The sequence below is a fragment of the Sporolactobacillus sp. PKPK-6 genome, assembly GCF_056678885.1.
This window is the reverse complement of the sequence record NZ_JBWXPA010000001.1, coordinates 519045-576715: the sequence shown is the minus strand read 5'-3', so window position 1 is coordinate 576715 and position 57671 is coordinate 519045. Positions and strand designations below refer to the sequence as shown.

Here is a 57671-nt window from a genome sequence, read left to right as displayed (position 1 = left end):
AAGGAAGTATGAGAAAAGCCTCTGAACGACTTTTTGTTTCACAACCTGCATTGAGTCAGAGACTGCAGTCTATTGAGCGCCAATGGAATGCTCAATTATTCATTCGATCAAAACGAGGAGTTGTACTAACATCAGAAGGTGAGATTGTCGAACAATTTGCACGGGAAATGCTTGAACGTGCTGCAGAGACACGTGCCGAGATTCAAACTCATAAATCTGAGATTCATGGTACGTTAAAACTGGCTGTATCATCGGTCAATGGGCAGTATTGGCTTCCTGATGTGCTTAAGGCTTTTGTTGAACAGCATCCGCTTGTGAAAATCTCCTTGACGACAGGCTGGTCAAGCGAAATATTGGAGCATATGTACCGTGCGGCTTGCCATGTAGCAATTGTTCGCGGAATGCCGAAATGGGGTGGAGGAAAGCTGCACCTGTTTTCCGATCCGCTTAATTTTGTGGATTCGAAGATTTCAACGTTGGGTGAATTGAATTATGAAGAAAGACCCTATATTCAATTCCGCAGCGACTCATCCTATGATCAAGTGATCCAGAATTGGTGGCATTCACAAAACCTCAGGGTTCCGGTACGCACAATAATGGTTGATCAGATTGAGACGTGTAAACTCATGGTCACACACGGCATTGGTTATTCAGTTCTGCCGTCACTCAGTCTCACGGAACAGGACATCATTAATCGCATACCGTTGTTAGACGCCCATAGCAATCCTATTTATAGAGAGAATTGGCTGCTGTACGATCAAGAAACGCTTAGCCTTAAACAGGTGCATGCCTTTGTGAGCCTGGTAAAACATAGACTTTTCACATAAAATTCGATAATATAGCAAGTGAAACGACTAATTAGGAGGAACAAAAATGGAGCAGATGGATGCTTATGAAATTATTTCATTTTTGAAAAACAGTGTTAAGAAAACACCGGTAAAAGTTTACATAAAAGGCGATTTAGCGTCTTTATCCTTCGGTGAACAGGTTCATGCGTTTATTAGCGGACATGCAGGTACAATAATAGGCGACTGGCAGGAAATTGAGCCTGTACTCACAGCGAATAAGGACAAGATCGAAGATTATATTGTAGAAAATAATGCGCGTAACTCAGCGGTCCCGTTACTTGATCTTAAGGGAATTGAAGCACGTATTGAACCTGGAGCGTTAATTCGTGAAAAAGTTGAAATAGGCAAACAAGCAGTTATTATGATGGGAGCCGTCATAAATATTGGCGCAGTAGTCGGGGATGGCACGATGATTGATATGAACGCAGTTCTTGGCGGACGAGCAACGGTAGGAAAAAATTGTCATATTGGTGCAGGAGCAGTTCTCGCCGGTGTTGTTGAACCGCCTTCCGCACAACCTGTTGTCATCGAGGATGATGTTCTTGTCGGTGCGAATGCGGTTGTTCTTGAAGGTGTGCATATCGGCAAAGGAGCGGTTGTTGCTGCAGGAGCAATCGTAACAAAAGATGTTCCTGCAAATACCGTAGTCGTCGGTGCGCCAGCACGTGTGCTGAAAACAATTGATGAGAAGACACGTTCCAAAACAGAAATTATGCAGGACTTGCGTCAATTATAATAAATACGGGTGATTGCTCGCATAATGGGAAGGGATCAACAATGGATTATATTGCGATCAGGCGCGCGTTGCACCAGATACCGGAACTTGGATTTGAAGAAGTGGAAACGCAGGCATTCCTGCTGGATCAAATTAAGAAACTTCCGCAAGATCGAATACAAATAAAAAAGTGGAAAACCGGATTGTTTGTCCACATTTCCGGTACTGATCCTTCAAGACTCATCGGATTTCGTACTGACATTGACGCGCTCCCGGTCAAAGAAAATACTGGGTACTCGTTTCAGTCAAAGCATGAAGGAAACATGCATGCGTGTGGGCATGATTTCCATATGACCATTGCACTTGGCGCTCTGGAAAATATTGTACTTCATCCGGTTAAAGAGAATGTCTTATTTATTTTCCAGCCCGCTGAAGAAGGCCCAGGTGGAGCACTTCCGATGATGGCCAGTGAGGAATTTAAGGCGTGGAAACCGGACTTGATTTTCGCTTTACATGTGTCACCGGATTTTCCGGCTGGTACAGTTGCCACAAAGGAAGGTATTCTATTTGCTAATACATCCGAATTGTTTATCGACTTCCGTGGAAAAGGCGGACATGCAGCTAATCCGCATCTGACTCACGATACAATTGTTGCGGCGAGCCAATTTATCGTCGGACTTCAAACAATTGTTGCCCGACGAGTTAATCCGCTTCATTCAGCGGTGCTCACAATCGGGAAAATAACAGGCGGCTTTAAACAGAATATTATTGCAGAATATGCCCGCGTTGAAGGTACGATTCGAACATTAAGCCAAGACACCATGACATTGATTAAAGAGGACATTGAGCGCCATGTAAAGGCAACTGAGATTGCTTACCAATGTAAGGGCGTCATTGATTACGGAGCAAATTATTACCAAGTATTCAACCGCAAAACATATGTGGATCCATTCATCAGCTTTTGCGAAAAGAACAAATTTCCATATGTGATTTGCGATGACGCAATGACCGGAGAGGATTTTGGCTATTTCTTAAAAGAATTGCCGGGATTCATGTTCTGGCTTGGTGTTGGGCAAACATCAAGTCTGCATTCTGCTGATTTCAAGCCTGATGAGGCAGCACTTGCCCAAGGAGTGAAGGTAGTCAGCACCTATATAAGAGATGGCGTTTAATTAAATCAGTACATTTCCAGAGCGAATTTATTTTTCGCTCTTTTTTTATTTCACCTTTAAGCGTATTAATGGGAGAACAACGTGTAACGTGTTATCATTTATCTTGAATGAATCAAAGAAAATGGGGAATCATATTATTTGATAATATTTATTTTAAATGATAATATATTTTACTGATTACATTTATTAATTATTGATACATAAGTATTTTATGCTAATTTAAATTAATTATTAATTAACATTGACTTAAAATAAAGTCCATACTATAATAATGTCATAGCCTCATTTTGAGTGAGGAAAGAAGATAATTTTCAGGAGGAATGATTAAAATATGGTAGAACGTCTTGTAAGTGCAAAGGCCCCTTTGTTTAATCTTGATAGTGTGAATGCGGATGGCTCTTTCGGCAAAGCAAATTTGGAAGAGAACATCAAAGCCGGCAAATGGACGATCTTCTTCTTTTACCCAATGGATTTCACATTTGTATGTCCGACTGAAATTACTGCCTTCAGTGATCGTTACGATGAATTCAAAGCACTGGGAGCAGATATAATTGGATGTTCCTGTGATACAATCTATACACACCAAGCATGGATGAAGACTTCAAGAAGAGAAGGCGGCATTGGTAAAATCAACTTCAGTTTAGCTGCAGACCACACACATGAAGTTGCTGAAAAATATGGCGTACTCATTCCTGAAGAAGGCGTTGCACTTCGTGGATTGTTTATTATCAGTCCTGAAGGCGATCTTCGCTACTCAGTTGTTAATGACAATAACATCGGCCGCGACGTTGATGAAACACTTCGTGTACTTCAAGCGCTTCAATCAGGCGGACTGTGCCCGGCAAATTGGCATCCCGGTGACGAAACGCTGCATGTGTGATTTCAGATATTAAATCAATGATATAAACTGGCAGCTCATTGCTGCTCATAAAAAACAGGGTAATCGACTTAAGATTGCCCTGTTTCTTTGCGTATAAGAGTTACTGCACTAGATTTCTCCAAGGATTGAGTTCGCTGACGGGTCAGATGTTTAACCAGCCAAGCAATTAAATTTTTATTAGTCTGAATGAAAGGCTTGGAAGGCAGGTCATTAATGAGCCTATAAAATTCATAATTAGTAGTTCCAAAGATTACAAATAAGAGCGAATGACTTGTTGTTTGCTCTCGTTCTGATAAAATTGTCGTTATTGTAAAAGATATTTATATTTTTTAACCTGCGTTTTATGCATGGGCAGGGTAGGGAGAGGAAGGCGTACATTGGAGATATTTAAAAAGCTTAAGCAATTTTATTGGCCGGATCGTCATTATTTGTTCGGCTCACTTTTATTTCTGATACTGAGCAGTGCGATTACAATTGTTTATCCGATTGTCTTGCAGCTTACAATTGATCAAGCGGTGATTCGTCAGAGATTTTCACTTGTTCCAATGTTATCTTTAGGATTTGTAATTATCATGGCTGTTAAGGGATTATCAAGCTATTTCAGCCAGTATTGGGGCGATATGTTCGGAGTGAGTTCGGTTTTTCGCTTGAGAGAAGCACTTTACAAGAAACTGCAGTATCTGCCGTATCACTACTATGACAATGCGAAAACCGGAGATTTGATGTCGCGTCTGACAGCTGATGTCGAGGGCTTTCGTTTTTTTCTTTCGGCAGGATTTACTCAGCTGGTTAATTTTGTTGTTCTTGTAGGATTCAGCCTTGCTCTGATGTTTTATTATTCTTGGGAATTGGCGCTTGTTACTTTAGCAATGACGCCTTTTCTTTGTGTCAGTGTATTTCGTTTTGATAAACGTGTACATCCGGCATTTCGAAAAATTAGGCGTTCACTTGCAAGCATGAATACACGCGTTCAAGAAAATATTAGCGGCATGAATACAATTAAATCACTCGGGCGAGAAAACTTTGAAATTGATCGTTTCGCTAAAAACAATCAAACATACAGAATGAGAAACCTAATAACAGCAGATATTTGGGCAAAATACTTTCCACTCATGGAACTGATTGGCAATATCAGCGTGGTCCTGCTGCTTGCTCTTGGTGGTTATTTTGTCATGAGCGGAAGACTGGCTCCAGGTGCCTTGGTTGCCTTTTTCAGCCTTGTCTGGTATATCATGGATCCGCTGATGAATCTCGGATTTATGATTAATACCTTCTCTCAGTCGAAAGCGTCAGGAGAACGGTTGCTGCAAATTCTTGATGAAAAAAGCGATATTACGTCACCTGATCACCCTTTTCAAAAAGAACATCTTGCTGGGGATGTTGCATTCCGTAATGTGTCGCTGATCTACCCGAATGAAAAAACGACAGCACTCAGTCATATAAGCTTCGAAGCGAAATCAGGAAACATTATTGGACTGATGGGAGCAACAGGTTCTGGAAAAACAAGCATTACTCAATTAATCGGCAGATTTTATGATACGACCAGCGGCGAGGTATTGGTCGATGGATGCCCGGTTAAATCGTATGACTTAAAGTGCCTTAGGAAAAATATCGGCTATGTGTTCCAAGAAAACTTTCTCTTTTCTTCAACCATTCGCGACAATATTGCTTATGGCAAACCTGATGCGACACTGGATGAAGTGATCAGAGCGGCAAAGCGTGCTGAGGCGGATGAATTTATACAAAGCCTTCCAAACGGTTATGACACCGTGCTGGGAGAAAGAGGTATGGGACTGTCCGGTGGTCAAAAACAGCGAATTTCTATTGCACGTGCGCTTCTTGTCAATCCAAGTATTTTAATTCTTGATGATGCAACAAGTGCCGTCGATATGCGGACGGAAGGATTAATTCAAAAAGCATTCAAAGAATTAATGAAAGGGCGAACAACGTTTATTATTGCCCATCGTATTTCCTCGCTTCAGATGGCAGATCAAATTCTCGTACTTGAGCATGGACGAATTAAAGAGCGCGGTACGCATAAAGAATTGGTACAGCAAGAAGGAATCTATCGGCGAATTTATAATATTCAGTACAAAGATCGCGATCTTGTGAAACAACAAGTCGTCCGAGAAGGGAGAAGTCGATGATGAAGAGCGGAACACAGAAAGAACGATTCTTTTATCCGGAAGATCGGGTCATTGAAAAGCCATTTAACTGGAAACAACTGCTTCGTCTTTTAAATTACTTGAAACCTTATTTGAAAACGCTGATTCCTAAAGCAATTGCAGCAATGATTGTCTCGACGGCTGTTCGGCTGATTATTCCGATTATCATTGGTGTTTATGCGTTTGACCGAGCGATTAACGCGAAGAACTACACCTTAATTTATTGGCTGGTTGCGATTACCGCACTACTCTATGGAATATCATTTGTGAGCAATTGGTACCGGATTCGTACAACAAATCAACTTGGTCAGTATGTGATTCATGATTTGCGTGAACGTTTATTTAATCATATTCAATATCTTTCACATCGCTTTTTTGATTCAAGGTCTGCCGGTTCAATTCTCGTCCGAGTCATAAATGACGTGAATTCAATGCAGGATTTATTTACGAACGGTGTCATTAATACATTGATGGATGTTGTTACTTTGATTGGTATCTTTGTGATCCTCTTTGTACTCAGCCCACCATTGGCAGTTGCGGTATTACTTGTTATTCCGCTGATGTTCTTCATTTCAACGAAGCTGCGACGCAGTATTCGACGTTCATGGCAAAAGGTACGTATGAAAATGTCGAAGCTGAACTCTCATTTGAATGAGAGTATTCAGGGTATACGTGTGACGCAGTCATTTACACAGGAAAGAGAGAATCGAGCATATTTCAACGGTGTGAATACGGAGAACTTTTTGGCATGGCAGGAAGCATCTAAGAAAAATGCAATGTTTCGTCCTTTTGTTGATTTGTCCAATGCAGTAGGATCGGCTATTCTCATCTGGTTTGGTGTATTTCTCATTCACAGGAACTCAATAGAAATAGGCACATTCGTTTCGTTCGCATTTTATCTCGGTATGTTCTGGGGACCGATTTCCCGACTTGGTCAGGTGTATAATCAACTGCTTGTTGCGATGGCTTCCTCAGAGCGGATTTTTGAATTTCTTGATGAAAAGCCAAGTGTGCCTAATAAAAAAAATGGAATAAGCATGAAGAACATCTATGGAACAATTGATTTTGATCAGGTCGAATTCAGATATAATGCCTCAAGAAAAGCACTTAAAGGAATTACATTCCATATTCCGGCAGGAGCGACTTGGGCATTGGTTGGGCATACCGGTTCGGGGAAAACAACAATTGCGAACTTGATTAGTCGCTTCTATGATGTGACGGCCGGTCAAGTGCGTTTTGATGGTGTGGATGTCCGTGACCTTGATTTGCGTGAACTGCGTGCAAGTGTCGGAACGGTGATTCAGGAAACCTATGTATTTTCCGGTACAATCATGGAAAATATTCGTTTTGGCAAGCCTGATGCATCTGATGAAGAGGTAATGCAAGCGGCAAAGGCAATTGGTGCGGATACTTTTATTCAAGGATTGCCTGAGGGATATCAGACTGAGGTTGAGGAACGTGGAAATATTCTTTCGGTCGGAGAGCGTCAGCTGCTTTCATTCGCACGTGCGCTGCTCTCAGATCCGAAAATTCTCATTCTCGATGAGGCAACAGCAAGTATTGATACGGAAACAGAAATGGTCATTCAAACGGCTCTAAAGCAACTGCTTAAGGGAAGAACATCCATTATCATTGCCCACCGATTGTCCACAATTCGCGACTCTGATCAAATTGTTGTGCTTAATGAAGGTGAAATTGTTGAAAAAGGCAACCATCAAGAACTTATGGACCTTCGAGGTAGGTATTTTGATTTGGTACTCAGTCAGTATAATGCTCTTGATGGAGTCTCTTAATATTAAGTAAGCTAAGAGCACGCAGCGATGGCCATTGGTTGTTTTTTCTACTTACGGATGGATCAAGCCGGGAACGATTTATTTCTCGTTGTTTTTAAGACGGTGAAATAAAACCATACTTGACAAGAACAATTCACTACTGGATGAAGATTATCAATTCTTTGGTATAATGGGAAGGCAGGTGTCGAAGGATCTTTTGACCTGCGGACTGGAGTGGAAGGATCATGATGCAACAATTGATCCTGGTTGTGCTGTGGGTAGTCGTTTATGGGTATATGATTACGGCATCCATTGATTTTGGCACAGGATTCTATTTATTTTACGGTCAGAGTATTAAGCATTTGGACTATCTCTATGCACCGCTTCAAAAATGGCTGTCACCAGTATCGGAGTTAATGAATATAGGATTCGTTTTGATTTTCACGGCAATTATTGGTTTGTCTCCAGAGATGATTCTCAATTTCCAAACACCGCTCGTATTCTGCGGAGTACTGGCTATCTTTTTAACAGTACTCAAGGGAACATTCTTTGCTTTGACTGAGCTGTTGTCAAAGGAAAATAGGATGCGAAGCGTTTTTTTAGCTGGAAATGGTATAACCGGTATCTTAATTCCTGCGGTTCTGAGTATCGCATTGGTGATTAGTGAAGGCGGTTTTTCCGATGTTGGTGCAAGAGGGCTGCTTCCATTTATCATACGCCTTCTTTCTAATTTCTATTTTTGGTCGGTCATGATTGTTGCGATCATCAGTATCTTTTACATAAGTGCCATGCACTTGGTTCTCTTTGCTTCGAAGATTGGAGATCATGAATTAACCGTGCATTTTAGAAATAAGGTACTTTTTCTGAGTATGCCTATGGTTTTTGCTAGCGGATTAGTTTTTCTTGGACTTGAAATGCAAAACCCTGAACATTTCTTGCGTACGTTAGACTATTCATGGATGTTCATGTTTTCGCTTATCAGTCTGCTTAGTGCTGTGACACTTGTATTCCTGAAGAAGTATCAGTGGATTTTTACACTTGTCATGCTTCAGTATTTTTTTGCGTTGTTCGGATATACGGTTTCTCACTTTCCTTATTTAATCTATCCGGATATTGTGATGGATCATCAGCTGTCTGCATGGGCACAATCACCTTGGTTTTTCTTCATCGCGTTGATCATTGCGATTGCAGCACTCATAGGAATGATCGCTTTGAGAGAGAAGCGGGTATTGCGCGAGCTTGCCATCCCAAAATATAAATAATACAAAAGCACAGCGACCCTTTATCAGGCTGCTGTGCTTTTTTGTTCTTCTGAATTTATTTACTGTTTTCGACTTGCTTATTTACCTTTTCATCGACTTCCATAATAATCGGAAGAATCATTGGTCTGCGACGTGTTCGTTCATAAAGAAACGGAGCTAAACTATCTGTAATTTCTCCTTTAATTTCCGACCACTGCAAAGACTTTCTTTGAATAACTTCTTGCAAACGAGAGGCAAGCAAGCTTTGCGCTTCATTGATCAGATCGCCGGATTCGCGCATATAAACGAAGCCTCGAGAAATAATGTCAGGCCCAGCCAGTATCTTGTGTGCCTCAATATCAGCACTGACAACAACAATGACCAGTCCTTCTTCCGAGAGAATTTTACGATCACGCAAGACGATGTTGCCGATGTCTCCAATTCCACTGCCGTCGATATAAACGGAACCTGATGTTATTTTTCCAGTGACTCTTGCTGAATTTTGGTCAAGGGCGAGCACATCACCAATATTCATAATAAACGAGTGATCATACGGAATACCGCAAGCATGAGCTGTCTCAACATGCTTTTTCAGCATTCGATATTCGCCGTGAATCGGCATGAAGAACTTTGGCTTCAGCAAACGAAGCATGAGTTTTTCTTCTTCTTGACCGCCATGCCCTGAGGTATGAATGTTGCTTAATTTACCATGAATGACGTCAGCACCTGCTCTGTAAAGCTGGTTAATTGTACGATTGATGCTGACCTTGTTCCCCGGAATCGGAGAAGAGGAGAAAATCACTGTATCGCCCGGCTGGACTTGGATCTGGCGATGTGTACCGTTCGCGATTCGAGACAAAGCAGCCATGGGCTCGCCTTGACTCCCAGTACACAAAATAGTGACCTCCTGATCAGGTAAATGATTGATTTGCTGGTGTTCAATAAACGTATCCTTTGGAGCTTGAACATAGCCGAGCTCTTCGCCGATTGTTATTGCAGCTTCCATGCTGCGCCCGAACACAGCGATTTTACGCCCCGTAGCAACCGCGGCATCGACAACTTGTTGAAGCCGATGGATATTGGACGCAAAGGTAGCGAATATAATTCGTCCGTCCACTTTGCGAAAAATATCTTTAATATTCTCGCCGACTTCCCGTTCAGTCATCGTGAATCCGGGCACTTCAGCGTTTGTGCTGTCGGACATGAGGCAGAGGACGCCTTCTTTGCCGATCTCAGCCATTTTCGTCAAGTTGGCAATTTGTCCGCCGACGGGAGTGAAATCAAATTTAAAATCACCGGTTTCAACAATATTACCCTGAGGTGTCTTCACAACAACCCCATAGGAATCGGGAATACTGTGAGTCGTTCGAAAGAAACTGACCGACGTCTTTTGAAACTTGATAACATCATCTTCCGTGATCTCGTGGATCACGGTTTGACGTAGAAGATTATGTTCATCCAATTTATTTCGAATTAATCCTGCTGCAAGTTTTCCAGCATAGATCGGTACATTAACCGCACGCAACAAATAAGGAACACCGCCAATATGGTCTTCATGACCATGCGTAATAAAGAGTCCCTTAATTTTATCAGCGTTCTTTACCAAGTAGCTGTAATCAGGAATTACGTAATCGATACCAAGCAGTTCATCCTCGGGGAACTTGATGCCGGCATCAATAACGATGATTTCATCCTGAAATTGAACAGCATAGGTATTCTTGCCGATTTCTCCCAGTCCGCCAAGAGAGAATACGGCAGTTTGATGGTTTTTAACAAATTTCATAGGGTTACAGCTTCTCCAATTTGAATTCAGCAGACTTTTTTTCATATTCGAGAAATTTACCTGTAAGTGGTTGAATAAATTCTACGTTATATGGTTTGTCTGCCATTTTTTTGCGAACGTCGCGAACGTCGCTTGCTTCAAGATAGAGTGTCTCTGTTTGCTCGCGTACCGGGACCTCATCTCTTGATTCTTGATACAATACTTTATAAATCATGGTTCATACTCCTTCCAGAAAAATGTTCTACAAATCATTATATATGAAATGCTGATCTTTTTCACTGTCTAGCTCTGTTTCTGCGTGAATTCAAAAGATTTGATTGTCATTTGCCAGTTTGAATTTAGCTTTAACAAGCAATAAAAAATCATACCCGATTTACGAAAATAGTCCTCGGAACTGATATAATGAATTGGGAAAAAGATTCTAAATGCTGTTATGCGTGTTGGATTGGCCTAATCGTCTTATTCAACAGAAGGAGGATTATACGTTTGACGAAGCCTAAAATTGTTTTTTTTGATATTGATGATACTTTGTACGATCAGAATAAATCGGTTCCGGATTCCACAGCGGAAGCGATTAATAATTTACAAGAGCAAGGAATAATTACTGCGATTGCAACCGGTCGTTCCCCGTTCATGTTCCGAGCATTGCGTGAGCAATTAGATATTCACTCTTTTGTCAGTATTAACGGCTCCTATGTCGTTCACAATGACGTGCCGGTGTACACGAATCCATTAGCTTCTGATGTATTGGATGCACTCGTGTCACAGACTAGAGAAATTGGCTGGTCGCTGGCATTTGTAACTGAAGAATTGTTGAAAATGGATGGCGAAGCTGATAGCAAGGCACGGATAAGCATTGAAAGCTTAAAGCTCCCGATTTCCTTTCCTGAAAGTGATCCCCATTTTTTTGAACACCACGAAATATATCAAGGTTTGCTTTTTTACTCAGAGAATGATGATGCGCGCTTTCTTCAAAACGCACCGTTTAATCAGTTTCGTTATGTACGCTGGCATCAATACGGGGTGGATGTTATTCCAAAATTGGGATCAAAAGCTGAGGGGATCAAGCAGCTGTTAAACAAGCTGAATCTTACACCTGATGAAGCTTGTGCTTTTGGCGACGGTAATAATGATGTTGAGATGCTTTCTTATGTGGGTACCGGTATTGCAATGGGCAACGCAGTTGAAAAAGCTAAAAAATCTGCGGATCTTGTGACCACTCCGGTTCACCAGAACGGAATTTATAATGGATTAAAGCAGATTGGCCTGTTGTAATTTTATTAGTAAACAAAGAGGATCGCAAAACGCGATCCTCTTTGTTTGTCAAACATTTAATAAATATCTTTTTCCATGACGTGATCCGGAATTTTAAACGGATCTTCTTTATTAATCCGATCATAGAAGAGAATACCGTCCAAATGGTCAATTTCATGCTGGATTGCAATTGCAGGATAACCTTTAAGACGAAGCGTAACAGGCTTACCATCAATATCGAATGCCTTAACTTTGACTCGAGCATGACGCGGTACAAAGCCCGGCACTTCACGATCAACAGATAGGCAGCCTTCACCGCCCTCCAAATAAGTGTTTTCAATTGAATGGCTGATGACTTTCGGATTAAAGAGCATGTATTCATAATGCTTGCCGTTTTCATCATCCAAGTACAGTGCAATTATCCGTTTGCTGAGTGCAATTTGAGGGGCAGCTAACCCGATCCCCGCGCGCAGTCCATATTTTTTAGCAACTTTTTCATCCTGACTGTTTTTCAGAAATTCCAGCATCTGTCTCACTGTGTTTTTTTCTTCATCCGTTGCCGGGAGGGGAACTTCTTTCGCAACTTGTCTCAGAATGGGATTTCCTTCCCTAATTATGTCGTTCATTGTAATCATGAATTAAGTCACTCCTTCAACCAATTCAATAAAGCGTCGAAAATGTCTGTTCACTTTATTTCTAATCTGTTACTAGTGTATCATTAATAATTCCTAATGTTTACTCTCCTGTTTTGATTTGTGCTTTTATTTCTAAGAAGGTATGAAATAACCGTTAAACCGTTACGTTTGACTTCATTGAATGACATATTATAAACTAAAATTAGAAAAGAATGATGGATTGATCACATATCTACGGAGTTATTTATCCACTTTTGATTGAAGATGAATTGAAGGCGTGAATGATGAAATAGTTATGTTGAGAAATCTTTATCACTGTAAGCGCTTAAGTGATATATGTCTCTTTTTAAGATCGCAAGAAAACACGCATACTGATGGGAAGAGGTGAGGGACTTGCCTGTGAATTATTCTGGAAAGATCGAAGACTTTTTTCCAACGTTACGTATTCTTAACGTGCAAGGGCATGTCGTAGACAATCAAAGAAAGCCTGAAATGACTAATGACCAATTACGGGAACTAATGCGGCGTATGGTCTATACGAGAATCTGGGATCAGCGTGCGCTTTCATTGAATAGACAAGGAAGGCTAGGATTTTATGCACCTGTGGCCGGTCAAGAAGCGTCAATGGTTGCCAGTCAATTTGCAATGGACAAGGGAGATTGGCTGCTCCCTTCTTATCGTGATATTCCACAGCTTGTTTGGCATGGCCTCCCGCTTTATAAAGCGTTTCTTTATTCGAAAGGACATTTTGAAGGCGGACAATATCCGAAAGAACTTAATGCAGTTATGCCCCAAATCATTATTGGAGCCCAGGCAACACAGACTGCAGGAATCGCACTTGGTTTAAAGAAACGCGGAAAATCACAAATTGCGTTTTGTTACTTTGGCGATGGCGCGACGTCGCAAGGCGATGTTTATGAAGCAATGAATTTTGCTGGCGTTTATAAGGCACCGGCTGTGTTTATCTGTCAAAATAATCGATTTGCTATTTCTGTACCAGTGGAAAAACAGACGGCAGCAGAGACGTTGGCACAGAAGGCCGTTGCTGCCGGAATCAGAGGTATTCAAGTTGACGGAATGGACCCGCTTGCTGTCTATGCTGCGGCAAAAGAAGCACGTGAGCATGCAATTGCCGGAAAAGGACCGACATTGATTGAAACACTAACCTATCGTTATGGACCACATACGATGGCCGGCGATGACCCGACACGATACCGTACAGATGAATTAACAAATGAATGGGAGAAGCAGGATCCGCTCGTTCGTTTTCGCCTATACCTTGAGCAGCAAGGGATCTGGTCGCGTGAAGATGAAGAACAAACGTCAGAGCAGGCAAAAAAAGACGTGGCAAAAGCACTGAAACAAGCGGACGGCGTTCCAAAGCAAAAAGTTACCGATTTGCTTGGCAATATGTATGAAAAGCCAACGCAAGCTATTAAAGAACAGATTGAGCAGTATAGTGCGCGGGAAGGGGATCAGCGATGACACAAATGACGATGATCCAAGCGATTACGGACGCTATGCGAACGGAACTTCGCAATGATGAGAATGTACTTGTATTTGGAGAAGACGTGGCGAAAAACGGCGGTGTTTTTCGAGCAACGGAAGGACTCTATGACGAATTCGGCGAGGAGCGTGTTTTTGACACACCTCTAGCCGAATCTGGTATTGGAGGACTTGCACTTGGGCTCGCGCTGCAAAACTATAGGCCAATCATGGAGATCCAGTTCTTTGGGTTTGTATTCGAGGCAATGGACAGTGTTGCCTCGCAGCTTGCACGTTTGAGATATCGGTCCGGCGGTATGTATCACGCGCCGGTTACGGTTCGTTCGCCATTTGGAGGAGGAGTGAAAACCCCGGAACTGCATGCGGATAACCTCGAAGGACTTTTCGCGCAATGTCCCGGTCTAAAGGTTGTTATTCCATCAAATCCTTATGATGCTAAAGGTTTGCTGATTTCTGCAATTCGCGACAACGACCCTGTTATTTTTTTGGAACATATGAAGCTTTATCGTTCGTTCAGGGAAGAAGTACCTGAAGATGCATATACAATTGAAATCGGCAAAGCCAAAATTGTCCGAGAAGGAAAAGATATCTCAATTATTACCTACGGAGCAATGGTGCGTACCGCATTCAAGGCGGCTGAGCAACTAAGCAAAGAAGGCATTGAATGCGAACTAATTGATCTTCGGACAATCAGTCCGCTGGATACGGAGACAATAACGAATTCAATTAAAAAGACAAATCGAGCAGTTGTTGTACAAGAAGCCCAAAAACAGGCGGGTATTGGGGCTCAAGTGATTGCGGAAATAAATGATCGGGCATTGCTTCACCTTGACGCACCGGTGGGAAGAGTAGCTGCTCCGGATTCCGTTTTTCCTTTCGCTGCTGCGGAGGATGTCTGGCTGCCTAACGAAAAAGATATTATAGACAAAGTGAAAGAAACAATAACCTTCTAATACTTTTATATAAGCATCTGTCGAAATACCACATCGCGCAAGAGACGGATCTTTTCATTACTGCCGCAACGTGAATGTGCAGAGGTATTGTCTTTTAAGAAAAATGGTTACGCAGATATATTGTTCGAGGAAGCGAAAGGAGTGTGACGCCGTTGACCTACTTGTTTAAATTACCGGATATCGGTGAAGGGATTCATGAAGGCGAAATTCTTAAGTGGTTCGTAAAACCAGGCGATATGGTGCATGAGGATGATCCCTTGGCAGAGGTCCAAAACGACAAGGCAGTTGTTGAAATTCCCTCTCCGGTGAATGGAACGGTTCTGGAATTAAAGGCTGAGGAAGGCCAAGTTGTTGAAGTAGGAACAGTCGTTGTTACACTTCAATCTGATGAAGAAGGTGCTGAATCTGTTGATGAAAGCACTGCTCCTAATGAGGAAAGTGTTCAACATTCAGCTGTAGAAACCGAGCGAGACGAAATAAAGGTGAATCGTTCCGGTAACACAGATGGCAGCAATCGTGTCATTGCCATGCCGTCCGTTCGAAAATATGCAAGGGACAAAAATGTTGATTTGAATCAAGTAAACGGGACCGGTCGGAACGGTCGGGTACTCAAAGAAGATATTGATCAATTTCTCATTGCTCCGGAGGAAAAAGAGGAGACAACTCCATCGCTTCAAACAGAGGCCATTGACGAGAGCAGTGAGGGGCATCAGACTTCACCTGACGTTAAGAGGAGTGCTTTGGAAACCCGTGAACGATTCAGCGGTATTCGAAGGGCAATTGCGCGAGCAACAACACACTCGATGCAGAATGCGCCGCATGTCACAATTATGGACGATGTAGATGTAACGAAACTTGTTGCACATCGCAAGCAATTTAAAGAAGAGGCACAGGATCTTGGCGTAAAATTAACCTATTTACCGTATATTGTAAAGGTGCTTGTTTCCGCGCTGAGGGACTTTCCGGTGTTGAATGCCTCACTTGACGAAGAGAACCAGGAAATAATCTATAAACATTACTATAATATCGGCATTGCGACTAATACTGATGCGGGGCTGGTTGTTCCGGTGATCAAGCATGCCGAATCAAAATCGTTGTACGCGATCGCAACTGAAATTCAGCAGTTTGCAGAAAAAGCGCGTAACGGTAAATTGACTTCTGAGGATATGAATGGCGGAACCTGTACGATTTCAAATATTGGTTCAGAAGGCGGCCAGTGGTTCACTCCTGTTATTAATCAGCCCGAATCCGCTATCCTTGGGGTCGGAAGAATTTCTGAAAAAGCCATCGTTCGCGATGGGGAAATTGTTGCTGCACCTATGCTTGCTCTGTCTATGAGCTTTGATCACCGTCTCATCGATGGTGCGACTGCTCAGAGGGCAATGAACAAAATAAAAAGGCTGTTATTCGATCCGCAACGCCTTATTTTGGAGGGGTAGAGATGGTAGTAGGGGAATTTACAACAGAAGTGGATACGGTTGTCATTGGTGCTGGTCCCGGCGGTTATGTCGCGGCTATTCGAGCTGCCCAGCTGGGACAAAAAGTTATTGTCATTGAAAAAGAGCACGTTGGAGGTGTCTGCCTGAATGTCGGCTGTATCCCTTCAAAAGCATTGATATCAGCGAGCCATCGCTTTGAACAAATGAATCACTCTGAGACCTACGGCATTAAAGCTGAGCATGTAACTGTTGATTTTCTTAAGGTTCAGGAGTGGAAGGGCTCGGTCGTGGAACGGTTAACTGGTGGTGTAAAAGGCCTTTTTAAGGCACATGGTATTGAACTCGTTGAGGGCGAAGCTTTGTTTGTTGATACGGATGTTGTGCGCGTGAACCATGGCTATGAGTCTTCACGATATAAATTTAATCATTGCATTATTGCTACAGGTTCGAGTCCAATCGAAATACCTGGTTTTAAATGGAGTGACCGAGTCCTTTCATCAACTGGAGCACTTGCTTTAAAAGAAGTTCCTAAGAAAATGGTCGTTATCGGTGGCGGTTATATTGGTATTGAATTAAGCTCGGCATTTGCCGGATTTGGCACTGAAGTCGTTATTCTTGAAGGAACCCCATCCATTTTGCCGGCATTTGAAAAGCGGTTAATTGCTCCGGTGAAAAAGAAACTGAAACAAAAAGGAGTGACCATTTACACGAATGCGCTTGCCAAAGGCGTAGAAGAATCGGCAAGTGGTGTTTCAGTGACTGCGGAAGTGAAGGGCAAAGCACAAGTTTTTGATGCGGACTATGTGATGGTGACTGTTGGGCGACGTTCAAATACAAAGGACCTTGGTTTGGACTTGGCAGGCATCGAGTTGGCTGAGCGCGGATTAATCAAGGTTGATAAACAAGGCAAGACGACGAATGATAAAATTTACGCAATCGGCGATATTGTAGCAGGCTTAGCCCTGGCTCATAAGGCATCATACGAGGGAAAAATTGCTGCTGAAGCAATAAGCGGAGAGGCTTCCGAAGTTGATTATCATGCCATGCCGGCCGTCGTTTTCTCGGATCCTGAAATTGCTTCTGTTGGATTATCTGAGGAGGAGGCAGTTAAAGAAGGTTATGAAGTGAAAGCCGGACAGTTCCCGTTTGCTGCAAATGGGCGTGCACTCTCACTTGGCGAATCGGACGGTTTCTTGAAGATCGTTTCCCGTGCTTCAGACGGGTTGGTACTCGGCGCTCAGATTGTCGGTACAAACGCAAGCGATATGATTGCAGAATTCGGCTTAGCGATTGAATCAGGAATGACCGTTGAAGATATCGCGTTAACCATTCATGCACACCCGACATTAGGTGAAATTGCAATGGAGGCAGCGGATGTGGTGCTCGGACATCCGATCCATATTGCAAAATAAACAGATATAGTTTACGGCCTGGGTACTTTTGCACCCAGGCCGTTTTTCATCCAGTGTATCTTCAAGAAACCGTGACTTCGGAGCATGTTCGTGCCAATGTATAAAGCGGCTTTAATGTTTCCGTTTGTTCTTCCAAATAATCGGCTAGCTCATCAATGTTTTTCTTAATCGCTTCATTCTTTGGAATGACAACGCCGCAAAGTAATTCCGCCTTTTTTACCGTTTTCAGGCGAAGAAACATTTGACTCAGTTTTTCTTCATTAAGATCATGGTGAAGGCGATATTCATCTTTCATATGATCTGCAGACCAGGCATAATGGGCCGGTGTTTTTCTCATAAGTTCTGGGACCTTGCTGAGCAACGCTTCACCGAGGCGAGCTTTATCAGGATATTCCTCAATGACTGCCAGCCAGAAGAAGAGGTGCGTCGGCCAAATACCAAATTGGAAATGGGGATATTTTTTGTATCCGCGTTTGTCCTGCGCGAGTGCCAGCCAAGTGCTGTCCGGTGGATTAACCGTTCGGCGTGCATGACGAGCGATATGCGGATAAAAAGGCATTTCTGCATCGGCACTTTTATTCAAATACGGAATCACTCGATCGGCGATCATACTGAATTTTGGCTGCACATTTTCACGAATTGCGTGCATTCGGTTTTCCAAACCGGGCAAGCTCATAAGTTTAAATTCTTGCTCTGTAAAGCCATTTTGTGACATCATATCCACTCCTTTTGCGGGTGATCTCTTTTCATAGTGTACCACAGTCCCGCATGCAAAAATGGGTTTGTCACTTTTCAAGAACCGTCAATTTTATGGCAATACGCACGGTCTTTCAGCATAAACTAAAGAAAACAGTATCCATCGTTCAGCTAAGTACAGTATTGAAACAAAGAACCCCCTTTTTGAACTAAAAATTGAAGGGATGTGGCATCCGCCATGAAACAGATTAGTCAGACTCTGAACAGGAAGGATGCGGAAAGAAGAATTCCCCAAGTGCGTATTGCAATTGATCGGGAGCTGACACTGCTGCATAAAGCGCTGATAAAAAAGGATGACAAAACAATTCATCGATGCAAACAGAAGCTTGAAGTTCTTCGTCGGGAAATGTTGCTTCTCGAAATATAATTAATAGACAGACCTGTATTTATTGATTTAAATAATAAACAAATTCAATGACATGATCACCGCTGGCCGAAGCGGTGATTTTTCTTTTTTTTATTAAATGATGTACTATTATTTTAATGAACCAAATGCAAGCATCAGAAGAACGTGCAGGAACGGAGTGACAACAGATGGTAAATCGAGACTGGACAGTTCTTGGAGAAAAAGTGACCAGTTGGATCAATGAAGCAGCGGATCAATTACGTGCGTCATTATCCAAACCGCTTGAAGTCAGTGAAAAAAGTGCTCATAACGATCTCGTAACGAATATGGATCGTTCGATTGAACAATTTTTGATCGGAAAAATCCGAGCGGATTATCCTAATGACAAGATTATTTCTGAAGAAGGTTACGGAGACGGGGTAAAAGATAAACGTGGTGTTTTATGGCTTCTCGATCCGATTGACGGCACCTTGAATTTCGTAATGCAGAAGCGATTTTTTGCTATATCGATTGGCATCTATGAAAATGGAAACGGAAAAGCAGCGTTCATTTATGACGTTATGGCTGATGAATTATTTCACTGCATCACTGGAAGCGGTGCCTATCAAAATACAAGAAAATTGTCTGCTCTTACAGACATTGCAATTGACGATGCGCTGATTGACCTCAGTCCGACGTGGTTGAAACCAAATCGGAGAATTCACGAAGAAATAATGACTGAGATTGTCAGGCGCAGCAGCGGAACCCGAGCATACGGTGCAGCATCTCTGGAACTCGCTTATGTTGCAGCAGGTTATTTGGATGCCTACTTCACAATGCGACTCTCACCGTGGGATTATGGGGCGGGCTTAATACTCTTGACGGAAGTCGGTGGCCTTTGCTCTAGAGCAGACGGCAGCCCTATTGATATTTTGACAAAACAATCTGTGCTTGCCGCACGTCCTGGTCTTCATCAGTATATGTCCGATCATATTCGTGAACAAGTGAATCAGGGCAGATTTATTAAAGAACCTGAATAATTTTGTATCCTGTTACTGTTTGTTTTCGTCATTTTTTTGTTGCACAGCCTTTAGCAGAAAACCGAGCCACATGAAAAGAATGACGGCAAATGCGCAAAGCAGAGTAAAAAGCGGACGTGTGAAGATCATTCCTGCAACGATTCCGACCAAACTCATAGCTACAAGAAAAATAAGCAAATATATTGATATACGGAACATGTGATCACCTCATAAAGATATGATAAAGCGTATTAGGAAAAAGCACAAAGAAAACAAATAAAATGAAATTAAATTTCGATGGCAACAGAAAAAATTGACAACTAACGGTTTCTTGTGAGAGAATAATTTGCATGTGTATGTTTCGGCTATCTCACGCGAAGCGATTGGATATTATGAGGAGAGTAAAGAATAAATGACAAAATTTAGGGAAGAATTGCGGAATATCGCGATTATCGCACACGTCGACCACGGAAAAACCACTTTGGTTGATAAATTGTTGATGCAATCGGGAACTTTCCGTAAGAATCAGCACATTAACGAACGCGCAATGGACTCGAACGCAATTGAACGGGAACGCGGCATTACAATATTGGCGAAGAACACGAGTCTTTCTTACAAAGACCATACAATAAATATTGTGGATACGCCCGGGCACGCCGATTTTGGCGGTGAAGTTGAACGAATTATGAAGATGGTAGACAGCGTTCTTTTACTTGTTGACGCTTATGAAGGATGTATGCCGCAAACACGATTTGTATTGAAGAAAGCCTTGGAAGAACATCTGAAGCCAATTGTTGTCGTCAATAAGATCGATAAGCCAATGGCAAGACCTGCTGAAGTTGTTGATGAAGTTATTGACTTGTTTATCGATCTCGGTGCTAATGAAGATCAACTGGAATTCCCTGTTGTGTATACATCAGCTGTAAATGGTGTTGCGGGTACAGATCCGGAACATGTTGATCAGGATATGAGTGTTGTTTTGGATATGATTCTGAAATATGCACCTGCTCCGGTTGATAATCGTGACGAAAGCTTGCAGTTCCAAGTTACGATGCTTGATTATAACGACTATGTTGGCCGTATCGGGATCGGCCGTATTTATCGCGGCAAGATTAAACTTGGTGAAGAAGCTGTTTTGGTTAAAGATGCTGGAAAAAGTGTTGAAAAGTTCCGAATCACTAAGTTATTCGGTTATCATGCTCTGAAAAGAACAGAAATTGAAGAAGCATGCTCCGGAGATATTATCGCGATTACCGGTGTTTCGGATATTGATATTGGTGATACGATCAATGATGTCGACAAAGTGGACCCGCTGGCCCCACTGCGTATTGACGAACCGACCTTAAAAATGACCTTTCTGCCTAACACGAGTCCATTTGCGGGTCAGGAAGGCGATCATGTAACGAGCCGGAAGATTGAAGATCGTCTGATGTCTGAAATGGAACGTGATGTCAGTCTGAAAGTTGAATCCGCATCTGACTCTCATGATTCTTGGGTAGTGTCTGGACGTGGCGAACTTCATTTGTCTATCCTGATTGAAACGATGCGTCGTGAAGGCTATGAATTGTCTGTCTCGAAACCAAGCGTTATCACAAAAGAAGTTGACGGAAAGCTATGTGAACCTTATGAAGATGTTCAAATCGACGTACCTGAAGAATATTTAGGCGCAGTCATTGAATCAATGGGCAAACGTAAAGCTGAATTGAAAGACATGAGGCAGGAACAACCAGGACAGACACGTCTGACTTTCATAATTCCTTCTCGTGGCTTGATTGGCTATAACCGTCAGTTCATGGCCGATACACGCGGTTATGGAATTCTGAACCATACGTTTGATCACTTCGCACCGTTCATCAAAGAAGAAATTGGCGGACGCCGTAATGGTGTGCTCATTTCAATGGATCAAGGTCAGACAACTGCTTATTCTCTGGCGGCTCTTGAAGATCGCGGTGAAATGTTTGTGGGTCCTGGTGTCAATGTATATGAGGGCATGATCGTTGGTGAACATAACCGCGAAAGCGATTTGACGGTAAACGTAACGAAAGCAAAACACGCATCCAACGTACGTTCTTCCAATAAGGATCAAACGGTAACGTTGAAGGAAGCACGTAAATTGTCTCTTGAAGATTCACTATCCTATTTGAATGATGATGAATATTGCGAAATTACACCGAAGAGTGTGCGTATGCGCAAAAAAATTCTGAATAAGGGTGAACGTGAACGTTTCGAAAGACGTGGAAGCAAAATTCCTAAGTTTAATGGCTGATCTTCAAAACTTAAAACATAAAAAACGGCTGCGACTTTTAGTCGGCACCCAACAAAGAAGCATCAAGGAACATTCAGATTGGGCAGTCGGCAAATGTCAAGGAACGTATAAAAAAAACGGACAATCGGCGTAAAGCTGTTTGTCCGCTTTTTTTTCAGGCGAAGAAAATTTAGCGTTTTGCCTTGCTGGTACGACATTAAGGTCATAAGATCCGCGATTGGGTGATCAGGTTAGAGGCCAATCTGAGAAATAAACGGAAAAATTCCGCTTATCGAATCGAAAAACGTGAAAATGGAGGGCTTTTCTGTGCATAAGCGGAAAAATTACCCTTATTTACCTGTAAAACAGGCGCCATGATGCAAATAAGCGGAAAATCTCCGCTTATTTTACTCGTGTGCGCCCGGCATGGACGACAGCTTGGCGGTGAAAGTCCGCTATAGGCTTGGCAGTAGGGACTGTTAGCTAAAGGTAAGGGGTCCATTGTGAGGAGGAATCTGAAGGAAGCCGGAGGCAAAGCTAGGCATTGATCATGATGAATCCTTGAAACTGGCGGCGAGCCGAAAGGGATACTGGCGTCTTTCTCAGAAAAACGATGCACCGGGCTGTGACGAACAAAAAGCTCACTTGTTGGGGTATGAAAGATTGGCTTCAACAGTATGAGCGTCTGCACGCAAGCTAAGGAACCGCCGTATACGGATCCGTACGTACGGTGGTGTGAGAGGTCGGAGAAATTATCTCCTCCTACTCGATTAGTTAATTAAGGTTCAAAATGATTTGTTAGAAAACTTGCCGATTGGCAAGCCTTGGCGCAGACAGAGGCTTGGTTACGCTTACGCTCGTTTCTTTTAAATGTTGACTTATACTTTCCTACCAGTGTGAAATAGAAATGTCTGTTCAAGCACAGTAAAAACCGGGCGATTTCTGTCCGGTTTTTCTAATGAGGGGAGGATTAAGCTGTAAGGGTGACTGCCTCTATTATTTCTTTTCTATATTATGCATTTACAATTGGTCCGCAATTTGTGAATTGAAAATGATCAATTTCAAACTTTTCATTCTTTTGATTTATAACTTTGTGAACCATTTGTCTGCTTTCGATAAATTCATCGGTAACGATCACAAAAAATTGCTTGTCTCCTTTCAACACCAAATAAAATTCCTTATCTATATTTTTCACGTTGTTGATTATGTTAGGGATTCCGAATGGCGCATCAGTCAAAAATCCTACTAAGTTATCAATTATTTTTTCCTGTTTCGTATTCTTCTGAATTCCCATCAACGTATGAATTACGGCATTTGGATATTTTTCCCGCACAACCTTATCTTTTATTACTTTTTTTCTCTTCCTGCCGTATTGAGACAGGGTAATTGATTCCCTAATTATGGATTTTTCCAAACGTTCTTTATCGTCTAATAAATAATCAACACTAATGCCAAGTAAGTTTGAAATTAATTTTAAGTTTTCAACATCTGGAATGCCTTTGTCTGTTTCCCATTTTGTAACAGCCTGGCGAGATACCATCAGCTTGCTTGCCAATTCCTCTTGAGTAAGTCCACCCGCTGCTCTTGCCTCTTTAATTTTTTCACCTAAAGTCATAAAGTACTACCTCCTTAAATCGAACGATTCGAGCATTTAACTTGCTACACGTTCATTGTACTATGGAATTAATTTTTATTAAGAAACGCTTTGTATCATCTTTGCAACGTTGCGTAGCATTCCAAAATTAATATTTGGATGCCTACGCAAAGGTGAAAGGTGGCGGCATGGCAGAACTGACTGGGCACGAAGAACAGGCTCTGGCGTCGACTGTTTCCTTACCACGGGGAAAACACCTACCGAAATCAATGAGTCATTGTTCACGCTCCAGACAAGGGCAGCCGAAATTAAGTGCAGCAGGTAGAAGTCTATTATAGCTGTATTGGTGTGATTGTACTTCTGGAAATGAACGAAAGAAACAGCATACGCCATAGACCCAATTGACTATGGCGTATGCTGAACAAATACTTCTTTATTGTGGACGTAGCTTATAGCGCAAACTTTTTCTGTTCTCATCATAATTGACTGTTCTTTAATCAGGAACGTTTGCTTTTCTTTTTCTCTTCGCTTATAGGAAGGTGCAACGTAAACTTTCCGGTCGCCCAACGAGCGCGGGTCCGTTCGCCAATTCTTTTGTTGCACGAATCACAGAGATACGTATGAATCGGCCGATTTTTGAGCCGCTTAGCGATCGCGGATTGATTATCGATTTGACAGAGCTTTTCACATAGAGCGCATTTAACTTGCATGAAAAAACCTCCTTGGAGATAGTATAGCAGGTTTTGGTATAGTTAGTGAAGTACGGCAGGCTAGAGCCGTGTGACTAGTTGATCATATACAAAGGTGAATTGTGATTAATCTTGCATTTTAGCATAACAGAGGGTAAGATAAAATTTAGGCAAGCAATTGAGACAAGGGGGGAGCAGAATGTCAGTCGAAATAAAGATAGGCAAACGAGAAAAAGCCTATGAATTGTTGCAGGCCGACGCACAGAAAATTCTGAAGCTGATAGGAGTGCAGATGGATAATTTGACTATGCCCCAATGCCCCCTGTATGAAGAAGTATTGGATACTCAAATGTTCGGTTTGTCCCGGGAGATTGACTTCGCGGTTCGCCTCGGTCTTGTGCGTGCAGATGAAGGCAGAGAATTGTTGAGCTCACTTGAGCGACAGGTTTCCGCGCTTCACGAAGCATCGACACAGAAATAATATCAAATTGCTCAAACTTGCAGCCAAATCGTTGGGTGTAGTTTGGGCTTTTTTGTCTGCCGAACATTGAAATAGTGCCAGGTACCAGATGTGTTGAGCTGGTTGCTGATTTGAAAGCGAACAGAACCAATCAATACGTGTAACAATGATCTCTGGAGGTTTCCCGGGATGTAACGATTATGGATCAGACAGGTGAATCTCATGTTGAAAAAGCTGTTGCATCATTATGATTATTCTTTTCTTGTGGTTATGGTGCTACTGGTTGGCTTCGGTTTAATAATGATTTATAGCGCCGGTTCTGTTTGGGCGGGTCTATTTTTTGAGCAGCCACAGCCACCTAGTTACTTTTTTCTTCATCAGCTGATGTGGGTAGTAGCAGCAATGCCTGCAGCACTTGTAGGCTTACTGCTTCCCTATCAAGCGTATCGGAAACTGGTCAAACCGCTGATTATTGTATCACTGTTTTTACTTTTAATGCTTTTTGGATTAGGAAACACTGTCAACAATGCACAATCTTGGTTTCATCTAGGTTCGTTTAATATTCAGCCTGCGGAGCTTGTAAAAATTACGGTTATTTTATATTTAGCATCTACTTTTTCTAATAAGCAGAATGCGATCGCCGACTTTAAAACGTCGGTTCTTCCGCCGCTCATCGTTGTTATGATCTTTTTCACTTTGATCGCTGTTCAACCGGATTTTGGTACAGCAATGATTCTGATCAGCATCTCAACGATTATGGTTCTTTGCGCAGGCCTTAGGACAAAACATCTTTTGTTTTTAGGCGGATTTGCCCTGCTTTTCGTTATGATCTTTTACAACAAATTTCTGAGCAGTAACCAATTGGGGCGTTTTACCGCTGCATACGATCCCTTTTCAGTTGCAGATTCCACAGGTCGTCAGCTGATTAATTCATATATCGCTATCGCCTCGGGCGGACTAACCGGGAGAGGTCTAGGGCAAAGTATCGAGAAAACAGGCTTTCTGCCCGAACCACAAACAGATTTTATTATTTCAGTAATAGGTGAAGAACTGGGTCTGCTCGGTATTTTGTTCGTTATTCTCTGTTTGGCTTATCTTGTACTTAGGGGTTTTGTAACGGCGATTCGATGTAAGGATGTGTTCGGCAGCCTGCTTGCGATTGGTATTTCAAGCATGTTGGCCATACAAACATTTGTCAATTTGGGAGCGGCTACGGGACTGCTGCCGATTACGGGTGTCACGCTGCCGTTTGTTAGTTATGGTGGTTCATCATTAATAATGATGATTTTTTCTGTATGTGTATTAATGAACATATCTGCATTTGTTAATATGAAAAGGTCGAACAGCAAAATAGAAGGGAAGAGAGAGATTGTTAAAGCAAAAAATTAAACGATTGTTGATTGCTAACCGAGGCGAAATTGCCATTAGAATTTGCCGTGCCTGCACGGAACTTGGTATTCGAACGGTTGCCATTTATTCCAAGGAAGACATTAGCTCGTATCATCGTTATAAAGCAGATGAATCTTATTTGGTCGGCCAGGGAAAAAATCCAATTGAAGCGTATTTAGATATTGAAAGTATTATTGAAGTGGCAAAAGCGCATCACGTTGATGCGATTCATCCCGGTTACGGATTTCTTTCTGAAAATGCTGACTTTGCGCGGCGTTGCGCAGAAGAAGGAATTATTTTTGTTGGTCCGAAATCGGAACATCTGACTACTTTTGGCGATAAAGCAGCGGCAAGAGAAGCAGCAGTCAGTGCAAATATTCCAGTCATTCCTGGTTCCGGCGGTCCGGTGACTTCGGTAGATGAAGTGAAAGAATTTGGAAGTACCCATGGTTATCCGATTATTATTAAAGCTGTGCTTGGCGGCGGCGGCCGTGGTATGCGAATTGTACGCAGCGCTCAGGGCGTTGAAGAAGCTTATGCAAGAGCGACCTCTGAAGCAAAGCAGACGTTCGGCAAAGAAGATGTCTACGTTGAAAAATATTTGGATCATCCACGTCATATTGAAGTACAGATTATGGCGGATCAATCCGGCGAAATTGTTCATCTCTATGAACGTGACTGTTCCGTGCAGCGACGACATCAAAAAGTTGTCGAAGTTGCTCCTAGTCGCGGACTTGGAGACAAATTGCGCCACGATATTTGTGATGCCGCTGTCCGATTAATGAAAAGTGTCAATTATTTGAACGCCGGGACTGTAGAATTTCTTGTGACACCATCAGGAGAATTTTACTTTATTGAAGTCAACCCGCGTGTTCAGGTTGAACATACAATTACAGAATTGATTACCGGTATCGATATTGTATCTTCACAGATACTTATTGCGGAAGGCTATGGATTGCACGAAGATCCTGTTCTTATTCCTGAACAGAAAGAAATCCGTACTTATGGTTATGCGATACAATGTCGCGTGACAACAGAAGATCCTAGCAATCAATTTATGCCGGATACAGGGAAAATTGTTGCTTATCGAAGTGGCGGAGGTTTTGGCGTTCGACTTGATGCCGGCAATGCTTTTACAGGATCAGTTATTACGCCGTATTATGATTCGTTACTCGTGAAGCTTTCTACCTCTGCACGTACATTCAAGAGCGCTGCGGTCAAAATGCTTCGCAACTTGAAGGAATTTCGGATCAGAGGAATTAAAACAAACATTCCTTTTTTAATCAACGTTGTCCAACATCCGGATTTTCTGGAGGGGAATGTGTCTACAACCTTTATTGACACAACTCCGGAACTTTTTGTATTTGATAAAATCCTTGATCGCGGAACGAAAATGTTGTCCTATATCGGCAACATTACAATTAACGGTTATCCTGGTATTCATAAAAATAAAAAGCCGGTTTTTGATGTTCCGCCGGTACCTGATGTTAAGTTGTCCGAGCCGTTTCCTGGGGGCACAAAGCAAATTTTGGAGCAGCATGGCGCACAAGGTGTAGCTGATTGGGTTAAAGCCCAAAAACAAGTGCTCTTAACGGATACAACGTTTCGCGATGCACATCAAAGCCTGCTCGCCACTCGTATGCGGACTAAGGATATTGTGCGGGTCGCAGCACAAACAGCGCATCTGCTACCGAATTTATTCTCAGAAGAAGCATGGGGCGGTGCGACCTTTGATACAACCTACCGTTTTCTAAGAGAAGATCCGTGGGAACGATTGAACAAAGTAAGAGCAAAAATGCCGAATGTTCTTCTCCAGATGCTGCTACGCGGATCCAACGCAGTGGGTTACAAGAACTATCCTGATAATTTGATTAAGGCATTTGTTAAAGAAGCAGCAAAGCATGGTGTCGATGTCTTTCGCGTGTTTGACAGCTTGAATTGGCTTGACGGTATGCGTGTCGCTCTTGATGCGGTTATTGAAAGTGGAAAAATTGCTGAAGGAACCATTTGCTATACAGGCGACATTTTGGATGCATCTCGGACAAAATATAATATGGACTACTATAAAAAAATGGCGAAAGACTTAGAAGCGGCCGGAGCCCATATTCTCGGAATCAAGGATATGGCAGGTCTTCTTAAGCCTGAAGCTGCTTATCGATTGATCTCAGAATTAAAAGATACAGTTTCACTTCCGATACATTTGCACACACATGATACGAGTGGAAATGGCATTTATACCTATGTTCGGGCAATTGAAGCCGGTGTCGATATTGTCGACGTTGCCATTGAAGCGATGGCAGGCATGACTTCTCAACCAAGTATGAATTCCTTATACTATGCGCTCGGTGCAAATGATCGGAAACCGGATGTTGATATTAATGCATTAGAATCGCTGAGCCATTATTGGGAAAAAGTTCGTCAATACTACTACCCATTTGAAAGCGGAATGAAAACATCGAATGCTGAGATTTACAAACTAGAGATGCCTGGCGGACAATATAGCAATCTTCGTCAGCAAGCAATTGCCGTTGGACTTGGCGATCGATTTGAAGAAGTAAAGGATATGTATCGCCGCGTTAATCTTTTGTTTGGCGATATTGTCAAAGTAACGCCGTCATCCAAAGTTGTCGGTGATATGACACTTTATATGGTACAGAATAATTTGAATGAAGACAGTATTTATGAAAAGGGGCAAACGCTAGATTTCCCTGATTCTGTAGTAAACTTTTTTAGTGGTGAATTGGGTCAGCCCTACCAGGGATTCCCAAGAGAATTGCAGCGTATTATTCTTAAGGGCAAGCAACCCTTGACGGATCGCCCAGGCAAACATCTTGAACCGATTAATTTTGCAGATATCCAAGCACGATTGGAAGAAAAATTTGAACGCAAGTTCAAATTTCATGAAGTTTTATCTGCGGCGCTCTATCCAAAAGTTTATACGGATTATCTGCATTTCTGCGATACGTATGGGCAGACTACTGTCTTGGGATCGCCAACATTCTTTTATGGACTCCGTCTTGGAGAAGAAGTTTCTGTTACCATTGAAGAAGGAAAAATGCTCGTTGTAAAGTTGATTTCAATTGGTCACCCGCAAAAGGATGGCACACGGACGTTGTATTATGAATTAAACGGTCAGCCACGCGAACTGTCTATAAAAGATATAAATGTCCAAGCATCCGAAGTAGCACACGCAAAAGCTGAAAAAGACAACCCAAATCAGATCGGTGCATCAATGCCGGGGACGGTTGTTAAAGTGCTGGTCTCCTCAGGCGAACGCGTAAAGAAAGGCGATCACCTGCTTGTTACAGAAGCGATGAAGATGGAGACAACCGTTCAGTCGCCAATTGACGGAACGATCAAAAAGGTGTATGTCAACGAGAACGATGTAATCGAAACAGGCGACTTAATGATTGAATTAAATTAATCCATTTTAATAAATGACAGACAAAAAGAAGAACCCAAGCGGATCAATGCTTGGGTTCTTCTTTTTACTAATGAATGATTTACTGAACGGATTCTCTGTGCGTTCTTGGTCTCCATCCAAAAAGAACAAGTATGGTCATCACTCCAAAGTAACCAGTGACAAATAGTGCGTGAAGGAGCAGAAACAACAAATTCATTTTTGTGGTTATGATGAAAATTCCCGATACTGCTTGCAGCGCGACAAAGATCAAAGAGATAAAGAGTAAATTGGACAGCAACAATTCATTCTTATATTTCTTGAGTGACACAACCAGGTTCCAAATCAGCCAAATCAGCAGAATTAGTGCGAGAACCCGGTGCAAATACTGAACACCGGCTTTGCTGATTAGCGGCTCAGGAAGCACATGCCCATTACATAGAGGAAAGTCTGTACAGCCGAGACTTGATTCCGTATGGCGAACAAAGGCACCGGAATAGATCAACACATAAGAGTAAATGCCAAGGAAAATAAAATTCCATTTCATTGGTCTACTCAAGGTGAGTCTAAACAGATGACGATCAGGTTCGATACTCTCGAAAACAAGACAAGTAAGGAGCAGCATACTTGCAAACGAAAGAAGTGATATACCGAAGTGAAGGGCAAGCACGACTGATGATTGTCCCCATACGACGGCGGCCATTCCAAGAAATGCTTGTAAAAAAATGAAGAAGACCGAGGCGATGACGAGAAAACGTCCGCTCCAGACGTGCTTAAAGCGAAACCATAGCCAGATTGCTTGAATGACAACAAGAATGGATGCGACGCCTGAAACTGCACGGTGACTGAACTCAATCCAAGTTTGGTGAGCATGTGCATCAGGAATAACTTGACCGTTGCACAACGGCCAGTTATTCCCGCACCCGTATTCAGAACCCGTATTGGTTACAAGGGCACCCATGAGGACCACAATTAGAACCGAAAGGCATCCTGCAATACTTAAAATTATTAATAAACGATCTTTCATATGTATCACCCGATTTCAAATTTAAGCATCGCTGTTTTTATGCTAAGCTCTGCATTCCTATTCTAGCAGAATGCGGAAGGATTCTAGAATGATTCGCTCAATTTGTTCGGAAAGATCCATGAATAGACAAACAATATACACATTTGCAAGCCATATGGTATTGACAATGTGATAATTATCATTGAGTAAAACAAAAGACAAAAGCTATTTGATCGTATATAATGTTAATTGAACAGAATTGTTGCTTCAAAGTACTTCTGAAAGGCTCTGCTGGCAGTTCATGTTTTGTCATGTACGTCAACGTCAGAGCTTTGATTAAATTGGCACTATACTATGCCTCTAAGAACAACAGTTAAATGCAATACCACCTTTTGATAAACGGTTAATGATTGTAACAATAGAGAAAGAAGGCTGTTTAATGAGAATAATCGGATCGGATGAACAGGCATTAGAATCAATTGATGTGACTCCATGTAGAAAATTTGTTCATGATGTACTTACTACTGTAAAAATAGGCATTGTAAATTCCAATTTGATGACTGCATTTACTGGTGTATGGCTTGCTTTATTTTTTAATGGAGAAAGTATTGGGACATGGACAGGATCTGTAGTTTTTGTTTTAATGGGTACTGCACTTGTCATCGCCGGGGGTTGCTCATTAAATAATTTTATTGATCGAGACATTGATCCTCTAATGGAACGGACACATGAACGACCGTCCGCAACGGGGAAGATGAGTGGCAGAACTGTTTTGATCATGGGCTTGTCACTCTCAGTTATCGGCCTATTAGCCCTGTTTGCTGCATCGGTAACTGCAGCGGCATTTGGATTATTAGGGCTTCTTGTCTATGTACTTGTCTATACGATGTGGTTGAAAAGAAGCCATTCTATGAATACGGTTGTGGGCAGTGTTGCCGGTGCTGTACCGCCGATTATTGGTTGGGCGGCAGTGGATCCTTCACTTCAATCGCCAATACCATGGATTTTATTTCTTGTTTTGTTTTTATGGCAGCCGCCGCATTTTTTGGCTCTTGCAATCAAACGTGTTGAGGAGTATCGTCGTGCAGGTATCCCGATGCTGCCGGTTGTCGCTGGTTTCGAGATTACAAAAAGACAAATGATTTTTTATGTAGCAGCACTGGTACCAACCTCTTTGCTTCTTTACTCTCTTGGCCCTGTGTACGTTGTTAGCGCATTGCTATTAGGTTTTACATGGCTTGGACTCGCTATTTACGGATTGATGGCAAAAAATACCGTGAAGTGGGCACGGCTCATGTTCGTTTATTCCTTGAATTATATGACACTCTTATTTCTCATCATGATCGTTTCAACCTTTTTTTAATAAAATCAAACCTGAAGGTCGGAGGACTATTCTTCCGGCCTTTTTCACATCTTTTTGCCTGCTTAAAGGATTGTTCGCTTGATAAATAGAGATGAAAGTTTCTTCACTTTTTGTCTGATGATGAGCTATTAATTGAGTTTTTTCGCATACACATCAGGGACTAACCATACATTTAGGTGATTGTTTCTTGAAGGGGGTTCAGCGGTGCTGATTTTAACGGAGGCGCACGAACAAGATGCGGAACGGCTTTTTAGATTATATTGTGACATACACGGAGTGAGGAAAGAGCTAGGTTTTGAAATTGGAAAATTGAGCACTCAAGGATTTACAGAATTATTAAGCACAGCATCTCAGAGACGAGCTGCCTATTTTATAGCACAACACGAACGAACTGATATTGGCTTTGCTGCGATTCAAGGCCACGCAGCCAGTGAGATGGCACATCTTGCTTCTTGCAGCGTCGCCTTACGAGAACAATGGCAAGGCAGAGGATTTGGCAAAAAGATACTTAAAGATCTCGAAGAATGGTCCATGGATCACGAGCTGCTTAGGATCGAGGCATGTGTCGGTTTTGACAATCGAGCAGCTCTGCTTCTGTTTGGTACAACAGGATACAGAGTAGAAGGGATTCGAAAATCAGCATTTATGAGCAACGGGAAATTAAAAGACGGTTTTTATATGGCAAAGCAACTAACCACGCAAATCGAAGAAACAAAATAAATATAAATAAGGAACCTTTTTAGATAATTATAGTAAATGTATCATACAAAGCGGTCGGATGATTCGAATGTTTAGGAGCGTGAATTTTTGGAAAGGATGGGACTGGAAGTTCAAGGAGGAATTCGATTCGATGAAACTACCAGTCTTGTTCAAAGAACATCGTTCAATAATTATTATTCTTTCAATAGGTTTCATTGCTGTTTTAGCTCTCTACATTGGAACCTGGCATCCTGCATCAGCAAAAAAAGAGACGTATGGTCAAGTTGATCGGCAAATTTCTCCAGTTAATCAGCAGGAGAGGGAACTATTTACGATCATTAAACAACAAAAAACAGTGCATCAAGCCCTTACGGCGGACTGGAATTTGTTCCGAGTTGCAAGACTAGAAGCGAGACGAATAGCGTCTGGTCATGCAAAAAGTACAGAGGATGCAAGAACGATGCTTGGTTCACTTGGATACGATGAAAACACAGCTCAAATTTTAATGCTACAATCTGGCAATCCCGATGAATCGATAAGAACACTATGGCGAAATTCGAGACAGTCTGATTCGATCAAATCAGTAAGTACTGGCAGAAGGATCGGAACTGGTTTTGCGACAGGACGAGCAGGAAAAATATGGGTGGTTCTGCTTGCCAATGAACCGAAAAACAATTAACAGAATCAACAAAGAAAAACAGTGTAACAGATGAACTATCTGTCCGTTCAATACCAGGCTTGTTATAATGGAAGAAAGTTTTTGAGATTTAGAGGGGGAGAAGATGATGAGAAAAACAAATGTTATCATTTTCGCCATTGCGGTGATTGTATTTGCAGGCACATTTTTAATTAGTTTGGTAAGTCTCCCCTCAGATAGTACAACCTCTCCATCGAACAAGAATCGCCAGATGTCATTGACTGCTAATAAAGACTTTAAAGTTCCGGAGAGCGGTATACACACTTTGATGGGTAAAACGGAAAAACAAATAGTGCGTACATTAGGAAAACCTGAACGCGTTGATCCCAGTAAATTTGGTTATCGCTGGTTTGTTTACGGCAGAGCAAGTGAAAACTACTTGCAAATAGGCATCGATAATTCGACAAATCGCGTTACCACGATATACGCACTGGGAAAAAAATTGAAGACCAATCCGTTTACAATCGGTGACGAATCACAGAAAATATATGAAAAGGTGCCGATTGCGGACGAAGTCTCTTTAACTTATAAGGGAACAAAGATTGATTTTGAATTAAATGAAGAGGACATGATGGTGCGCCCGTTAATGAAATTCGGAAAAATATGGGTTCAGTTAAATTTTGACCATCTTTCTGATCGTCTAATTGGTGTTCGTTACATGAACACCGATGTTTTGGCTGTGCAGCATCCGTATTCAATGACCTATCAAGGAAATTTGCCCGAAACACCAACGCTTACCGAAGACCAATGGGCAGCCGTGAATCAAGGCGAGGATCAGGAGATCTTTGATGTCAGCAATGTACTTCGAATGAGATTCAAGAAAAAAATACTGCAATGGAACGAAGCGGCATATCAAGCTGCCTATAAGCATAGTAAAGAAATGAAAACTAAAAATTATTTTTCGCATGGATCCAAATGGTCAGGAGACCTTAAAGCACGATTAGAGCGTGAGAATATTAATTTCCAGACAGCCGGTGAAAATATAGCGGCCAAATATCCGGATGCCATTGCAGTAAGCCTTGGATGGCTAAACAGCATTGATCATCGCAAGAATTTATTAAATAACGATTTTACGGAACTCGGCGTTGGCTCTTATAAAAATTATTACACACAGGATTTCGTCAGGCCACTTATTCCCTGAATGAAACCTGTTTTTTTAATCATGATGCACACCTAGATCCACTGTTGCTTAAGATAATCTTAGGAAAACCTTTGGGGAGGTGTGCCCTTTGGCAGAAGAAAGAACAAATGCGGCAATTAAAAAATTTAAAAGCTTTTTACGCAGTCATCCGGAAATCGTTGAATATGTTCACGAAAACGGTATAAAGTGGAGCAACGTTTTTGATGACTGGGTAATCTTCGGTGAAAAAAACGATGTGTGGGAAAAATACGGCATGAACAGGGAAGAAACTGAGGAAGCTCCGGAGAAAAAAAAGAGTTCATCCTTTTCGCTTAATAAAATGCTAAAAGTGGTTGACACTATTGACACGAAACAATGGCAGGAACGCCTTGACACAATCAGCGGCGCTTTGACTGGAATTCAGTCGTTTATCGGTCAATTTCAACAAACGAATGAACAGGAAAAGCAGAATAATGGAAGTGGTCAGGATTCTGCAGGACAAACGTCAACTCAATCATCTGAAAATTCGCCCGGTCAAAATCCATTTTTCTTTTGAAAGGATTGATTTGAGATGAGAACTGAAATTCAAGAATACTTGGATAGCCGGCCTGAAGAAAAATTATTTGTGCGAATGCATCCGGAATGGTATCGGAAATTAAGCCGGGCTCCTTGGGAGTTGAGCCAGCTCAAACCGGCGGCAAATCAATTCTATGGTCGTACATTCAGTCAGCGTCTGGATCGGTTTAATCAGCGGGCAAGTATGATGTCAATGCTTGTTTCAATGGCTCAGGCCATGAGTGCACAGAAATCTAAGGATTAAGAGAACGAAATAAAATCTAGAATAATGGCGCTTTAGCTCTATTTGTTGTATATTTTAATAGAACTGGGGGTGGCAAAGTGATTGGAACGTTAGAAAATGCTTCTCTGCTGGACCACGCTGAAGAACTTGCTTCAATGGTGCTCCATTCGGATTGCTACGCATTGTATCAGGAAAGTAAGAACAATTTAGAATGCGACGAACAATCGCAGCAATTAATTAAAAATTTCTTAATGGTCAGAGACAAGTACGATGAAGTTCAGCGTTTTGGAAGATATCACCCTGATTATAAGTCGGTTATAAAAGAAATGATGGAGTGCAAACGAGATTTGGATGTCCATCCGCTTATTGCCGATTATAAGAAAAAGGAAAACCAATTGAACGAACTGTTGGGTGAGTTAAGTACAATCCTCGCGCGTTCAGTTTCATCATCGATAAAAGTACCCACCGGCGATCCGTTCTTTGATCGCTCATGTGGCACAGGTTGCGGATCTGGAGGAAAATGCGGTTGCCACACACGGTAAAGCAAATTCGTCGATTGGCAAGCACAAAGTGCAAAGACAGAGGCGTAGTTGCTCTTACACTAAATACCTTTAAATTATTTTCTTGAAAATTTGTGTAAAGAAAACTTGTCGATTGGTGAATATGCATCATTTAGTGACTTCCGCATGTGTACTGAACTTTATCATGCCTCGCGGAAGATCCTTTTACATAATTAAATAGTTGCTATGTGTTTGTCCGCAGGATGTTTGCAGACTTCTAAGTATAAACGTGACGTTTTCCATAGACCTATCTAATATCTGCGATGATATGAGTCAGTGTAGATAGAGATTGAGATGTTGCACGTTTATGCAGCTTAAGGCAGCCTAGAGAAAAATAGAACGGAAACAAAAGGGGTGGTGTGTTCCGGTGGACATACAAAAAAGAGACAGTATTATTGTTTGGCTTTATAATACAAAATATTTGAGAGTACTCAGACGCTATGGATATGTGCACTATATATCAAAACGAATGAAATATGCGATTCTTTATTGTGATCATGAACAGAGTGCAGCAACGATCAGCCAGCTGCAGAAAATGAAGTTTATTAAAACAGTGGATGTTTCTCAATTGCAGCATGTTCGAACAACTTATGAAAAAGGCAAATCAAAATTTGAAGAAAAAGATGAAGTGTTTAATTAATCAGGTGACACTATAACTTTAGGTATGTTTAGAAAATCTGACTACGGATGATCCATCGTCCTGCGGCCTGCAGGACACATTTTACTGGACTGCTGACACGAACTCCCTAAATAACAACTTCTTTATTTGTGTAAAAAAAAACCCGCAGACAAACTGCGGGCTGTCTTTACGCATCAGAGGATGCAAGACAATGGGAGAGGAGAAACCGGCGGAAAACTTATGGGGAAACGTAAGTATCCGCGGTTGGGCCAACATCTCAAACGATGTTGCCAGCAACTATTATGTACGAGTTGCTTGAATGCTATACATCTTTCATAACTTTTATTGCTAGATGTAGTATTCACAATGATTCAGAGCCTAGTCGGCTATTTCGACTCTTTAGAATATAAATGAGGCATGCCCTTACAAGGATATTTATCAATATGATCAATCGACGTAAAGGTTAACATCATCTATGACTATGGAGTACCTCTTCATGTAAGGAGGGACGTTTATTGAGAGTCATCTCAGGAGAAAATAGGGGACGAAAATTAAAAGCTGTCAATGGAAGAATGACAAGACCTACAACGGATAAGGTTAAAGAAACCATTTTTAATATGATTGGTCCTTTTTTTGATGGAGGATCGGTTCTTGATCTGTACGGAGGGAGCGGTGGACTGGGCATTGAGTCGCTCAGCCGAGGCATTGATAAAGCCGTATTTGTTGATCGCGCAAGTGCAGCCTGCCAAATCATTCGAGATAATACACGTCTGTGTGGCTATGAAGAGTGTACACAGATCTTGCAGCTTGAAGCAACACGAGCACTTGATAAATTGAGCGAAAATGGACAACACTTTGATCTTGTTTTTCTTGATCCGCCTTATGCGAGACAGCATATTCAAAAAGATATGGAAACATTGTTGCAGAAAAACATGCTGTCAGATCGTGCCATAATTGTTGTTGAGCATGAGGAAAACGTGAAACTTCCTGACGTTCTCGATGGCAGGCTGATTCGAGAGAAATACCGAACCTATCAAGGACAGACAGCAGTATCTATTTATTATTTCCAACCTGAACAGGGAAGTGATTCAGTTGAGTGAACGTATTGCAGTATATCCGGGCAGTTTTGATCCTGTAACTTACGGTCATTTAGATATTCTTCAGCGGGGATTATCAGTGTTTGATAAGATTATCATTGCAGTTCTGAATAATTCGTCTAAGAATCCACTCTTTACTGTTGAAGAACGTGTTGATCTGTTGAAAAAGGCTACCGCTCATCTCGATTCAGTGACCGTTGATTCATTCGAAGGGCTGCTCGTTGATTATGTACAAAGGAAAAAGGTAAGTATTGTACTAAGAGGATTGAGAGCAATTTCTGATTTTGAGTATGAGTTACAGATTGCCGCAATTAACAAAAGTCTCAATCCAAAAATTGAGACATGCTTTATGATGACAAGCAATCATTACTCTTTCTTGAGTTCGAGTATGGTTAAAGAAGCCGCCATGTATGGCGGTTCAGTGCATGAACTTGTGCCTGTTTCTGTTGAAGATGCCCTGGTTAAGAAATTCGGGAAAAAATCATCTGTTTAATGGATGAGTATGTGTGTTGAAGCGTCTTAGTAGAATGAAAATAAAAACGATCAGAATGGAAAATGTGATCATTGGCCCAAATTCAGCGGTTTGATGTGTCAGTGTCTCGAAAGGTTCACCCATAGCAAATGCGGTCTGTGCGGCTGATCGGTTGCCCATTTGAAAGATATGAAAGAGAAAAAAAGCTGCTATCGATGAGAACATCATTTGAAGCAGCCGGCCGATTAAAAAGAGTCGTGAACTTAGTCCTGCCTGTGAGAGAACACTGACCGCTTGTGCTTGTATAGAAAGGCCACAAAACCCGAGCAGGCCACTCACTACAATAACACGTTCAATAAGAGGGACAATAACTAATTCACCGACCTTGTTATCTCCGATCGTCAGCTCGAACAGCCCTGGAATCACGGCGGAACCAAGCTCAGGTGAAAAGCCGATGAATTTGAAACATGCACTCAGTCCAAAGCCTAAGAAATCTACAAAGCCAATTTGAGCAAGTAATTGGTAAAGCATGGAAAACAAAGTGATAAAACCACCGATCGCCAGCAGCGTGGAAACTGAAGAGATGACTGCGTCGCCTAATTTTTTTCCAAACGGTTGATCACGTGAAATACGCTCTTGATGCATACTGTTCAGAGCATGAATGAATAGGAAGCGCGAAGGGGTGGACCTCGCTTTATTCGTTTTTTTACCAAGAAATCGAAATGTCAATCCGACACATATATTGCCGATGTAGTGAGCAAGTGCAAAAACAATGCCTAATGATGCCTGATGAAAAAATCCAACTGCGGTTACGCTAAAGAGAAAGAGCGGATTGCTGAAGTTCGTGAATCCGGCTAACCGCTCAGCTTCTGCTTTCGTAATCTTTTTTTCTCTATAGAGATCTGCTGTAATACGTGCACCGGCGGGAAAGCCAGAGACAATCCCCATCATAAAGACGAAGCCTCCTACGCCAGGCAGCCGGAAAAGCGGACGCATCAATGGTTCCATAAGGATACCGGCAAACGTGACAATCCCAAAGCCAATCATAAGTTCTGTAAGAACAAAGAATGGAAAGAGAGCGGGGAACACTTTATCCCACCAAATCTGCATTCCTGTAATTGAGCCTTTGACGGCAATATCAGGATAACGTACCATGAGATATGCAACTGCGAGTGAGCCGGAAGCCAGCAGATAAGTTAAGCTCTTTGAATGTTTCATTAATATATCTCACCTACAATTTTTCAGCCAATTGGAAGTACTTGTCCATTACTTTTACTATACGGTACTGCGACGACAGATAGACCAACAGGAATTCGAAATAAATAAGCATCAATGACATATAATCAGAAGTGTTGTGTTTTTCAATTGTAGGGGGCGATAAACTTGCGAAAAAAAGTCACTCAATGGTTGGTGATTATCATTGCGATCTTATTAATTGGATTGAACTTTTACCGAACACCCTATTACGTGCAGCGTCCTGGCAAAGCTGAATCGATGTCAGGAATGATCAAGGTTAAAGGTGCAAAAAAAATTGATGGAAACTATAGACTTGTGTACATATATCTAGGTCAGGCAAATGTCTATCAGTATCTCTGGGCGAAATTTGACGGCAATAAATATACAACCTTGGTAAAAGAAAATCAGGTGAAAATGCCTAATGAAGATGAGCAGGATTACAACCTCCGTCAGGAAAACTATATGAGCAGTGCGCAGCAATCGGCTGCGTATGTCGCTTATAAAGCTGCGGGCAAGAAACCGACGCTTTTGGAAGAGGGCGTTTTAATACTTGGTGTAATGAAATCAATGCCCAACAGCAAAATATTGAACACAGGTGATTTAATTATTGGGATGGACAATCATAAGATTGCAACTACTGAAGATATGAATCGTTTGATTAAACAAAAAAAAATTGGGGACCGATTTGTTTTGACACTTGTTCGAAAGAACAAAGTGAAACAAGTGACTGTTCAAGCTGCTCGTTTTCCTAAAGCTTATACAAGTTCAGGAAGAGGGTGGGGCATCGGCATTTATCAGGACAACCATGTTAAGGTGGATGTTGAACCAAAAGTGAAGTTTTCAATTAAGAATATAGGTGGACCGTCGGCAGGGCTCATGATGACACTTGAAATTTATGATCAGCTGGATAAGCAGAACTTAGCAAAGGGCAGGGACATTGCTGGTACAGGAACGATTGAAATGAATGGAGATGTTGGACCGATCGGAGGAATTTCCGATAAGGTGGTTGGTGCCAGCAAATCAGGTGCGGACATCTTTTTTGCTCCTGTTGCTGATCATGAATATCAAACAGCAAAAAAGACGGCCAAGGAAATTGGCACAAATATGAAAATTGTACCTGTTAAATCATTTGGGGACGCAGTGAACTATTTAAAACGATGAAGGTGCACTAACTAAAGGACGATTTTTGAATGAGAAAAGTTACTCATTCAAAAATCGTCTATTTATTTCATCATATCGAATGGGTGGATGACTCGTTTCTGTATACTTCATTGGTTTATGATCTATATTTATTAAATAATCATAGATTTGGGCGGTTTTAAGGTCGATGTTAAGCATGAGCGAGCGATGATTTCTTACTTTCGAAATAATATCAATGGATGCTCTTTTTCGAATATCAGCTAAATAGGCCTGGCCTCTGCCATTCATCCCCAGCAAACGAGTTGAATCCGGATCACTGTTAAGAGCAAGAGGTTTGGCCTCTTCTTTCAAAGTATCCGTCAGAATATGTACGGCAAGGCGCTGCAGTCTCGCCCATGTATACCGTTTTGTTTTTACTGCCGAAATGAATTCATGGAAAGTCGATGCTGTCCGGATACATTCAAGCAGTCGATGCTCGATCCCCTCTTCCATTTCATAGATCAGTTTCAGTCGATCCCCGCTGAAGGAAAGAAGCTTGTATTTTAAAAAAGGGTAAAAACGCTCCCAATTTGCATAGCCGTTTTTCTTTTTGGCATCAATTAAGGCTTCCGCCACGTGCACGGGCAGTTTAGTGTAGATCGAATCGGCATGTCCCCCAGTCATGAGGTGCAGGCGGATGCTTGAGGCACTAGCAATCACTGCGTCGTCGTCAAAGGTTTGATCATTATGCTCTGCCTGTTTGCGCTTGATCGTTATTGGTTTCATAGTGCTGTTGCGCTGTTGGAGTGCTTTGATATATTGAAAGCCGAGACTGTTATTTGGTAGCGATAAATCAACGAGTTCTTTTCCATAACCTTGAGCAATGAAACGGTAAGCAGCTGCGTGAGCATTCGGATAGCTGATCCCTTTTGCCATTGATTCGGCTAATTGTGCTTCATAAGCCGTTTTATGATTGCTAATTAATGAGAGGCTGTTGAAAAAGGGCTCGATTCTTCCGCATTCACTGCTGAAGAAGAGTCTGTTGACCCCAAGACGATCAAGAATAGTGACAGCGCCACGAGCAAATACATCTGCTTTACCAACTGCAAAAACATAGGGAAGCTCAACTACTAAGTCAATACCTGCTTCGAGTGCCATCCGCGCTCTTGTCCATTTTGATACGATAGCCGGTTCACCGCGTTGGAGAAAATCGCCACTCATAACGACAACGACTACATCAGGGTGCACTGTCTTTTGCAATGTTTCAAGCTGATAGAAATGTCCGTTATGAAAAGGGTTATATTCAGCGATAATTCCGGCAATAATCATGACGACTACTCCTTTTTCTTTTGAAATCATGAATGGCCTTATTTTATCATATTCTTCGTTAGAAAGAGAAATTGCCAACGATTCACTTGATGTGATAATCTTTACTTAATGGCCGCGCAGCGGATTGACATTCCGTTATGCGGGGCTTATAATAACATTTGTTGTCTAGAGGTGGTTCAGTATGTCTTTATCATGGTCAGTGCCTGAACTGATGCAATTTAGGGAAGAGGGACTGAGTTTTCACGAAGAAGTTGTATTACCTCTGGAATTGTTTCGCGCGGATCCTGAAATACGAAGCATATTACCTGTTGATGTTAAGGGTGTCGTGGAATTTTCTAAACGATCGCTGACTTTTCATTTACGGCTGGCGGGCAAGATGGTGTTGCCATGTGCCGTTACTTTGGAAGATGTCGATTATCCCTTTCAGATCAATACCGCAGAGACATTTTTGCTGTCGGCGGGAACTGAAAATGAGGATGAGGGAGAATTCGTTCATCAAGTAGAGAATGAGCAAATTGACTTGATCCCTTATCTTGTTGAAGCGATTTTGGTTGAGAAACCAATGCGCGTCGTCAGTGAAAAAGCTCGTGATTCAAGTCGTCTCTCAGGAAAAGGCTGGACACTTGTAAATGAGGAAACGTCGAAGCAGCAGATTGATCCAAGGTTAGAAAAACTGAAAAAGTTTTTTGACGATTAATTATTGTCCGAGGAGGTGTCAAACGTGGCAGTACCGAAAAGAAGAACGTCAACTACTCGCAAAAATAAGCGGCGTACACATTTCAAACTTGCCGTTCCAGGCATGGTAAAATGTGATAACTGTGGTGAATATAAATTAGCTCACCGGGTGTGCCCATCATGTGGCTCATACAAAGGTGAAGAAGTCGTTGAGAAATAATTGAACATTTTTTTAGAGGAGCTTGCAGCTTCTCTTTTTTTTGCATTTTTTCTCTCAAAATGGTTAAGAAATCCTTGCGTTTTATTCTATCGATCCTATCATCGGCATAAAGTTTAAAACAAGGACTGTGTTCCAATCAGATTTGAGAGAAAAGAGGGAAGAAGATGCCATCCATAAGACAAGATGCGTGGACACATGCAGAAGACGGGAAACTCGCGGAAATTGTTCTTCGGCACATTAAAGAAGGGAGCACGCAACTGGCCGGTTTTGCGGAGGCAGGCCGATTGCTCTCGCGCACATCGGCGGCATGTGGATTTCGATGGAATTCCGCAATCAGAAAAATTTATGAGCAGGCATTGAAAGAAGCAAAAGAAATACGAAAAAAGAATAGGAAAGAAAAGAAAAAAACACTGATTTTAACAGACGATTCAGGAACGGAACAGCATGCAACTGTTCCGAATACACGAACACTAGGTAAAAGGGCTGCTGAAACGGATATTGATCAAGTGATTTGTTTCCTTAATCAATTAAAGACGCAATCTGCCGCCTTGGATAACTCGGAACAGGTGAATGAGCAGCTGAGAAACTTGAAAATCGAGAATCAGTTATTGGATGAAGCCTATCAAAAACTGCAAAAAGATTATTCTAATGTAAAACGCAATTATGAGTCACTGCTTCATGTGCTGAAAGCCGTTGATGAAGCAAGAAAAGAAATACCTGCATTGAATGAATGAACATTAAAAGTATGAAAAGCGCCCAATTTGGGCGCTTTTTTTTAAGCCATAGATGTGAAATTGAGTGCTGTTATTATTTTTTCTAAATTTAAGAAGGGATGGGGACTAAAAAGAGCGAATTTAGAAAATGATGTGGTGGAAAGTGGGGGATTGTGGTAAAGTAAAACAAAAGAGGAGGCGTCTCTGATGTTTATGGGAGAATTTAATCACAGCATAGACATAAAAGGGCGTCTCATCATTCCCTCGAAGTTTCGCGATGAACTTGGCGACACATTTGTTATTACTCGCGGCCTTGATCAATGCCTTTTTGTTTATCCCATGAGCGAATGGCACAGAATAGAAGAAAAACTAAAGGCGCTTCCTTTTACGAAAAAGGATGCTCGAGCATTTACTCGGTTCTTTTTTTCGGGAGCCAGTGAATGTGCATTGGACAAGCAGGGGCGGGTATCAATTAGTAACGGTCTTCGAGACTATGCGAAATTGATGAAGGATTGTGTGGTCATCGGCGTTTCCACTCGACTTGAAATTTGGGATCAGGAAATGTGGACACGTTATTTTGCACAATCTGAAGAATCATTTAATGACATCTCAGAGAGCTTGCTTGATTTGGACCTGTAAACCCGGTGCCAAATGAATTGTTCTGTGTGACAGGAGTCGGTGTCAGTGTTTGAACATGTTACGGTTTTAAAGAAAGAAGCGATAAAAGGACTTGATCTAAGTCCTGATGGCATTTATGTGGACTGTACGCTCGGCGGTGGCGGACATAGCGAGGTCATTGCTGCACAGTTGGAAAAAGGCCATCTCTATGCATTTGATCAAGATGATGAAGCGCTGAGCGCTGCATCAGAACGATTGAAAGCATATTCTGGAAAAATAACGTTTATAAAATCAAATTTCAGGCATCTAGAACAAGAACTGCTGCAACGCGGCGTGTTCCAGGTAAACGGAATACTATTTGATCTAGGCGTATCCTCTCCACAATTCGATCATGCAGATCGAGGATTCAGCTATCAGCATAATGGTCCGCTCGACATGAGAATGGACCAGCAGCAGCAACTTACAGCTGCCGCCATTGTGAATGAATGGCCGACTGATCGTCTGGCACGAATCTTTTTTATGTATGGTGAGGAGCGTTTTTCAAGGCAGATCGCTAGAAAAATCGAGAAGTACCGCGAAAATAAGCCGATTGAAACGACGGATGAACTGGTAGAAATCATCAAGGATGCCATACCGGCACCTGCAAGAAGAAAAGGCGGGCATCCTGCAAAACGAGTTTTTCAAGCCCTTCGTGTTGCTGTGAATGACGAGCTTGGAAGCTTTGACGAAGCATTAATGCAATCGCTTCGTGTGTTGGCGATTGGCGGACGGATCGCAGTGATCACTTTTCAATCACTTGAAGATAAGCTGTGCAAGCAGTTTTTCAAAAAATACAGCGAGCCGCCGGAACTTCCTCCAGGGCTTCCAGTCGTACCGGAAGCATTTTTACCGGTGCTAAAGAAAATAGGTAGGAAACCGGTTGTTCCTTCAGAAGAAGAAGTAACGGCAAATAATCGATCCCGATCAGCAAAACTCAGGATTGCAGAAAAAGTCAGGGAAATTAAGGAGGATGAGAAGCAATGAATCAGAGTCAGCAAGCATTTAAGGTACAGAGAGAAGAGTATGTGGAGCACACAACTCAGCAAGAACAAATTGTTATTACGCGACGGATAACTAAAGGCGAGAAGGGTCTTTGGATTATGGCAGGTGTGGTCACCTTTTTGCTGGCACTCTGTATTGTTGCTAATCAAGCAAAGCTTTATATGGCCTCGCAGGATGTTGCATCGCTACAATCGAAGATAAACGACCAATCGAAAGTGACACAGCAATTAAAGGCGGAGACTGATCGTTTAAGTTCTCCTGAACGAATTGTCCGTTTTGCAGAAAAGGAATTGGGCCTAAAACTAGATATTCAAAATATAAAGGTACTTCCTTAAGGTGGTTTGTTCCCATGTTTCAACGCAAACGAAGATTAATAAGTTTTTGGGCGGGTATAGTCGGCGGTCTTTTTATGCTGGCTTTTTTTGTCATTATCGGCCGTTTCGTGTTTATTGCTCAAGGTAAAGAAATTGATAATCATCAATTATTAAAAGTTGGAGAAAAGCAATGGTCTCAATATAAAACTGTCGATGAGAAGCGCGGTACGATCTACTCTGACAACGGACGGATTCTTGCGGAAGATGTTCCCGCTTATACACTTTATGCAATCATTAGTCCTAAAAGTGATAATCATGTGAAAGACAAAAAAAAGACTGCAGCCGCTTTAGCACCTATTTTGGAAATGAAGGAGTCTGATATCCTTAAGGAACTCAATCGGAACGTTTACCAAGTGGAGTTCGGTTCGAAGGGCAAAATGCTGAGCTATGCTAAAAAGAAGCAGATTGATCGCCTAAACTTACCGGGAATCGGGTATCTTACCGAATCGAAACGCTATTATCCTGAACAGTCGAGTGCCGCTTATACCTTAGGTTTTACACAAACAAACCAAGAAAACAATCAGCAAAAGGGAGTATTTGGTGTCGAGCAGTCTTTAGATAAGTATCTCACTGAAAAAGACGGATCGGTGCGCTACTATCGCAGTTTGTCCGGAGTACCCATTCCGGATGAAAAACAAAAGATTAAAAAGGCATCTCCGGGAAAAGATGTCTATTTGACGCTGAACACACGAATTCAAACGGTGCTTGATCAAGCGATGTCCAGAGTGAATGAAGACTATTCGCCGGAAAGTATGATCGGGATCGCTGCCGATCCAAAAACTGGGAAAATACTTGCCATATCCTCATATCCGACATTTAATCCCAATAAACGTGATATCAAGAATTTCAGCAATACCAGTATTTCTGAACCCTATGAACCAGGTTCGGTGATGAAAGTATTTACCGTTGCGTCTGCTATAGATGCAGGTGTTTACAAGGGATCTGACACCTATCAATCCGGGGATTATAAAACCAGCGGAGGTACAATTCATGATTGGAGACGGCAGGGCTGGGGAACGATTACGTTTGACCAAGGCTTTGAACTGTCTTCAAATGTTGGCATGTCGGTACTCACGGATAAGTATCTAGGAGTAGACAGATTCAAAAATTATTTAAAAAAGTTCGGGTTAATGGATAAGACGGGAATAGATCTTCCGGGAGAGCGTTCAAGTGTTGTCAACTGGCAATGGAAGATTGATAAATTAGAAGCTTCATTCGGTCAGGCCTCCGCCTTTACGGCAATGCAAATTGTTCAGGCGGCTACGGCCATCGGAAATGATGGAAAGATGATGCGCCCTTATATCGTTGATAAAATTGTTAACCCGGCAACAAAAAAAACGATTCTGAAGCATCAGCCTGTTGTGGCAGGCAATCCCATTTCTGCATCTGCTGCTGAACAGACGCGTGCGCTCATGCGTAAAGTAGTTACTGAAAAAAAAGTGGTAAACGGATACAGTGCAACAGGTCTTGCCTATGACCTCCCAGGTTATGATGTGATTGGAAAAACGGGAACCGCACAGATATCCCTAAACGGTCAATATATGGTTGGTAAAAACAATTATGTGTACTCATTTTTGGGGATGGCTCCGCAAAAAGATCCTAAATTAATTGTGTATGTGGCAGTCAAACAGCCGCATCTCAAAGCTACCGATCTTGGCGCGGAACCTGTGGTCGATATCGTGCGTCCGGTCATGACAAGTGCACTCCAATATCTTCAAGTTGACAAAAAAGCAAGCGAATCTAAGGAAAAATTACAGCTGCCATCACAAAAGTTTGGAGATTATACAGGTACTGATATGAATGAAACCGTTGAAAAATTAAAAGGTCAAGGAATTGTTCCGATCTCGATAGGTTCTGGAACGATTCAAAAACAGCTGCCTTATGCGGGGGAACGGCTTTACTCTGGTAATAAGGTCATTTTATCCGGAGAAGGTCAAAAAACAATGCCCGATCTTACCGGTTGGACGCTTGCCGATACGATGAAACTGGCAGATATGGAGAATCTAAAACTCAGTGCTAAAGGTGAAGGATTTGTTACAGGACAAAGCATCGCGGCTGGTGCAGTGATTAAATCAGGCAGTGATTTAATCATCACCATGCAGGCAGAAAAAACCGAAAAAACAAATTCAAATACAGGTAATTCATCGCCTGACACAAAAAATCCATAATACGCGAATAGCTCGTTCTATTATGCCTTGTCCCTTCATATGGGTAGGACAAGGAACGATGGGAGGGGCTAAACGTGCGTGTGTCGAAAGTTACCGTTAGAAGGCGGTTGTTGTTTTTCCTGTCCGCAGGGCTCATAATCTTTGCGATTTTTATTGGCAGACTGGCATATCTGCAAGTTTTTCATAATAAATGGCTGATGAATTATGCACTGAAATCTTGGAGCAGAGAGATTCCTTATGAGGCCGAACGAGGCCGTATTTTGGATAGCCGAGGAAAAGTTCTGGCGACAAATGTGAGCAGCCCGTCTGTTCTTGTCGTACCGCGACAAGTGAAAAATAAAAAGTTGACAGCGGAAAAACTGGCATCTGTTCTGAATATGAGCGAAAAAAAAGCTTACGAAAAAATTTCGAAAGTGGAATCAATCGTGCGCATAACACCTGAAGGAAGAAAAATTTCGAATGAGAAGGCAGCACAAGTTAAAGCGTTGGGCCTTCCCGGTGTATTTGTCGCTGAAGATTTTAAGCGTGATTATCCAAAAGGCAATTATTTGTCTCACGTGCTTGGGTTTGCAGGTATTGATAATCAAGGGTTGACGGGACTTGAGTCATATTATAATGATGGACTGAAAGGGAAAAACGGCCATGTTGACTTCTTTTCTGATGTGAACGGCAATCGAATGTCGGATCTGAAAGATAAATATGTTCCGCCAACCAGTGGCTCAAGCCTGAAGCTGACCATTGATTCTCGGGTGCAGTCAATTATTGAACGTGAATTAAATAATGCGGTAGCTACCTATAATCCTGACAGCGCCATGGCGATTGCAATGGACCCGAACACGGGTGCAATTCTTGGCATGTCAACGAAACCTGATTTTAACCCTGAAAATTATAAAAAAGTTTCACCAGAAGTGTATAATCATAATTTGCCGATCTGGAAGACCTATGAACCAGGATCAACCTTTAAGGTCATCACACTTGCAGCTGCTCTTCAAGAAAAGGCGGTTGATTTGAATAAGGATCATTTCTATGATTCAGGAGCGATCGAAGTTGCCGGATCGAAGCTTCATTGCTGGAAAAGAGGAGGCCATGGATCTGAAACATTTCTGCAAGTCGTGCAGAATTCATGCAACCCTGGTTTTGTAGCACTTGGGGAACGGATCGGCAAGGATAAATTATTTTCCTATATTGATAAATTTGGTTTCGGGGAGAAGACGGGCATTGATCTTCAAGGTGAAGCGAAAGGTATCTTATTTAATAAAAATAAAATCGGTCCGCTGGAAGCAGCTACAACGGCATTTGGTCAAGGTGTATCGGTAACCCCGATTCAGCAAATCACTGCAGTTTCTGCAGCGGTCAATGGCGGTTATCTCTATCAACCGCAACTGGCAAAGGCATGGATTGATACGGATACGGGCAAAACGATCAATCGGATCGAACCTGTGATGAAAAGGCGTGTTATTTCAGAAGCAACATCAAAAGAAGTTCGGAGTACTCTAGAAAGTGTCGTGGCGCAAGGTACAGGACGCAATGCCTATGTTCAGGGCTATCGGATTGGTGGGAAAACCGGAACGGCACAGAAGGTCGATCCAAAGACGGGGCGCTATATGAGTAATAACTACATTGTATCGTTTATGGGATTTGCACCGGCCAATAATCCGAAAATCGTCGTTTACGTCGCGGTTGACAATCCTAAAGGTACAGTCCAGTTCGGCGGTACAGTTTCCGCACCGATTGCCGGACGTATTATCAGCGACAGTTTGAGCGCAATGGGTGTCAAAAAACAAACGGGTGGATTAGAGAAAGAGGCTCGCTGGCCGGACCAGCCGATGATTACTATTCCGGATTTAAAAGGAATGGATAAAAATGACTTACGAAACACTTTAATTGATCTGAAGCTGAAGACTGAAGGAAGCGGCGATGTTGTTACCATGCAGTCTCCGAAAGCTGGGGTTAAGGTCAAACAAGGTTCAACAATAATGATATACTTAGGTGACAAAAAGAAAGCAGACGATTAAAATAAGCAATGGACGCAAGGGAGCCGCTGTGTTTTTAAGCTGGTTCTTGGGCATACATAAGTCCTGAGGGATGATCAGGAAATATTTGATTGCCCCTTGCCTCGCTCAGGTATCTGATGTTTGAAGAGACCAGCGGGTTATGTATGTGATTCAGATAAAGTTGAGGGACGTGTCAATCAATGAAACTTGCGGATTGCCTGACGGCGCTTGCTTTTTTTCAGCAAGAAGGAATGGGAAATCCAGAAATTAATGATCTCATTATCGATTCACGGCTTGTTAAGCCTGGATCCTTGTTTTTTTGCATCAAGGGTCATCATGTCGATGGACATCATTTTGCAGCCCAGGCAGAAAAAAGCGGTGCAGCTGCCATCATTGCTCAGGATCGTATTGATGTTTCGATTCCTGTAATTTATGTGAGTGATACACATAGAGCTTTGGCAATGGTTGCTGATCACTATTACGGACATCCGAGTCACCATCTGCACATGATCGGTGTTACAGGAACAAATGGAAAGACAACGATCACGTATCTCGTGCAATCAATTCAAGAGGCAGCGGGAATGAATACCGGTCTGATCGGTACGATGGGGATGCGTTATAAAAATGAATTTATTCCGGTACAGAATACAACGCCTGAGGTTCACCTTGTCCATAAAAATTTAGCTAAAATGAAAGCTCAAGGGGCTGTCTCCGCTGTCATGGAAACGTCATCGAACGCACTCTATGATGGAAGGGTTCACGGTTGTGATTTTAACATCGGTATTTTTACCAATTTAACAGAAGACCATTTGGACCTTCATGGAACAATGAAGGACTACATGTATGCAAAAAGCCTGCTCTTTTCACAACTTGGCAACAGCTACGGCGGTCAAAAAAAAGCCGCGGTCTTGAATGTAGACGATCCGGTATCTGATGTATACAGACATATGACGGCTGTCCATGTCATTTCATATGGTATTAATAAGGCCGCCGATTTCCGTGCGACATCGATTCAGATAAAACCATCAGGCACGGATTTTATTTTGGAGACCGCAGGAAAGTCTTATCCGGTATCGATGAAATTAATCGGTAAATTCAGTGTGTACAACGTCCTGGCGGCTCTGGCCGCTTGTTCCGTTAGCGGACTCGACATAATGGAAATGATTCACACAGTCGAACAAATAAAAGGTGTCTCCGGACGCTTCGAACCTGTTGATGCCGGTCAGAAATTCACTGTAATTGTGGACTATTCACACACACCGGACAGTCTGGAAAATGCTCTTGATACAATCAGGGAATTCGCAAAAAAACGTGTAATCGCCATTGTTGGGTGTGGGGGAGACCGTGAGCGAGGAAAGCGTCCGATCATGGCTAAAATTGCTGTAGACAAGAGCGATCTAGCCATTTTGACGTCAGACAATCCGCGCACTGAGGACCCTGATGCTATACTTGATGAAATGGAAAACGGTGTGAAAGGACGTTCTTATAAGAAGATTATTGACAGACGCAAAGCAATACAGTTTGCGATGCAACATGCCGAAAGCGGCGACATCGTACTCATTGCAGGTAAAGGTCATGAAGATTATCAGATTATCGGTACGACAAAACATCATTTTGACGATCGTGAAGAAGCGCGCTCAGCAATTCTTGAACGTAATACTATTAAATAATCGAACATCAAGTGTTCGCATGACATTAGGAGAGAGTAATCGATGAGTATTGGAGTAGATATTGTCAGAGGCCAGGCGATTCAGTCAATCGGTGATGCCGGACACATTGATCGACTGAACATCATGACCGACAGCCGCAAATCAAATGAAAGCGGCCTTTTTGTTCCTTTGGTAGGTGCAAACTTCAATGGTCACCAATTTTTAAGTCAGGCAATAGCGAATGGGGCAGTTGCTGCACTTTGGATGGAGAGAGAACCGCTGCCTGATGCATTGCCGGCAAATTTCCCTGTTTTTTTTGTTCGCGATACATTAACTTCTTTGCAAAGTATGGCAAAAAGTTATTTGAATCAAGTTCGGCCGAAAATCATTGCTGTCACTGGATCGAATGGGAAAACGACAACAAAAGATATGATCTACAGCATTCTTTCTCAGATGTTCAGAACAGTGAAAACGCAGGGGAATTTAAATAATCATATCGGTGTGCCGCTGACCATATTATCGATGTCCGAAGATACGCAAGTTCTCGTGCTTGAAATGGGAATGAACCATTTTGGTGAATTGACCTTTCTAAGTCAAATGGCAAAACCGGATATTGCAATCATCACCAACATCGGTGAATCACATATTGAGTATTTAGGAAGCAGAGAAGGAATTGCGAAAGCAAAACTCGAAATTGTCAATGGGTTAAAAAAACGAGGCACTCTGATATTGGACGGCGACGAACCGCTTCTTGCAAACATTCAGACATATGCTTATCAGATTGTGCGTTGCGGTTTTGACGTTCAAAATAATTGGTGTATTACGGACATTTCTGAATCTGTGAATGGAAGCCGTTTTTCACTGAATAGGCAGAAGGATTGCTTTAAAATCCCAGTGCTTGGCAGACATAATGTGAAAAATGCAGTTCTCAGCTTTGCTGCTGCCAGAATTTTGGGAGCAGATATTGAGACCATCCGCAATGGATTAGAACATCTACATTTGACAAAACTACGTTTTCAAAAAGTTGATGGGCTGAATGGGTCGACTCTAATTGAAGATTGTTATAATGCCAGCCCGTCCTCAATGAAAGCTTCTCTTGAAACACTGAAGAAACTGCCCGGTTTCAGACGCAGAGTGGCGGTGCTTGGCGATATGTATGAGCTTGGAAAAAATGAGGAAAATCAGCACAAAAGTATTGCTAAGTTTTTGACAGCTCCATTGACCCATGTTGTGACGATCGGTGAAAAAGGAGCTTGGATCGCAGACGGTTTGCGTGAAATTGGCGGAGATCAGGCAATAGATGTGCAATCATTTGAAACAAAAGCAGCGGCGCAAACTTACCTTGAATCGTTGCTTGATGACAAAACGGTGATGCTGTTCAAGGCATCAAGGCTTCTTAAGCTTGAAGAGTTATCAGCAGGTTTGCACGCTTAAAAATCGAATCATTTAATTTGATGACCTGATAAAGAAAACTTGCCGATGGGTAAGACTAGGCGAAATATTAACATCATCATAGAACAATTTCTTGTGTTTAGGTAATGGGCAGCGCGCATTAAAAGGAGCGAAAGGATTCATGACATTGACCTTATTATTTGGATTGGCTATATCTTTTCTAGTGACACTTGTTTTTGCACCTTTTTTCATTCCGCTTTTAAGGAGATTTCATTTCGGGCAGTATATCCGAGAAGAAGGGCCGAAGAGCCATCAAAAGAAAAGCGGGACACCGACAATGGGCGGCGTCATTTTTTTAATCGGATTACTCGCAGGTATTCTTGTAATGGGTTTAAAGTACCATGTTAACTCACAAGATACTTACATGTTGCTGTTTGTAACATTGGGGTTCGGCCTTGTGGGGCTGCTTGATGATTTTATTAAAATCTCAATGAAACGCAACATGGGCCTGACATCGAAGCAGAAAATGGCGGCGCAAATTGTCATCTCGCTTATTTTTTGGTTCATTGTTACGCGATATGACTACTCAACTTATTTGTCCTTCCCAGGGACCAACTATATGATCAATCTGCACTGGTTTTATCCGGTTTTTGTTATCTTTCTATTAATAGGTGTCCCTAACGCAACAAACTTAACTGACGGTATGGACGGACTCCTTTCCGGACTGTCCGTTATAGCCTTTGGTGCTTATGCGGTGATCGCTTGGTTTGCAATGAACCTAGGTGTGGCTGTATTTGCGACAGTTATGCTTGGTGCACTTCTAGGCTTCTTGATCTTTAATGCACATCCGGCACGCGTGTTCATGGGTGATACTGGCTCGCTTGCGATCGGCGGTGCACTTGCAGGCATGGCCATTTTAACAAATACGGAGATTTTGCTTGCCATTATTGGCGGTGTCTTTGCTATTGAAACATTATCTGTCATTATTCAAGTAATTGCCTTTAAGACGACGGGACACAGAGTATTTAAAATGAGTCCGATTCATCATCACTTTGAACTGTCAGGTTGGTCGGAGTGGAAAGTCGTAACCGTATTTTGGGTCGTTGGGCTCATGCTCGCTGTAATTGGTATCTATCTGAAGGTGGGGGTTGTCAGTTGAAAACATCGAATGAATTTACGAACAAAAAAATTCTTGTCTTAGGTTTGGGCAAGAGCGGTTATGCAGCTGCAAAACTGACCAAAAGCATGGGCGCTGATATTACGGTTAATGACCGCAGTGATTTAAGTGCAAACGATCATGCACGCGACTTGAAATCTGCTGGAATCCACGTTGTTGGAGGCGGACATCCTCTCGAACTTCTTGACGGCATTGACTTAATGATCAAAAACCCAGGCATTCCCTATACAAATCCTATGGTTCAAAGAGCCATTGAACTGAATATACCCATTGTGACTGAAGTGGAAATTGCAGGACTATTATCCGATGCACAGTTTATTGGAATAACAGGTTCAAACGGGAAAACGACAACGACGATGCTGATCGGTGAGATGATGAAGGGGTCGAAATATGAACCCATTGTCGCCGGAAACATCGGTACGGCACTGACTTCAGTTGTTCAAAAAGCAACCGAAGAAGACGTGATTGTAGCGGAACTTTCAAGTTTTCAACTTTTAGGAACAAGAAAGTTTCACCCACATACAGCTGTTGTCCTGAACATATTTGATCATCATTTGGATTATCATGGAACGGTTAAAAATTATGCTGAAGCAAAGGCGCGTATTACTACCAATCAGACTGCGGAGGATGCGCTCGTTTATAATGCCGACAGTGAGCGCGTCGTCGCTTATATCGCTGAAAAATCAAAGGCACGAAAAGTTCCTTTTTCATTGAAAACAAAGGTGGAAGATGGGGCTTATGTCTCTGAATCAGTTATTTATTTTAAAAATGAGCCAATCATGAAGGTGGATGAAATGGGTCTGCCGGGCGAGCACAATTTAATGAATGCACTTGCGGCAGTGGCTGTTGCCGGTGTATATGGGGTTCCGAAGCAGCATATGGCTGACGTGCTGCGTTCTTTTAAAGGCGCTCGTCATCGTCTGGAATATGTGGATGTCGTGCAGGGGCGAACCGTCTACAACGATTCTAAAGCAACGAATATTATTGCAACAACCAAGGCACTGCATGCTTTTCCAGGGAAAGAAATTGTTCTTCTTGCAGGCGGACTCGATCGCGGGAACACATTTGATGCGCTGATTCCTGAATTAAAGAAGGCACCGATTAAAGCAGTGCTTCTTTTCGGTCAAACGCAGAAGAAATTGCTTGATGCTTGTGAAAAAGCGTCAATTCCCGTGATCAGGGAAGTTGAGAATGTCGAGGCTGCTGTTCCGGAAGCCTTTGCTTTATCCAAACCAGGCGATGTTATTTTGCTTTCTCCAGCATGTGCAAGCTGGGATCAATATAAATCTTTTGAGCAGCGCGGTGACATTTTTATCGCAGAAGTGAATAAGTTTAGATAAGGGGACAGGCCGGTGATGATGAGCTTCGGCAATCCGTGTCCCTGATCTGAACGGAGTGATGCTCATGCGCAAGTATCGTCAATCACCTGATCTCGTGCTGCTGATCATAACTTTTGCTTTGCTCACTATAGGGTTGATGATGGTTTATAGTGCAAGTGCTGTAAAGGCGGCTAACGAATTCGGCGATTCACTGTATTTTTTGAAACGGCAGTTGCTATTTGCTTCGATCGGGGCAGCCTTGATGTTTGCTGTCATGCAGATTGATTATCACTTTTGGAGAGCATGGGCGAAAATAGGCTTGATTGGCTGCTATTTTCTGCTTGTGATTGTTTTAATTCCGGGTGTAGGTCTCGTTCGCGGCGGGGCGAGCAGCTGGCTCGGCGTCGGTGCATTTTCAATACAGCCGTCAGAATTTACCAAGGTCGCACTGATTTTATTTCTTTCGAACTATCTTTCGGAGCATCAGTCACGTCTGCCGAACTTTCGCAAGGGACTCATTCCGGCACTCATGCCGGTAATCTTAGCGTTTGGGCTGATTATGCTACAACCTGATCTTGGAACTGGGATGGTGCTGGTGCTTACCTGCGTGCTCATGATCTTTGTTGCAGGGGCGCGCATCAAGCATTTTGTTCTTATGGGCTCAGTAGGTATACTTGGTTTGGCAGGTTTAATCCTTTCTGCTCCGTATCGCTTGAAACGCTTGTCAGCATTTTTTAATCCGTGGCAAGATCCTAAGAATGGCGGCTTTCAAATCACGCAGTCCTTGCTTGCGATTGGACCAGGCGGTCTGCTTGGATTCGGATTGGGACAAAGCAGGCAAAAATATCAATATCTTCCGGAGCCGCAGACCGATTTTATTTTTTCTATTGTTTGCGAAGAACTTGGGTTTATTGGAGCAGCTTTTGTACTTCTGCTCTTTTGTCTCTTGCTCTGGCGCGGCATTTTGATCGCCATAAAGGCACCGGATCTTTTCGGAACGCTGCTCGCTGTAGGAATTACCGGCATGATTGCAATTCAAATTATGATTAACATCGCGGTTGTAACCGGGCTGATTCCTGTAACAGGGATTACCTTACCGTTCCTCAGTTACGGTGGGTCATCACTGACGCTAATGCTTGTGTCGATCGGTATTTTGTTAAATGTCAGCAGCCACATAAACTGACTGTCTACACACATCAATGGTCTAATCGCAACCCTGTTTTTCAGTAAACAGGGTTTGCTGTTTTTTTCAAAAGAAAATACAATAGAAGGTGCCGGATAAGTGAGAAATTAAATGCCCGCAGGATACCGGTTGTATTTTCAGTTCAAGGTATGCGGAGGAGAGAATGCTATGGACAAGAAGAAGGTTGTCGCGCTTGAGGATCGACTGCCCCAATTAAAGAAGGAACGAAAACGGAAAGCGAATCGGCGTTTTGCTTTTTACGCTTCTCTATTTTTTTTCTTGATACTTATTGTCGTTTATTTTCAATCTCCTCTAAGCCGAGTACACTCAATTGCTGTTGAAGGCGAGCAAATAGTGAGCAGCGATAAAGTCATAAAAGCGAGCGGCATCACGAATAAAACACATATATGGGATATCCGTAAGAAGGCTGTTGCTCAAAGCATTGAAAAATTACCAACAGTAAGAACAGCTGTGATCGAGAAGAAATTTCCAAATCAAGTTAAGATCATAGTTACCGAGTACACGCGCAAGGCCTATTTGCAAAAGGACGGCAGCTTTTATCCCATTCTTCAAAATGGCGCGATGCTGAGTAAACTTCAAAGCGGTAAACTGCCTGTCGATGCACCTGTTCTGTTTGGATTTTCAAAATCTGGTCCCCTTAAAAAAGTCGCTGAAGGGCTTTCTAAGGTTTCCAAACAGATGGCACATAATATTTCTGATATTCATTACATAGGAAAATCAGGAAGCGGAGACGATCTTGTTTTATATATGAATGACGGAAACAAAGTCATCGCCAGCACACAAACCTTTGCGCAGAACATTAAATTATATCCTGAGATCGCTGCTAATTTGCCAAAAGGGAAGCTCGGAACCATCCATTTAAGTGTTGGTACCTACTTTATTCCAGATGATTCAGATCAGGGTACGACTCAGGATGCAAACAAAAAATAAAAGCATGAAAAATCTCCTCAGTCATTTCGCAAAACAAGCAAATTAATCTTTTCTAGTACTTCAAGTTGGTGTAGACTATTAAATAGTTAAGTATTTAATAGTATTAACTTTTTTCGGCTCTTTCAAATGAATAGGTCTATATATCTATTCACTTTGTCTGAATAAATGCCGATATATTTGTGAAATACGATCAATTTAAATACGCTTTGAAATTTTAAAAGGGAATTGCTCCATTTTGTAGAATACAAACAGTACTAAGGTTTGACTCTATTTAACCGGAACAGAAAAAAGTATTGGGTTGAAAATAATGTCTCCAAAAATGAATTGCAGATATTCGTATGTTACTTGCTCGATCCAATCATCCCTGAATAGAGAAATCATCAAAGATATTCAAGAAAAAGGGGGTGCCACAGAATGAACAGTGAGGAT

At 42.2% G+C, this 57671-nt stretch carries 55 protein-coding genes (2 of these 55 cut by a window edge); 45 read left to right on the top strand and 10 right to left on the bottom strand.

The genetic code is table 11. From position 1 onward, the window contains the following. From AC1MBV_RS02805 to AC1MBV_RS02775, 7 genes are all read left to right on the top strand, one after another. Positions 1–827, top strand: the 3' portion of a protein-coding gene (locus tag AC1MBV_RS02805) for a LysR family transcriptional regulator (protein ID WP_255746074.1). It extends 43 nt beyond the left edge of the window; 827 of the gene's 870 nt are visible here — the last part of the coding sequence; the start codon falls outside the window, past its left edge; its stop codon occupies positions 825–827. A gap of 46 nt (positions 828–873) precedes the next feature. Continuing rightward, the gene (gene dapD / locus AC1MBV_RS02800; RefSeq protein WP_255746076.1) at positions 874–1584 is read left to right on the top strand and encodes a 2,3,4,5-tetrahydropyridine-2,6-dicarboxylate N-acetyltransferase; all 711 of its coding nucleotides are present in this window, start codon (positions 874–876) and stop codon (positions 1582–1584) included. Positions 1585–1625: 41 nt separating this feature from the next. Beyond that, positions 1626–2735: an N-acetyldiaminopimelate deacetylase gene (locus AC1MBV_RS02795; protein ID WP_255746078.1), complete on the top strand. Its 1110-nt coding sequence runs from the start codon at positions 1626–1628 to the stop codon at positions 2733–2735. A 331-nt stretch (positions 2736–3066) separates the two neighbouring features. Beyond that, positions 3067–3615, top strand: coding sequence for a peroxiredoxin (locus AC1MBV_RS02790; protein ID WP_255746080.1), 549 nt, complete (start codon positions 3067–3069; stop codon positions 3613–3615). Between the two features lie 377 nt (positions 3616–3992). After that, a complete protein-coding gene (locus AC1MBV_RS02785; RefSeq protein WP_480947481.1) occupies positions 3993–5762 on the top strand; it encodes an ABC transporter ATP-binding protein in 1770 nt (589 codons plus the stop codon). Then, a complete protein-coding gene (locus tag AC1MBV_RS02780; protein WP_480947480.1) occupies positions 5762–7573 on the top strand; it encodes an ABC transporter ATP-binding protein in 1812 nt (603 codons plus the stop codon). Before AC1MBV_RS02785 ends, AC1MBV_RS02780 begins: the two co-directional genes overlap by 1 nt. 224 nt (positions 7574–7797) lie before the next feature. Further along, positions 7798–8814 (top strand): cytochrome d ubiquinol oxidase subunit II, encoded by a 1017-nt coding sequence (locus tag AC1MBV_RS02775; RefSeq protein ID WP_480947479.1) that lies wholly within the window; start codon positions 7798–7800, stop codon positions 8812–8814. A 55-nt stretch (positions 8815–8869) separates the two neighbouring features. Here the strand turns inward: AC1MBV_RS02775 and rnjA are convergent, their stop codons facing one another. Then, a complete protein-coding gene (rnjA, locus tag AC1MBV_RS02770) occupies positions 8870–10576 on the bottom strand; it encodes a ribonuclease J1 (protein WP_255746086.1) in 1707 nt (568 codons plus the stop codon). A 4-nt stretch (positions 10577–10580) separates the two neighbouring features. After that, complete coding sequence (locus AC1MBV_RS02765) at positions 10581–10790, bottom strand: DNA-dependent RNA polymerase subunit epsilon (protein WP_255746088.1); 210 nt, start codon at positions 10788–10790, stop codon at positions 10581–10583. A gap of 272 nt (positions 10791–11062) precedes the next feature. On the opposite strand from AC1MBV_RS02765, the gene AC1MBV_RS02760 reads away from it, so the two are divergent. After that, complete coding sequence (locus tag AC1MBV_RS02760; RefSeq protein ID WP_255746089.1) at positions 11063–11851, top strand: Cof-type HAD-IIB family hydrolase; 789 nt, start codon at positions 11063–11065, stop codon at positions 11849–11851. A gap of 56 nt (positions 11852–11907) precedes the next feature. On the opposite strand, the gene def is transcribed toward AC1MBV_RS02760, so the two are convergent. Further along, the gene (gene def, locus AC1MBV_RS02755) at positions 11908–12465 is read right to left on the bottom strand and encodes a peptide deformylase (protein WP_255746091.1); all 558 of its coding nucleotides are present in this window, start codon (positions 12463–12465) and stop codon (positions 11908–11910) included. A 399-nt stretch (positions 12466–12864) separates the two neighbouring features. Here def and pdhA point away from each other — a divergent pair, with 399 nt between their 5' ends. The 4 genes from pdhA to lpdA all read left to right on the top strand — a co-directional run bounded on the left by pdhA (position 12865) and on the right by lpdA (position 17775). Further along, positions 12865–13950, top strand: coding sequence for a pyruvate dehydrogenase (acetyl-transferring) E1 component subunit alpha (gene pdhA / locus AC1MBV_RS02750; protein ID WP_480947478.1), 1086 nt, complete (start codon positions 12865–12867; stop codon positions 13948–13950). Then, positions 13947–14924, top strand: coding sequence for an alpha-ketoacid dehydrogenase subunit beta (locus AC1MBV_RS02745; RefSeq protein WP_480947477.1), 978 nt, complete (start codon positions 13947–13949; stop codon positions 14922–14924). The genes pdhA and AC1MBV_RS02745 overlap by 4 nt, the downstream gene beginning before the upstream one ends. A 152-nt stretch (positions 14925–15076) precedes the next feature. Next, positions 15077–16363 (top strand): dihydrolipoamide acetyltransferase family protein, encoded by a 1287-nt coding sequence (locus AC1MBV_RS02740; protein ID WP_480947476.1) that lies wholly within the window; start codon positions 15077–15079, stop codon positions 16361–16363. A gap of 2 nt (positions 16364–16365) precedes the next feature. Next, the gene (lpdA, locus tag AC1MBV_RS02735; protein WP_255746099.1) at positions 16366–17775 is read left to right on the top strand and encodes a dihydrolipoyl dehydrogenase; all 1410 of its coding nucleotides are present in this window, start codon (positions 16366–16368) and stop codon (positions 17773–17775) included. Positions 17776–17836: 61 nt separating this feature from the next. Here the strand turns inward: lpdA and AC1MBV_RS02730 are convergent, their stop codons facing one another. Beyond that, positions 17837–18490, bottom strand: a complete 654-nt coding sequence (locus tag AC1MBV_RS02730; protein WP_255746101.1) for a YktB family protein — start codon at positions 18488–18490, stop codon at positions 17837–17839. Positions 18491–18709: 219 nt separating this feature from the next. On the opposite strand from AC1MBV_RS02730, the gene AC1MBV_RS02725 reads away from it, so the two are divergent. Both AC1MBV_RS02725 and AC1MBV_RS02720 read left to right on the top strand, forming a co-directional pair. Next, a complete protein-coding gene (locus AC1MBV_RS02725) occupies positions 18710–18898 on the top strand; it encodes a hypothetical protein (RefSeq protein ID WP_255746102.1) in 189 nt (62 codons plus the stop codon). Positions 18899–19065: 167 nt separating this feature from the next. Then, the gene (locus tag AC1MBV_RS02720) at positions 19066–19896 is read left to right on the top strand and encodes an inositol monophosphatase family protein (RefSeq protein WP_255746103.1); all 831 of its coding nucleotides are present in this window, start codon (positions 19066–19068) and stop codon (positions 19894–19896) included. A 12-nt stretch (positions 19897–19908) separates the two neighbouring features. Here AC1MBV_RS02720 and AC1MBV_RS02715 read toward each other — a convergent pair whose 3' ends face one another. Continuing rightward, complete coding sequence (locus AC1MBV_RS02715) at positions 19909–20094, bottom strand: hypothetical protein (protein ID WP_255746106.1); 186 nt, start codon at positions 20092–20094, stop codon at positions 19909–19911. A 193-nt stretch (positions 20095–20287) separates the two neighbouring features. Here AC1MBV_RS02715 and typA point away from each other — a divergent pair, with 193 nt between their 5' ends. Then, on the top strand, positions 20288–22141 hold the full coding sequence (gene typA, locus AC1MBV_RS02710) for a translational GTPase TypA (protein ID WP_255746108.1): 1854 nt from the start codon (positions 20288–20290) through the stop codon (positions 22139–22141). Then, the gene (locus AC1MBV_RS02705) at positions 22110–22274 is read left to right on the top strand and encodes a hypothetical protein (protein ID WP_480947474.1); all 165 of its coding nucleotides are present in this window, start codon (positions 22110–22112) and stop codon (positions 22272–22274) included. The genes typA and AC1MBV_RS02705 overlap by 32 nt, the downstream gene beginning before the upstream one ends. Before the next feature lie 858 nt (positions 22275–23132). On the opposite strand, the gene AC1MBV_RS02700 is transcribed toward AC1MBV_RS02705, so the two are convergent. After that, the gene (locus AC1MBV_RS02700) at positions 23133–23735 is read right to left on the bottom strand and encodes a helix-turn-helix domain-containing protein (RefSeq protein ID WP_093671705.1); all 603 of its coding nucleotides are present in this window, start codon (positions 23733–23735) and stop codon (positions 23133–23135) included. A gap of 476 nt (positions 23736–24211) precedes the next feature. Further along, entirely contained in the window at positions 24212–24424 is a 213-nt protein-coding gene (locus tag AC1MBV_RS02695; protein ID WP_093671707.1) for a YlaI family protein, read from the bottom strand. Positions 24425–24602: 178 nt separating this feature from the next. Between AC1MBV_RS02695 and AC1MBV_RS02690 the strand changes: the two genes are divergently transcribed. The 3 genes from AC1MBV_RS02690 to AC1MBV_RS02680 all read left to right on the top strand — a co-directional run bounded on the left by AC1MBV_RS02690 (position 24603) and on the right by AC1MBV_RS02680 (position 29676). Next, positions 24603–24884, top strand: a complete 282-nt coding sequence (locus tag AC1MBV_RS02690) for an Fpa/YlaN family protein (protein ID WP_093671709.1) — start codon at positions 24603–24605, stop codon at positions 24882–24884. Between the two features lie 201 nt (positions 24885–25085). Continuing rightward, the gene (locus AC1MBV_RS02685) at positions 25086–26252 is read left to right on the top strand and encodes an FtsW/RodA/SpoVE family cell cycle protein (RefSeq protein WP_255746112.1); all 1167 of its coding nucleotides are present in this window, start codon (positions 25086–25088) and stop codon (positions 26250–26252) included. Continuing rightward, the gene (locus AC1MBV_RS02680; protein ID WP_255746113.1) at positions 26233–29676 is read left to right on the top strand and encodes a pyruvate carboxylase; all 3444 of its coding nucleotides are present in this window, start codon (positions 26233–26235) and stop codon (positions 29674–29676) included. The genes AC1MBV_RS02685 and AC1MBV_RS02680 overlap by 20 nt, the downstream gene beginning before the upstream one ends. Before the next feature lie 79 nt (positions 29677–29755). Here AC1MBV_RS02680 and AC1MBV_RS02675 read toward each other — a convergent pair whose 3' ends face one another. Beyond that, positions 29756–30679: a COX15/CtaA family protein gene (locus AC1MBV_RS02675; RefSeq protein ID WP_255746114.1), complete on the bottom strand. Its 924-nt coding sequence runs from the start codon at positions 30677–30679 to the stop codon at positions 29756–29758. 418 nt (positions 30680–31097) lie between these two features. Between AC1MBV_RS02675 and cyoE the strand changes: the two genes are divergently transcribed. From cyoE to coaD, 10 genes are all read left to right on the top strand, one after another. Then, the gene (gene cyoE / locus AC1MBV_RS02670) at positions 31098–32021 is read left to right on the top strand and encodes a heme o synthase (RefSeq protein WP_255746116.1); all 924 of its coding nucleotides are present in this window, start codon (positions 31098–31100) and stop codon (positions 32019–32021) included. Between the two features lie 204 nt (positions 32022–32225). After that, positions 32226–32741 carry a GNAT family N-acetyltransferase gene (locus tag AC1MBV_RS02665; RefSeq protein WP_255746118.1) on the top strand — a complete coding sequence of 172 codons (516 nt, stop codon included), beginning with the start codon at positions 32226–32228 and terminating at the stop codon, positions 32739–32741. Between the two features lie 130 nt (positions 32742–32871). Further along, the gene (locus tag AC1MBV_RS02660; RefSeq protein WP_255746121.1) at positions 32872–33399 is read left to right on the top strand and encodes a hypothetical protein; all 528 of its coding nucleotides are present in this window, start codon (positions 32872–32874) and stop codon (positions 33397–33399) included. A gap of 106 nt (positions 33400–33505) precedes the next feature. Next, complete coding sequence (locus AC1MBV_RS02655; RefSeq protein ID WP_255746123.1) at positions 33506–34558, top strand: CAP domain-containing protein; 1053 nt, start codon at positions 33506–33508, stop codon at positions 34556–34558. 88 nt (positions 34559–34646) lie between these two features. Beyond that, on the top strand, positions 34647–35093 hold the full coding sequence (ylbD, locus tag AC1MBV_RS02650; RefSeq protein WP_255746124.1) for a spore coat protein YlbD: 447 nt from the start codon (positions 34647–34649) through the stop codon (positions 35091–35093). A 15-nt stretch (positions 35094–35108) separates the two neighbouring features. Continuing rightward, positions 35109–35357 carry a YlbE-like family protein gene (locus AC1MBV_RS02645; protein WP_255746125.1) on the top strand — a complete coding sequence of 83 codons (249 nt, stop codon included), beginning with the start codon at positions 35109–35111 and terminating at the stop codon, positions 35355–35357. Positions 35358–35434: 77 nt separating this feature from the next. After that, positions 35435–35878, top strand: a complete 444-nt coding sequence (locus AC1MBV_RS02640; RefSeq protein WP_255746126.1) for a YlbF/YmcA family competence regulator — start codon at positions 35435–35437, stop codon at positions 35876–35878. Positions 35879–36263: 385 nt separating this feature from the next. Further along, positions 36264–36536: a YlbG family protein gene (locus AC1MBV_RS02635; RefSeq protein WP_255746129.1), complete on the top strand. Its 273-nt coding sequence runs from the start codon at positions 36264–36266 to the stop codon at positions 36534–36536. 494 nt (positions 36537–37030) lie between these two features. After that, the gene (rsmD, locus tag AC1MBV_RS02630; protein WP_255746130.1) at positions 37031–37615 is read left to right on the top strand and encodes a 16S rRNA (guanine(966)-N(2))-methyltransferase RsmD; all 585 of its coding nucleotides are present in this window, start codon (positions 37031–37033) and stop codon (positions 37613–37615) included. Then, positions 37608–38105 (top strand): pantetheine-phosphate adenylyltransferase, encoded by a 498-nt coding sequence (gene coaD, locus AC1MBV_RS02625; RefSeq protein WP_255746131.1) that lies wholly within the window; start codon positions 37608–37610, stop codon positions 38103–38105. Before rsmD ends, coaD begins: the two co-directional genes overlap by 8 nt. Here the strand turns inward: coaD and ylbJ are convergent. Continuing rightward, complete coding sequence (gene ylbJ, locus AC1MBV_RS02620; RefSeq protein ID WP_255746132.1) at positions 38094–39302, bottom strand: sporulation integral membrane protein YlbJ; 1209 nt, start codon at positions 39300–39302, stop codon at positions 38094–38096. The two genes, coaD and ylbJ, sit on opposite strands and share 12 nt — an antisense overlap. A gap of 165 nt (positions 39303–39467) precedes the next feature. On the opposite strand from ylbJ, the gene AC1MBV_RS02615 reads away from it, so the two are divergent. Further along, positions 39468–40481, top strand: a complete 1014-nt coding sequence (locus AC1MBV_RS02615) for a SepM family pheromone-processing serine protease (RefSeq protein ID WP_255746133.1) — start codon at positions 39468–39470, stop codon at positions 40479–40481. A 39-nt stretch (positions 40482–40520) separates the two neighbouring features. Here AC1MBV_RS02615 and AC1MBV_RS02610 read toward each other — a convergent pair whose 3' ends face one another. Further along, on the bottom strand, positions 40521–41798 hold the full coding sequence (locus AC1MBV_RS02610) for a nucleotidyltransferase (protein ID WP_255746134.1): 1278 nt from the start codon (positions 41796–41798) through the stop codon (positions 40521–40523). Between the two features lie 151 nt (positions 41799–41949). Between AC1MBV_RS02610 and AC1MBV_RS02605 the strand changes: the two genes are divergently transcribed. The 15 genes from AC1MBV_RS02605 to ftsA form a co-directional block, all read left to right on the top strand. After that, positions 41950–42465 carry a YceD family protein gene (locus tag AC1MBV_RS02605; RefSeq protein WP_255746135.1) on the top strand — a complete coding sequence of 172 codons (516 nt, stop codon included), beginning with the start codon at positions 41950–41952 and terminating at the stop codon, positions 42463–42465. A 24-nt stretch (positions 42466–42489) separates the two neighbouring features. Continuing rightward, the gene (gene rpmF / locus AC1MBV_RS02600; protein WP_010026240.1) at positions 42490–42663 is read left to right on the top strand and encodes a 50S ribosomal protein L32; all 174 of its coding nucleotides are present in this window, start codon (positions 42490–42492) and stop codon (positions 42661–42663) included. A 164-nt stretch (positions 42664–42827) separates the two neighbouring features. Next, the gene (locus AC1MBV_RS02595; protein WP_255746136.1) at positions 42828–43397 is read left to right on the top strand and encodes a hypothetical protein; all 570 of its coding nucleotides are present in this window, start codon (positions 42828–42830) and stop codon (positions 43395–43397) included. 186 nt (positions 43398–43583) lie between these two features. After that, positions 43584–44015 carry a division/cell wall cluster transcriptional repressor MraZ gene (gene mraZ, locus AC1MBV_RS02590; protein ID WP_255746137.1) on the top strand — a complete coding sequence of 144 codons (432 nt, stop codon included), beginning with the start codon at positions 43584–43586 and terminating at the stop codon, positions 44013–44015. A gap of 45 nt (positions 44016–44060) precedes the next feature. Further along, positions 44061–45017 (top strand): 16S rRNA (cytosine(1402)-N(4))-methyltransferase RsmH, encoded by a 957-nt coding sequence (gene rsmH / locus AC1MBV_RS02585; protein ID WP_255746138.1) that lies wholly within the window; start codon positions 44061–44063, stop codon positions 45015–45017. After that, positions 45014–45370, top strand: coding sequence for a cell division protein FtsL (gene ftsL / locus AC1MBV_RS02580; RefSeq protein ID WP_255746139.1), 357 nt, complete (start codon positions 45014–45016; stop codon positions 45368–45370). The genes rsmH and ftsL overlap by 4 nt, the downstream gene beginning before the upstream one ends. A gap of 14 nt (positions 45371–45384) precedes the next feature. Then, the gene (locus AC1MBV_RS02575) at positions 45385–47577 is read left to right on the top strand and encodes a penicillin-binding transpeptidase domain-containing protein (protein ID WP_255746140.1); all 2193 of its coding nucleotides are present in this window, start codon (positions 45385–45387) and stop codon (positions 47575–47577) included. A gap of 74 nt (positions 47578–47651) precedes the next feature. Next, complete coding sequence (locus tag AC1MBV_RS02570; protein ID WP_255746141.1) at positions 47652–49592, top strand: stage V sporulation protein D; 1941 nt, start codon at positions 47652–47654, stop codon at positions 49590–49592. A gap of 179 nt (positions 49593–49771) precedes the next feature. Next, on the top strand, positions 49772–51241 hold the full coding sequence (locus tag AC1MBV_RS02565; RefSeq protein ID WP_255746142.1) for a UDP-N-acetylmuramoyl-L-alanyl-D-glutamate--2,6-diaminopimelate ligase: 1470 nt from the start codon (positions 49772–49774) through the stop codon (positions 51239–51241). A 42-nt stretch (positions 51242–51283) separates the two neighbouring features. Then, entirely contained in the window at positions 51284–52654 is a 1371-nt protein-coding gene (locus AC1MBV_RS02560) for a UDP-N-acetylmuramoyl-tripeptide--D-alanyl-D-alanine ligase (RefSeq protein ID WP_255746143.1), read from the top strand. A 139-nt stretch (positions 52655–52793) separates the two neighbouring features. Further along, positions 52794–53771 (top strand): phospho-N-acetylmuramoyl-pentapeptide-transferase, encoded by a 978-nt coding sequence (gene mraY / locus AC1MBV_RS02555; protein WP_480947473.1) that lies wholly within the window; start codon positions 52794–52796, stop codon positions 53769–53771. Continuing rightward, positions 53768–55129: a UDP-N-acetylmuramoyl-L-alanine--D-glutamate ligase gene (murD, locus tag AC1MBV_RS02550; protein ID WP_255746145.1), complete on the top strand. Its 1362-nt coding sequence runs from the start codon at positions 53768–53770 to the stop codon at positions 55127–55129. The genes mraY and murD overlap by 4 nt, the downstream gene beginning before the upstream one ends. Positions 55130–55193: 64 nt before the next feature. Next, positions 55194–56291: a stage V sporulation protein E gene (spoVE, locus tag AC1MBV_RS02545; protein WP_255746146.1), complete on the top strand. Its 1098-nt coding sequence runs from the start codon at positions 55194–55196 to the stop codon at positions 56289–56291. A 168-nt stretch (positions 56292–56459) separates the two neighbouring features. Next, positions 56460–57242, top strand: a complete 783-nt coding sequence (locus AC1MBV_RS02540) for a cell division protein FtsQ/DivIB (protein WP_255746147.1) — start codon at positions 56460–56462, stop codon at positions 57240–57242. 414 nt (positions 57243–57656) lie between these two features. Beyond that, positions 57657–57671, top strand: partial view of a cell division protein FtsA gene (ftsA, locus tag AC1MBV_RS02535; RefSeq protein WP_255746148.1) — the 5' end (the start) only. 1272 nt of this gene lie beyond the right edge of the window; the window shows 15 of its 1287 coding nt (coding positions 1–15); its start codon is at positions 57657–57659; its stop codon lies beyond the right edge, outside the window.

What these genes read in the sequence shown, in the direction of transcription:
- dapD (WP_255746076.1), top strand. Translation starts at nt 874, where the DNA reads ATGGAGCAGATGGATGCTTATGAAATTATTTCATTTTTGAAAAACAGT.
- AC1MBV_RS02795 (WP_255746078.1), top strand. Translation starts at nt 1,626, where the DNA reads ATGGATTATATTGCGATCAGGCGCGCGTTGCACCAGATACCGGAACTT.
- AC1MBV_RS02790 (WP_255746080.1), top strand. Translation starts at nt 3,067, where the DNA reads ATGGTAGAACGTCTTGTAAGTGCAAAGGCCCCTTTGTTTAATCTTGAT.
- AC1MBV_RS02780 (WP_480947480.1), top strand. Translation starts at nt 5,762, where the DNA reads ATGAAGAGCGGAACACAGAAAGAACGATTCTTTTATCCGGAAGATCGG.
- AC1MBV_RS02775 (WP_480947479.1), top strand. Translation starts at nt 7,798, where the DNA reads ATGATGCAACAATTGATCCTGGTTGTGCTGTGGGTAGTCGTTTATGGG.
- rnjA (WP_255746086.1), bottom strand. Translation starts at nt 10,576, where the DNA reads ATGAAATTTGTTAAAAACCATCAAACTGCCGTATTCTCTCTTGGCGGA.
- AC1MBV_RS02765 (WP_255746088.1), bottom strand. Translation starts at nt 10,790, where the DNA reads ATGATTTATAAAGTATTGTATCAAGAATCAAGAGATGAGGTCCCGGTA.
- def (WP_255746091.1), bottom strand. Translation starts at nt 12,465, where the DNA reads ATGATTACAATGAACGACATAATTAGGGAAGGAAATCCCATTCTGAGA.
- AC1MBV_RS02745 (WP_480947477.1), top strand. Translation starts at nt 13,947, where the DNA reads ATGACACAAATGACGATGATCCAAGCGATTACGGACGCTATGCGAACG.
- lpdA (WP_255746099.1), top strand. Translation starts at nt 16,366, where the DNA reads ATGGTAGTAGGGGAATTTACAACAGAAGTGGATACGGTTGTCATTGGT.
- AC1MBV_RS02730 (WP_255746101.1), bottom strand. Translation starts at nt 18,490, where the DNA reads ATGTCACAAAATGGCTTTACAGAGCAAGAATTTAAACTTATGAGCTTG.
- AC1MBV_RS02725 (WP_255746102.1), top strand. Translation starts at nt 18,710, where the DNA reads ATGAAACAGATTAGTCAGACTCTGAACAGGAAGGATGCGGAAAGAAGA.
- AC1MBV_RS02720 (WP_255746103.1), top strand. Translation starts at nt 19,066, where the DNA reads ATGGTAAATCGAGACTGGACAGTTCTTGGAGAAAAAGTGACCAGTTGG.
- AC1MBV_RS02715 (WP_255746106.1), bottom strand. Translation starts at nt 20,094, where the DNA reads ATGTTCCGTATATCAATATATTTGCTTATTTTTCTTGTAGCTATGAGT.
- typA (WP_255746108.1), top strand. Translation starts at nt 20,288, where the DNA reads ATGACAAAATTTAGGGAAGAATTGCGGAATATCGCGATTATCGCACAC.
- AC1MBV_RS02700 (WP_093671705.1), bottom strand. Translation starts at nt 23,735, where the DNA reads ATGACTTTAGGTGAAAAAATTAAAGAGGCAAGAGCAGCGGGTGGACTT.
- AC1MBV_RS02695 (WP_093671707.1), bottom strand. Translation starts at nt 24,424, where the DNA reads ATGCAAGTTAAATGCGCTCTATGTGAAAAGCTCTGTCAAATCGATAAT.
- AC1MBV_RS02690 (WP_093671709.1), top strand. Translation starts at nt 24,603, where the DNA reads ATGTCAGTCGAAATAAAGATAGGCAAACGAGAAAAAGCCTATGAATTG.
- AC1MBV_RS02685 (WP_255746112.1), top strand. Translation starts at nt 25,086, where the DNA reads ATGTTGAAAAAGCTGTTGCATCATTATGATTATTCTTTTCTTGTGGTT.
- AC1MBV_RS02675 (WP_255746114.1), bottom strand. Translation starts at nt 30,679, where the DNA reads ATGAAAGATCGTTTATTAATAATTTTAAGTATTGCAGGATGCCTTTCG.
- cyoE (WP_255746116.1), top strand. Translation starts at nt 31,098, where the DNA reads ATGAGAATAATCGGATCGGATGAACAGGCATTAGAATCAATTGATGTG.
- AC1MBV_RS02660 (WP_255746121.1), top strand. Translation starts at nt 32,872, where the DNA reads ATGAAACTACCAGTCTTGTTCAAAGAACATCGTTCAATAATTATTATT.
- AC1MBV_RS02655 (WP_255746123.1), top strand. Translation starts at nt 33,506, where the DNA reads ATGAGAAAAACAAATGTTATCATTTTCGCCATTGCGGTGATTGTATTT.
- AC1MBV_RS02645 (WP_255746125.1), top strand. Translation starts at nt 35,109, where the DNA reads ATGAGAACTGAAATTCAAGAATACTTGGATAGCCGGCCTGAAGAAAAA.
- ylbJ (WP_255746132.1), bottom strand. Translation starts at nt 39,302, where the DNA reads ATGAAACATTCAAAGAGCTTAACTTATCTGCTGGCTTCCGGCTCACTC.
- AC1MBV_RS02610 (WP_255746134.1), bottom strand. Translation starts at nt 41,798, where the DNA reads ATGATTTCAAAAGAAAAAGGAGTAGTCGTCATGATTATTGCCGGAATT.
- AC1MBV_RS02605 (WP_255746135.1), top strand. Translation starts at nt 41,950, where the DNA reads ATGTCTTTATCATGGTCAGTGCCTGAACTGATGCAATTTAGGGAAGAG.
- AC1MBV_RS02595 (WP_255746136.1), top strand. Translation starts at nt 42,828, where the DNA reads ATGCCATCCATAAGACAAGATGCGTGGACACATGCAGAAGACGGGAAA.
- mraZ (WP_255746137.1), top strand. Translation starts at nt 43,584, where the DNA reads ATGTTTATGGGAGAATTTAATCACAGCATAGACATAAAAGGGCGTCTC.
- ftsL (WP_255746139.1), top strand. Translation starts at nt 45,014, where the DNA reads ATGAATCAGAGTCAGCAAGCATTTAAGGTACAGAGAGAAGAGTATGTG.
- AC1MBV_RS02575 (WP_255746140.1), top strand. Translation starts at nt 45,385, where the DNA reads ATGTTTCAACGCAAACGAAGATTAATAAGTTTTTGGGCGGGTATAGTC.
- AC1MBV_RS02565 (WP_255746142.1), top strand. Translation starts at nt 49,772, where the DNA reads ATGAAACTTGCGGATTGCCTGACGGCGCTTGCTTTTTTTCAGCAAGAA.
- AC1MBV_RS02560 (WP_255746143.1), top strand. Translation starts at nt 51,284, where the DNA reads ATGAGTATTGGAGTAGATATTGTCAGAGGCCAGGCGATTCAGTCAATC.
- mraY (WP_480947473.1), top strand. Translation starts at nt 52,794, where the DNA reads ATGACATTGACCTTATTATTTGGATTGGCTATATCTTTTCTAGTGACA.
- spoVE (WP_255746146.1), top strand. Translation starts at nt 55,194, where the DNA reads ATGCGCAAGTATCGTCAATCACCTGATCTCGTGCTGCTGATCATAACT.
- AC1MBV_RS02540 (WP_255746147.1), top strand. Translation starts at nt 56,460, where the DNA reads ATGGACAAGAAGAAGGTTGTCGCGCTTGAGGATCGACTGCCCCAATTA.